The organism is Variovorax sp. 54 (assembly GCF_002754375.1).
Taxonomy (GTDB): Bacteria; Pseudomonadota; Gammaproteobacteria; order Burkholderiales; family Burkholderiaceae_C; genus Variovorax.
On the sequence record NZ_PEFF01000001.1, the window covers coordinates 5,307,873 to 5,365,543 of the forward strand.

Below are 57,671 nucleotides of genomic sequence, written 5' to 3' on the forward strand. Positions count from 1 at the left end.
GCTGCGCTGCAGCTGCTCCGGCGGCAGCTGGCGCAGCAGCGCCGCCAGTTCGCGACGCTCGCCGCGCACGATGAGCGACTGCGCGCACTGGTCGACCAGCGCCGCGGCCTGCGCCGGGTCGCCCGACTGCACGGCATGGCGCACCGCGTCCTGCAGCAGGCCGCGGTCGCGAAACCACGTGAAGGCGCGCGCCTGCACGGCCTGCCGTGCAGGCTCGGCGAGGGCAGCGAAGCGGGTCAGCAGCGCGTCGCGCAGCAGCGGGTGCAGGCGGAACCAGGTCTCGCCCGGCGGGTGCTCGACGCGGTCGACAAAGTGGTCTTCGCTTTCCAGCCGCAGGAGCAGCGTGGCCACGTCGGCGAGCGTGTCCGGCGCGTCGGCGAGCGCGGCGCACAGCGGTGCACAGAGGCGCAGGCAGGGCGCCGCGCGCACGAGCAGGTCGAGTTCGCCGGGCGACAGGTGCGCGCACACCTCGTGCTCGAAGTAGTGGGCCAGGGCGGTCGCATCGCGTGCAGGCAGGCCGGCGAAGGGCTGGCCCGTGGCGGTGAGCGCGGAGAGTTCCCGTCGCTTCTTCTTCCAGTCGAGCGCAAAGAGGCGCAGGCCGGTCACCCAGCCTTCGCTGAGTTCGTGCAGGCTGCGCACGGTGCGGGCATCGATCTCTCCAAGTTGCGACTTGAGGAACTGGACACTCTCCGCCGCCGTGAAGCGCAGGTCGTGCCGGTCGAGCTCCAGGGTCTGGGCCTGGCTGCGCAGCCGCTCGAGCGACAGCCGCAGACGGCCGCGCGAGACCAGCACCAGGTGCAGGTTGGGTGGGGCGTAGTCCAGCAGCCATTGCAGCGCATCGAGGATCGCGGGGTGGCGCAGCCGGTGCAGGTCGTCGAGCACCAGCGCCACATCGCGCGCATGTGCCGCGATGCCGCGCACCAGCGTGATGACCTGCCGCTCGATGGCATCGGGGTCGGTGCCGATGCCTGCGGTGGTCTCGTGCGCCAGCGCTGCATCGACCTGCGCCAGGCTGGCAAGCAGGCCGTCGAAGAAGCGTGCGGGGTTGTCGTCGTCCGCACCCGGCGTGAACCAGGCAACCTCGAAACCCATCGGCACCAGGGCCCGTCGCCAGGCCGCGATGAGCGCGGACTTGCCGGCGCCCGCCGGCCCGGTGACGGCGATGCAACGCAGGTGCCGGGCTTCGGTCAGGCGCGCCAGCAGGCGCTCGCGTCCGACCGTGCCGACAACCGGGCGCCGCGCCGCCTCGGGCTTGGCCGTTGGCGAGGCAGAAGGGGTAGGGGCCGGCATCGCGGTCGATTGTGCAGCAGCCCTGTGGGGCGACACCACCCGCTGCGGGTAGGGGCAGGCGCTGTGCGCGAGAATCCACGCCGATGCCGACCCTGCCTGCCGAGCGCACGAAACCCAACGATGCGCAGCCTGTGTCCGGATCGCTTCCGCGGTCCGCCGGGCTTCTGTTGTCGCGCGAGACCTTGCTCGCGCGTTTGTCCTTGTCCACCTCGGCGCCGCACCGGCTCGTCGTCGTTCAGGCGCCCGCGGGTTGCGGCAAGACCTCGCTGCTCCAGCTGTGGCGACGCGAGCTGGTGTCGGTCGGTTCGGAGGTCGCCTGGGTCGCGCTGGGCAGCGACGACAACGACATCCTGCGGCTCGTCGACGACCTGTTCGCGGCCTTGGAGCCCATCGACGCGGCAATCACCCGCGAGGCCCGCCTGCTGGCCGGGCGCGGCAGCGACCCAGAGGCGGTCGAGCGCATGGTCATCGGCCTGGTGCAGGGCATCGCGGCGAGCGGGCGCGAGATCGTGCTGGTGCTCGACGATGCGCACCATCTGCACAGTGCCGGGGCGGTGCATGCGATTCAATTGCTGATCGAGTACGCGCCCGTCAACCTTCGCTGCGCGCTGGCCACGCGCACCGCGTTGCCGCTTTTCCTCGCACGCGCACGCGCCGCGGACCAGATGTTGCAGCTTGGCCCCGACGACCTGCGTTTTTCGCGCGACGAGTCGGCCGAGTTCCTGCGCGAGCGCCTGTCGGGCGCCGACGACCGCATCGCCGATCGCCTGCATGCGCTGACCGACGGCTGGCCGGCCGGCCTGCAGCTGCTGAGCGTGGCCTTGCGCCGCCGGCCGGGTGCGCTGCCGGAGCAGGTCGAGCGCGTCTGCGATCCCAAGACCTTCTCTGCCTACCTCGAGCAGGAGGTGCTGCTGCGCCTGGCACCGGACGAGTTGCGCCTGATGGTGTGCTGTGCGGTGCCGTCGCGCTTCAACGCGCCGCTGGGCGCCGCGCTGCTCGGCGAGCCACAGGGTGCCGCGCGCTGCGCCGCACTGCTGGGCCGGCTCGCGGGCGAAGGGCTGTTCATGACCCGCACCGCGGGCGCGGACGATCCGGCCGCGTGGTGGCGCATCCATCCACTGCTGCGCGACGTGCTGCGCGCCCGCTTCGAAACCTGGCCGGCACCCGAGCGCCGCCGAGTCCACGTCGCGGCATGGCACTGGTTCGCGGCCGAGGCCCTGCATCACGATGCCGTGCGCCACGCGATGCAGGCTGGCGAGGCCGACGCCGCCGTCGAACTGGTCGAGGGCTGCGCGAGCGACTTGTTCGTGCGCGGCGAGCTGCGCCAGCTGGTGAGCCTGATGCGGCTGCTGCCGCCCGCGCTGCTGAGCGCGCGCGCGGGCCTGCGCCTGTGGATGGCCTGGGTCGAGGTGTACGAGCGCCGGCTGGCCGAGTGCGCGCGCACCGTCGCTCAGTTGCGCATCGACCTGGCCGACGCGCCGCCCGCCATGCGCTACCGGCTCACGCTGTTGCGCGGCCTGCTGGCGGTGCAGAGCGACGACACGCTCGGCGCGATGGCGATCCTGCCGGAGCTGCAGCACGCGCCCGACGGGGCGGATGGCATCGCCCGGGCCGGGCGGCGCAACATCCTGAGCTGGCTCTATGTCTACCGCGGCGAGTACGAGCGCGCGCGCCGCATCCAGCTCGACGAGGAGCCGCCGCTGGTCGAAGGGCAGGTGCTGCACGGCACGCCCTTCGGCGCGCTGGTCGGCCGTTGCCTGGTCGGGTTGGCGCATGCGGTCGAAGGCCAGATGATCCAGGCCGAGCGCATCTACCGCGACGTGCTGTTCGAGGCCGACCAGCGCGGCAGCAGCTGCGTCGATGCCGCCTGCATGGCGGCCGGCCTGCTGGCCGAGGTGCTGTACGAACTGAACGACCCGGCCGCCGCGGCGCGCCTGGTCGAAGAGCGGCTCGACGTGCTGGAGCGCGTGTCGATTCCCGACACGGTGGTGCGCGTGATGCTGGTGCTGACGCGCGCCCGCCGCATGGCCGGCCGCCCGCTCGATGCCCTGGCCCACCTGGAACAGGTCGAAGACTACGCGCAGCGGCTCGGCCTGGACCGCGTGATGGCCTACTGCCTGCTGGAGCAGTTCAAGCTGCACGCGGAGCGCGGCGAATCCGAGGCGGTGCGCCACTGCATGGCGCAGCTCGACGCGCTCGATGCGCGCCACGCGGGTGTCGAATCCGAAACCCTCAGCGAGATCATGGTGGTCGCGGAGCGCGCGCGCATTCGCCTCGCGATCTGGGACGGTGACCTGCAGGGCGCGTTGCGGCGCATCGACGCGCTGTGGGTCCTGTGCGAGCGGCGCGGGCGCATCCGCCGCCTGGCCTACCTGCACCTGCAGGCGGCCGTGCTCGAGCGCCGGCTGGGGCGGGACGATGTGGCGCGCGAGCGCACGCGCGAAGCCCTGCGCATCGGCCACCGGCTCGGCCTGGTGCGCTCGCTGCTCGATGCCGACCCCGACGCGCTGGCCCTGATCGAGGCCGTGGGCAACGAGCCCGGCATGGACCCGTTGCTGGCCTTCTACGCCCAGCGCATCCAGGCCTCGGCCCGCCAGTCGCATGCGAACGCAGGGGGCGGGCAGGGCGCAGGCGGCGACACGGCCCGCACCGCCTCGTTCGAACTGCTGAGCCCGCGCGAGACCGAGATCGTGCAGTTGCTCCAGCAGTCGATGCCGAACAAGAAGATCGCGCGCGCCCTCGGGGTGTCGCTCGACACCGTGAAGTGGCACCTGAAGAACGTCTACGGAAAGCTCGGCGCGACCGGGCGCGACGACGTGGTGCAGCGCTTGCGCGCCGCCGGGACGAAGTAACCCACCCCCACCGGGTTTTCCCGAGCCGCCCCAGAGGGGTGGGGTGTTCGCCGCACCGAACCGGATGATGACCTCCAGCGCGTCGCGTCGTTCCTGACCGCGACTGCGACTTCCAGGAGACGCATCCATGTCCGTTCGATTTTTTCCCTTTGCCGGTGCGGTCCGCGCGCTGCTTGTCGGCGCCGTGTTCGCGGTGTCCGCGCAGGCGCAGGCCGCCGGGTACCCCGAGCGCCCCGTGCGCATCCTCGTCGGCGTGCAGGCCGGCGCCAGCACCGACACGCTCGCGCGGCTGGTCGCGCAGAAGCTCGGCGACCGGCTGGGCCAGCCTTTCATCGTTGAGAACCGGACCGGTGCGGCCACCCGCATCGGCATGGAGACCATGGCGCGCGCGCCGGCGGACGGCTACACGCTGGGGCTCGCGAACGCGGTCTCGACCAGCTTTCCGCTGATGTTCGACAACTTCCCCTTCGTGCCCGGCAAGGACTTCGTGCCGGTCTCGATGGTCGGCCGTGCGCCGTCGTTCCTGGCGGTGCGCAGCACGCTGCCCGTGCGCAACGTCGCCGAGTTCATCGCCTATGCGAAGGCCAACAGCGGCAAGCTGAGCTTCGGCTACGGCGGCGCGGGCAGCAACCCGCACGTGGCCGCGCTCACGCTGGTGCGCTCGCTCGGTGTGAAGGCCATCGGCGCGCCCTACAAGGGCAATGCGCCCACGGCCCTGGCCGTGGCGGCGGGCGAGGTCGACTTCGCGATGCTCGAGTACGCCGCGGTGCGCCCGATGGTGGAGCGCGGCAACATCCGCCTGCTGGCGGTGACCGAGCCCAAACGCTTCGCGCTCACGCCCGACGTGCCGACCGGCGCCGAGCAGGGCCTCACGCGCGAGATCGAGGGCATGACGCCCTGGTTCATGTGGCTGGCGCCGGCGGGCACGCCCAAGCCGGTGGTCGAGCTGCTCAACCGCCACGTCAACGAAATCCTCAAGCTCCCCGAGGTGCAGCAACCGCTGCGCGCCGCCGGCATCGAGCCCGAAGGCAGCACGGCCGCTGCCGCCACCGAGTACTTCCTGGGCGAGCGCGCACGCATCACGCGGCTGTCGCACGAGCTCGGCGTGTCCTTCAAGGAATGAAACGAAAGAACCCCATGGCATCCGACACCGAAACCATTGCCTTGCGCGAATCGCAGCTCGTCATCGACGGCCCCGTCGCCGAGTTTTCCCACCAGCGGCCCGCGTCGCGCAACGCGCTGTCGATGGAGCTGCGCGCCGACTACGCCGAGATGCTGGCCCGCGTGCGCGAGAACCGCGCACTGCGCGTGCTCGTGCTCACCGGCTCGGGCGGAAGCTTCTGTGCGGGCGGCGACGTCAAGGGCATGAACGAGCGGCTGCAAGACCCCGACCCCGAGCGCAACTCGCCCGACGCCACGCGCCGCCGCCTCATGGACTCGCAGCTGTGGCTGACCCAGTTGCGCGAGCTCGACCTGCCGGTGATCGCCGCGGTAGATGGCGCGGCCTACGGCGCCGGCTTCGGCCTGGCGCTGCAGGCCGACTTCATCCTGGCGTCGACGCGCGCGGCCTTCTGCATGTCGTTCGCGCGCATGGGCGCAGTGCCCGACTACGGCGCGCTGTACACGCTGCCGCGCATCGTGGGGCTGGCGCGCGCCAAGGAAGTGATGCTCACCGCGCGCCGCATCGGCGCGCAGGAAGCGATGGCGATGGGCTTCGTCCATGCGGTGCATGACCCTGCTGAACTGCCGCAGGCCGCGCGCGCCTTCGCGCACCGGTTGTCGGCCGGCCCGCGCGAGGCGGCCGCCATGACGCGCAGCCTGCTCAACAAGAGCTTCGAAACCGACTACGCCACCCTGGCCACGCTGGAGGCCTGCGCACAGGCCGTGGCCATGGCCTCGGCCTACCACGCCGAAGCGGCGGCGCGCTTCACGCGGGGCGAACCGGGCCTGTTCGACTGGGACCGTGACAGCGCGGCCCCGCAGCAGAAATAGAACGACAAAGAGCATCTCACCATGTCCCCTCACGCATCCACCCCCGACCTCGAGGCCTTCCGCGCCGAGGTCCGCCATTTCCTCGAGGAGGCCATTCCCGCCGACATCCGCGCCTCGGTGCGCGCGCATTGCCTGGTCACGCGCGAGCAGGCCAGCCGCTGGCAGCGCATCCTGCATGCGCGTGGCTGGGGCGCACCCGGATGGCCGCGCGAACACGGCGGCCCCGGCTGGTCGCTGGTGCAGCAGGCCGTGTTCCGCGAAGAGCTCGCCGCCAGCGACGCGCCGCGCTACGAGAACCTCGGTATCGACACCATCGGCCCCACGCTGATGCGCCACGGCACGCCCGCGCAGCAGGCCCGCTTTCTGCCGCGCATGCTGTCCTTCGACGACTACTGGGCGCAGGGCTACTCCGAGCCCGACGCGGGCTCCGACCTGGCCTCGCTGCGCACCACCGCGCGGCGCGAAGGCGACCACTACGTCGTCAGCGGAACCAAGATCTGGCAGAGCTACGGCCACTGGGCCAACTGGGCGCTGGTGCTCGTGCGCAGCGACAGCAGCGCGGCGCGCAAGCAGGACGGCATCTCGGTGCTGCTGATCGACCTCGAATCGCCCGGCGTCACGGTGCGCCCGATCCGCTTCATGAACGGCGCGCAGTTCCACGTGCAGCTGTTCTTCGACGAAGTGCGCGTGCCGGTCGAGAACCTCGTCGGCGTCGAGCATGCCGGATGGAGCGTGGCCAAGGGGCTGCTCGTGATCGAGCGCCTGTTCGTTGCGCGTGTGGCCGAATGCAAGGCCGACGTGCTGGAAACCGCACGCATGGCGGAAGGGCGCGGGCCCGGCGGTGGCTCGCTGCTTGCGCAAGACGTGTACGCGCGCCGCTTTGCCGAACTCGACGTGCGCGCCCGCGCGCTCGATGCCGCCTGGTGGCCCGCCGTGCGCACGGTGGAGGCGGGCGGCGATGCCGGTCTCGACGCTTCGCTGCTCAAGCTGCAGGGCAATGCGCTGCTGCAAGACCTGCAACAGCTGCAGCTCGAATTCGCGGGCCTCGAGGCCTTGCCCTGCGATGCCGGCGCGATCGACGGCGTGCCCAACCCCGAGCCGCTGTCGCCCACCTATGCGGAGAACCTGGCGCTGCATGTCTGGCGCTACCGCGGCATCACGCTGGGCGGCGGCACGTCCGAAGTGCAGCGTGGCATCGTCGCCAAGGCCATCTTCGGCGGACAGAGCGCGCTCGACGGCGATGCCGGCGAGTCGCTGAACGACGAGCAGGCGATGCTCGACACGGCGCTGCGCCGCCTGCTGGCAGATCGCTACGCCTTCGAGCACCGGCAGCGCGTGCTCTCGGACCACGGCGGCTTCGATGCGTCGTTCTGGCAGTCGCTGCACGAACTCGGCATCGGCAGCCTGTGCGTGCCCGAGCGCGACGGCGGCTTCGGCGGCGGCGTGGTCGAACTCAGTGCCGTGATGGAAGCAACCGGCGAGGCGCTGCTGCTCGAACCTTTGCTCTGGAGCACGGTGCTCGGCGTGCAGCTGGTGAGCGACACGCCGCCTTCGGAGGTGCGCAGCCGGCTGCTCGACGGTCTGGCGGACGGCTTGCTGCGCGTGGCATTCGCGCACGGCGAAGGCAATGGCGTGGCCGATGTCGCGCGCATCGACACCCTCGCGCGGCGCGAGCGCAACGGCTGGCGCCTGAGCGGACGCAAGCGCTTCGTGCTCGGCGGCGACGGCGCGCAGACACTGCTCGTGAGCGCGCGGCTCGAAGACGGCGGCCTGGGCCTGTTCACCTGCGATGCGGCGGCAGCGGGCGTCGCGCGACGCAGCTACCGCTTGCACGACGGACGCGGCGCCTGCGATGCCGTCTTCGACGACGTGGCACTGCCGATCGATGCGCTCATCGCCGGGCCCGAGCGCGCCAGCGAGATCATCGAGGAGGCTGTGGCCTTCGCCACCATCGCGCTGGCCGCCGAGAGCGTCGGCGCGATGCGTCGCGCGCTCGCGCTCACGGTCGACTACATGCGCACGCGCAAGCAGTTCGGCCGCGCGCTGTCCGACTACCAGGCGCTGCAGCACCGCGTGGTCGAGCACTACCGGCTGTGGGGGCAGGCGCGCACGCTGGTGCGTGAGGCCGCGCAAGGCTGGCTTTCCGTCTCGCCGCAGGAGCGTGTGCGACGCGTGAGCGCGGCCAAGTGCGCCGCGGGCCTCGCAGGTCGCGCCATCGCGCTCGACAGCTTGCAACTGCATGGCGCCATCGGCCTGCAGGACGAAACCGCCATCAGCCACTACGCCAAGCGCCTCACGGCCAACGACGTGCTGCTCGGCGATGCCACCTTCCATCTCGGCCGCTTTGCCAGCGCAGGAGCCGCGACGCCATGACCACCAAGGAAAACGCCTTCAAAGGCCGGGGCCCGCTGGCCGGCCTGCGCGTGCTCGACATCGCCACCGTGGTGGCCGCACCCTCGGCCGCCGCGCTGCTGGCCGACTACGGCGCCGAGGTGCTCAAGATCGAGCTGCCCGGCGTGGGCGACGGCTGCCGCGCCTTCCCGCCCTTCAAGGACGGCAAGGCGCTGTGGTGGAAGGTGACCAACCGCAACAAGAAGCTGATCTCGCTCGACCTGCGCAAGCCGCGCGGCCTGGCGCTGTTCAAGCGCCTGCTGCCGCGCTTCGACGTGCTGATCGAGAACTTCCGCCCCGGCACGCTCGACCGCTGGGGCCTGGACCGCGACACGCTCTGGGCGCTGAAGCCGGGCCTCGTCATCCTGCGCGCCACAGCCTTCGGCCAGACCGGCCCGTACCGCGACCGGCCGGGCTTCGCGCGCATCTTCGAGGCCATGGGCGGCCTGACCTACATCTCGGGCGAGGCCGACGGCCAGCCCATGCATGCGGGCTACCCCATCGGCGATTCGATCGGCGGACTGTTCGGCGCGCTCGGCGTGATGACCGCGCTGTGGAAGCGCGCGGCCCACCCCGATGCACCGGGTGAGGAGATCGACCTGTCGCTCACCGAGGCCATGCTCAAGCTGATCGAGTTCCTGCCGATCAAGTACGACCTGCTCGGCGAAAGCCACGAGCGCTCGGGCAACACCAGCCAGTACGCGGCGCCGACCGGCGTGTACCGCACACGCGACGGGCAGTGGGTGTCGCTGTCGGGCAGCACCAACGCGCTGTTCGCGGCCAACTGCCGCGCCATCGGGCGCGAAGACCTGCCGAGCGATCCGCGCTTTGGCGGCAACCCCGCGCGCTGCGCGCACACAGCCGAGCTCAACGCGCTGTTCGCCAACTGGTTCCTGGCGCACGACCTGGCCGACGTGCTCGACTCCTTCGAGCGCCACAAGGGCACGCTGGCGCCGATCTACTCGGCACGCCAGATCGTCGAAGACCCCCAGGTGAAGGCGCGCGAGTTCCTGTGCACCGTGCCCGACCGCGACTTCGGCGAGGTGCGCATCCAGGGTGTGGTGCCGCGCTTCCTGCGCGACCCCGGTGCCATTCACACGCCCGGCGGCGCCATCGGCGAGGACAACGACGAGGTCTTCGGTGACTGGCTCGCGCTCGATGCCGACGAGCAGGCCCGGTTGCGCGAGGAGGGCGTGATCTGAGGGACCGCGGCGCGGCGGCTCGCGGGCCTCAGACGGCCGCGAAGCCGAGCCGCGCAGCGATCGCGGCGGTGCCTTCGGCCTCGCCGATGCTGCCCACGCCTTGCCCGGCCGACCAGATGTCGCGCCACACCTTGGCCTTGGCCATGCTTTCCGAGCCGAAGTCTTCTTCCACCGCGCCGCGTGCCGGCAGGTCGTCCGGGTCGTAGCCCGCCGTCGCCACGCTGCTGCGCAGGTAGTTGGCATGCACGCCGGAGAACAGGTCGGTGTAGACGATGCCTTCGGCGGGCGCATCGAGCACGGCCTGCCGGTAGGCCGGCGCGATGTTCGCCTCTGTGGCCGCGAGAAAGCGCGTGCCCATGTATGCAAGGTCGGCGCCCATCGCCTGCGCGGCCAGGATGTCGTCGCCCCGTGTGATCGCGCCGCCGAGCAGCACGAGCCCGCTGAACCATTGCTTCACTTCGCCCACCAGCGCGATGGGCGACAGGCGCCCCGCATGTCCGCCTGCCCCCGCGCACACGAGGATCAGCCCGTCCACGCCGGCCTGCGCCGCCTTGCGTGCCTGCCGCTGGTTGACGACGTCGTGGAACACCAGCCCGCCGTACCCATGCACGGCCTCGACCACGGCTGCCGGGTTGCCCTCCGAGGTGATGACGATCGGCACGCGGCGGCGCACGCAGGTCGCCAGGTCGGCGGCGAGGCGGTCGTTGGTCTTGTGCAGGCTCAGGTTCACCGCGTAGGGCGCGGCGGGCGCGTGCGGGTGCGCGTCGTCGTGCGCCGCAAGCTGCTGCTCGATGGCGTCGATCCACGCATCGAGCGCGGCGGCGGGGCGCGCGTTCAGCGCGGGAAACGAACCGACGATGCCGGCCTTGCACTGCGCGACAACAAGCTCGACGCCGCTGGCGATGAACATGGGGGAGGCGACGGCCGGCAGGCGCAGCCGCTGGAGCAGAGGGTGGGGTGTGGTCATGGCGCCAGTAGATGCCGGCGCGGGCGCGAAGGCCCACTCTTCAGGAGTGGGGGCGCAGGGTGCGGTGGCGTGGATCATCGAGCGCAGGTCCCGACACCGACGGACCTTGTGCAACAGCGAACGCGCAAGACCGCAAGGCGCGTGAGAAAGGCAACTTCAGATGAACGAACAGTCTCCCGCCGCCACGGCGCTTCAGACGCCTCTGAACGGCGTGCGCGTCGTCGAGTTCGAAGGCATCGGCCCCGGCCCGGTGGCCGGGCGCATCCTGGCTGCGCTGGGCGCCGAAGTCACCGTGATCGCACGCCCGCAGGCCGGGGCGGTGCAGCGCCTGGGCAGCACCACCGACAACCCGCTGCGCGCGCGCAAGCAGGTCGTCACGCTCGACCTGAAGACGCCCCAGGGCGTGGCGCAGGCGCTGGACCTCGTGGCCACGGCCGATGCGCTCATCGAAGGCAATCGCCCGGGCGTCATGGAGCGCCTCGGGCTCGGCCCGTCGGTGTGCGCGGCGCGCAACCCGCGCCTGGTCTACGGCCGAATGACGGGCTGGGGCCAGGACGGCCCGCTGGCGCAGGCGGCCGGCCACGACCTCAACTACGTGGCGCTGACCGGCCTGCTGTCGCTGTCGGCGCAACCCGGCGCGACCCCGATGGTGCCGCCGACCATGGGCGACGCCAGCGGCGCGCTCGGCCTGGCCTTCGGCATGGTCTGCGCGCTGCTGGGTGCGCGCAGCACCGGGCAGGGTCGCGTGGTCGACGCGGCGATCCTCGACGTGGTCGCCATGCTGGGCACGCTGGTGCACTGGCTGCATGCCAACAACAGCATCGGCGGCACGCAGCCCAGCGTGTTCCACGACTCGCCGTTCTACGACGTGTATGCCTGCAAGGACGGTGGCTTCGTCTCCGTCGGCGCCATCGAGCCGCAGTTCTACGCCTTGCTGCTGGAGAAGATCGGCATGACCGACGTGGACCCGCGCGAGCAGATGCAGCGCGAGCAATGGCCGGCGCTGAAGCAGCGCTTTGCTGAGTGCTTTCGCGGCAAGACGCGCGACGAGTGGTGCGCATTGCTCGAGGGCACCGACGTGTGCTTTGCGCCAGTGCTGACGATTTCGGAGGCGGCGGCGCATCCGCACAATGTGGCGCGGAACCTGTTTCCGCAGACGCCTTCGGGGGCGATCGATACGCAGGTCGTGCCGCGCTTCGGAATGCTGTGACCCTGCCGCCTTCGCCGCTCAAGGGTTGGGCGAGAAAGACCGGGGAACAGATCGGAGAACAAATGGATCGTTGAAGAAAGGAAACCCAGCAAACATGAGGGGTGTAGGCAATCATTCAGTAGGCCCCAGCATGCGACAGGTTCCGACAGGAAACTTGAGAGGGAAGTGAAGGATGAAACTGTCAAGAACGGTCTCATCCTCTCATCCAAATCGCACCGCAATCGCACGAGAAAACGCGATTCACACGACAAGCCGAAGGTTCGCCTTCGGCTGTTCTGTTTGCGGCTTCTGGCAGTCCTTTGGGACGAATTTTCCGTACACCCGAAGACCATTTCGACGTTGGCATGACCGAGCTCCTCGGCCAAGTACCAGGGGTTGCAGCCGCCGGTGGTCAGTGTGGAACTTGCAAAACTGTGCCGGGTTTGATGTGGGGTTCTGGGTTGAATTCCGCTGATCTCTGATCCTGGTTTCCATCGAATACTGATCCAGCGAGCCCGCCGAACGTGATCGCCTGAGCCTTCAGTGCGGACGCCGAAAACTTCGGTATTGCGAGCAGGCCGCGCCTCCAGAAAAGACAACGCCGCGCGAAAGCATCTGCATCCGCGCGGCGTTGTCTTGTGGGCGCCGTTCAGGCGCCGCGCATCATCATCAGAACGAGAAGGTGCCCGTCAGCGAAGCCGAGCGGCCCGCGCCCACCGTCGCGTAGTGCGAGGCATAGGCCTTGTCGAAGTAGTACTTGTTGGTCAGGTTCTGGACGTTCAGCTGCAGGCTGAAGTTCTTGTTGACCGTGTAGCTCACCATGGCGTCGTACTTCACGTACGACGGAATCCACTTGGTGTTGTTGACATTGCCGTACTGCTTGCCCACGTAGGTCGCGCCGCCGCCGATGGTGAGGCCGGGCATGACGGTGTAGGTGGTCCACAGCGTCGCGCTGTTGCGCGGCGTGTTGGGGAACGCATTGCCGTTGAAAGGCGAGGGCGAGTACACGCCGTTCGTCAGTGCAAAACCGTTGTCGGTGAGCTTGGCGTCCAGGTAGGTGTAGCCGCCGAACACCTGCCAGTCGCGGGTGATGCTGCCGGCCGCGCCGAACTCGACACCTTGCACGCGCTTCTTGCCCACGTTCTGCGTGGTGCCGTCGGCCGCGGTGGTGCGGGCGTTCTTCATGTCGGTGCGGAAGATCGCCGAGGTCAGGACCAGGCGGCGGTCGAGCACTTCCCACTTGGTGCCGAGTTCGAAGCTGCGGCTTTCCTGCGGCTTCAGGTTGCGGATGGCGGCCGAGATGCCGTCGGCGCCGTCGCCACCGTCGGTGCCCGGAGGCGTCGACGAGGTGCCGTACGACACGTAGATGCTGCCGTTGGGCGCGGGCTTGTAGACGAGGCCGGCCTGGTAGTTCAGGAACGAGGCCTTGTTCTCCAGCTCGATGCCGGGCACCACGCCGCCCGGACGCACTGCGAGGCTGGTCGAGCCGCTGGCTGCGGCGCTCGGCACTGCCGCCGTGACGGCGATGGGCGTGGCGTAGGCCGGCGTGACGGCCTTCGTCTTGTAGTCGTCCCAGCGCAGGCCGAGGTTCAGCGACCACTGCGGGTTGAACTCGATCGTGTCGAAGGCGTACAGCGAGGTCGTGCGGGTCTTGACTTCGGTAACAGCCGGCGAGGGCGTGATCGCGCCGGTCCACGGGTCGTACGGGTTCGGGTTCAGCATCGTCGTGCAGTTGAAGGCACTGCGCACGCCGGAGCCCACGGCGCAGTTCGTGCCCGTGATGGCGCTGCGGGGGTAGGTCTCGAAGCCGGTCTTCACGTCCTGCAGGAACAGGTAGTTGCCCTTGGTCGTGGCCTCCTTGCCCAGTTCGAGGCCGGCCACGTAGGTGTGCTTGATGCCGGCGGTTTCGAACTTGCCCGACAGGCTGGTCTGGTTGACCAGCGAATCGGAGTCGGACACGCGGTTGTTCGGCCGGCGCCAGATGCCGCCGTTCACCAGGAAGTTGCCGCGGCTGTCGTCGGGCTGCGTCCAGATGTAGTCGTTGCTCGACTGGCTGGAGCGCGTGACGTTGCGCAGCACCATGCCGCCGCCGAAGTCATGCTTGACGTCGATCGTGCTGGCATCGACCTTGGTGCGCTGGTAGTCGCGACCGACGACGCCGTAGTAGGTGCCGCGCGGCACCGAGATGGGCTGGCCGTTGCCGTTGAGCGCCATGTTGGCACCCGAGCTGAAGGGGTTGTTGTACGGAATGCCCGAGTCGGGCAGGTCGTTCGTCTCGTAGTGGTAGTAGCTCAGCGTGACCTGCGTCGGCGAGTTCATGCCGAAGGTCACGCTGGGTGCGATGCCCCAGCGCTTGGCGTTGACCGGGCCGCGGCCGGCGACGTCCGACTTGAAGTTCATCGCGTTCAGGCGGGCGGCCACGCTGTCGGAGAGCTTGCGGTTGATGTCGAGCGTTTCGCGCTGGTACGAGTCGGTGCCCAGGCCGATCGAGCCGCTGAAAAAGTTCTCGGCCTGTGGGGCCTTGCTGACGATGTTGACCGAGCCGCCGGCCGAACCGCGGCCGCCGAACACAGAGCTCGGGCCCTTGACGACCTCGACCGACTCCACATTGAAGATTTCGCGTGTCTGCGCGGCGCCGTCGCGCACGCCGTCGACGTAGGTGTCGCTTTGCGAGTCGAAACCGCGGATGAACGGACGGTCGCCGACCGGGTTGCCGCCTTCGCCGGCACCGAAGGTGATGCCGGGGGAGGTGCGCAGCGCGTCGACCAGCGTGGTCGCGCCAGTCTGGCGGATGACTTCCTGGGGGATCACCGTGATCGACTTGGGCGTGTCCAGCAGCGGCGCGGTGAACTTGGGCGAGGCCGACTTCTCGGTCTTGAAGTCGGTCGAGGCTTCGACGCGGACTTCGTTCAGCGTGGTCTGCGCGTGGCCCGACACGGAGGCGCCGAGTGCGACGAGGGTGGCGGTGGCCGCACGGCCGGAGAGGTAGCGCGCAGGCGAGTGCTTGCGGCTTTTGATGTGAGTCATTGTGATTCTTGGAGTTTGAATGGCGGGCGGTGCTTGCCTCTGCCGGTCCCGCAAGACAGTGGGAGAACTGCTGCAAAGGCGCGTAAGCAAGAACTCAAATGATAATGACTCGCAATCAGGTCTTTGCGCAGCTTTACCTTTCGTTTGCAAAAGCAGAGGAACTTTTGTCGCGGGATTGCGACACTTTCGTGTCGGCCGGCGGGGTGGGACTCAAAACCATCGGCTTACAATGAGAACGATTCGCAATCAGAATGCCTGCGCCTGCCGCACGCTCTCATGCCGCCCTCCGACGCTTCCATTCACCTCGTGCGCACGCTGTACAGCGACCATCAGCCGTGGTTGCTGGACATGCTGCGCCGCAAGCTCGGCAACGTGGAGAACGCGGCCGACCTGGCGCAGGACACCTTCGCGCGCATCCTGTCGTCGAACGAAGCAGGGCCGCTGCGCGAACCGCGCGCCTACCTGACGACGGTGGCGAGCCGGATCGCCGCCCAGTATTTCCGTCGCCTCGCGCTGGAGCGCACGTATCTCGACGCGATCACGCACCTGCCCGAGGCGACCAGCCCGTCGCCGGAAACACGCATGCTGGTGCTGGAAGCGCTCACCGCGGTGAGCCGCGTGCTCGACGGCCTCAAGCCGCATGTGCGCGAGATTTTCCTCATGGCGCAGCTCGACGGCCTGACCTATCCGCAGATCGCCGCGCAGCTCGGGTTGTCGCTCAACGTCGTGCAGAAGGCGATGGGCAAGGCCTACCTGCATTGCTACCACGCCGTCTATGGCGAGTGAGCCCGGCCGTTGGGGCGAGCGCCTGGTGTTCAAGCCGGCCGCCGACTCCGCGCGATCCATCGACCCGGCCATCGTCGAGCAGGCGGTGGCGTGGCTGGTGAAGATCCAGTCCGGCAGCGCCTCGGTCCGCGAGGCCGAGGCCTGCGACCTCTGGCGCCGCGCGCATCCTGACCACGAACGCGCCTGGCTGCGCCTGAGCGGGCTGGGTCGCGACCTGCGCGAAGGCACGGGCGCCGTGCCTGCGCAGATCGTCCGCTCGACCCTGCGCGGCGCGGACCACCAGCAGCGCCGATGCGCGCTCAAGGCGGTGGCGGGCCTGGGCGTCGGCGCCGTGACGGCCTGGACGCTGCGGCACGACATCGCCGCGCTGAGCGCCGACCACCGCACCGTCGCCGGCGAGCGCCGGCAGGTGGTGCTGGCCGACGGCACCCTGGTCTTTCTCAATACGCGCACCGCGATCGACGTGCGCATCGACGCCACCAGCCGCACGCTGCGCCTGCAGGGCGGCGAGATCATGGTGACCACCGCCAGGGACGCCGCCGGCCGTCCGTTCGTGGTGCTGGGCCGCGACGGCCGCCTCGTGCCCGTCGGCACGCGCTTCGTGGTGCGCGCGTTCGACGATGCCGACGGCTCGCGCAGCGAGCTGACGGTGCTCGAAGGCGCCGTCGATCTCCAGGCCGGAGCAGGCGAGGGCGCCCAGGTGGTGCGCGTGCCGGCCGGCTGCCGTGTCGGCTACGGCGCGAGCGGCGTCGGCGCGTTGACCTCGCCCGGGGAAGGCGCCGCGGCCTGGACCGACGGCAGCCTGGTGGTCGAGCGCATGCGGCTGGCCGAGTTCCTCGCCGAGCTGGGCCGCTACCGCCCCGGCGTGCTGCGCTGCGACCGCGCGGTGTCGGAGGTGCTCGTGAGTGGCGCCTTCCCGCTCGCCGACACCGACGCCGTGCTGCGCATGCTGGAAGAAACGCTGCCCGTGCGGGTGCGCTCGCTGAGCCGCTACTGGGTCACCGTCGCGTCCCGCTGAACCCAGCTTGAAAAAAATCGGCCGGAAAGTGGCAGGTTTCGACATCTCGTGCATCAAGGGAAATAGGAGCTGCGAAATGTGTGGCGCAACCACACAGGCAAGCGGCTCGGGCTTCTTCCATTCCTTCGATCACAGAGAGCGCTTCACATGGCATTCATCGCACGGCCCGGTCTTCGTTTCCGGCCTTCTCCGTTGGCAGCGGTTGCCCGCGCCGCCTGCCTGGCCGCCGCACTGGGCGTGACCGCCACCGGCGGCTCGACGGCCTGGGCGCAGACCGCGCAAGCCGCCAGCCCGAGCCGGCCTTACGCCATCGCCCCCGGCTCGCTGGACAGCGTGCTCGGGCGCTTCGGCCGCGAAGCCAACGTGATGATCGCGATCGACCCCACGCTGACGCGAGGCCTGGAGAGCGCCGGCCTGCAAGGCACCTACAGCGTGCCGGAAGGCCTGGGCCATCTGCTGTCGGGCAGCGGCCTGGAAGCGGTGCCCGGTGCCGGCGGCGGCTGGCGCCTGCGCAAGACAGTGGGCGCTGCGGCCGCACCGAATGCGGCAGCCGCGCCCGCCGAGGGTGCCACGCTGGCCCCGGTCATCGTCAGCGCCCAGCGCGAGCGGCTGTACGACGTGCAGGACGTCAACGCCGGCGCGCTCGGCATCCGTTCGCTGCAGGACCTGCCGTTCGCCGTGGGCTCCTACAGCGTCGACACCATCGAGGCGCAGCGCGCCCGCACCGCGCTCGACGTGTTGCGCAACGATCCGTCCGTCACGCCGACCTCGGGCTTCTCGTCGTTCGACGGCGTGGCCGTGCGCGGCTTCTCGGCCAACACCTTCAACAACGTGCGCCGCGACGGCCTGCTGGCCAACGTCTACAGCGACGTGCCGCTGGAGAACAAGGAGCGCGTCGACGTGCTCAAGGGCCTGTCGGGCTTCCTGTATGGCGTGGGCGAGCCCAGCGGCATCGTCAACTACGTGGTGAAGCGCCCGACGCGCGAGCGCTTTGCCAGCGTGACGGCGGAAGTGCGCACGCAAGGCGGGCGCTACGCAGCCATCGACGCGGGCGGTCCGCTCGACGCCAACGGCACCGTGGGCTACCGCTTCAATGCCGCGACCGAGAAGGTCGGCGACTTCACGCATTTCGGCGACCTGAAGCGCGACTTCCTGAGCGGCGCGGTGGACATCAAGATCAACCGCGACGCGCTGCTGCAGCTGGACTTCGACTGGCAGAAGAAATCGCTCGCGGCCAGCGGCATGATCGGCCCGCTCAGCAACGGCACCGTGCTGGCGGCGTCGCGCTTCGACCCGCGCACGCTGGTCGGCCAGCCCTGGGGCCAGTACAAGACTGACGCGTGGAACATCGGCGCGCGCCTGGACTACGCGCTCAACAGCAACTGGGACCTGACCGCGCAACTGGGCTTCAGCCGCAGCAAGCGCAACGCGATCTTCTTCAACGCGTCGCAGATCGCGCCGAACGGCGACGTGCTCAGGGGCAACACGCGCTACGAGGCCGAGCCGTACCCGACCGCGGCAGGACAGGTGTTCGCCACCGGCCGCTTCAAGACCGGCAGCATCGGGCACGAGACGGTCGTCGGCTATTCATATTCCAGCCTGCAATCGCCCGACGGCGACTACCAGCGCTTCCCGCAGATGATCGGCAACGTCTTCCGGCCGCTGCCCTACCAGCAGCCTTACCTGACGGACGACACGCACCTGCCCGCAAGCACCGCGCGCCAGAGCAGCGTGTTCGTGAGCGACACCATCAGCTTCACGCCGCAGTGGCAGCTGCTGCTGGGCGCGCGCCACATCAGCTACAGCAGCGACATCGGCAGCAAGTACGACGGCACGCCCAAGTACACGACGCGCGTCACCGTGCCCACGCTGAGCGTCATGTACAAGCCGGCCGAGCACACGACCGTCTACGCCACCTACGGCGAAGGCTTCGAGCAGGGCGCCTACGCACCGAGCTATGCCGAGAACGCGCTGCAGAAGCTGGGCCCCATCAAGAGCCGACAGTACGAGATCGGCGTGAAGAGCCGCGTGCGCGACGGCCTGATGCTCACGGCCGCGATCTTCGACATGGACAAGCCGCTGCAGGCCGTCACGCCCTCCGACAACATCTTTCGCCAGAAGGGCAACCAGCGCCACCGCGGCGTGGAGTTCACCGCCAACGGCGAGATCACGCCGCAGCTGAGCGGCATTGCTGGCGTGTCCTGGCTCGACGCCGAGCAACGCGACACCGGCGACGCCGCACTCGAAGGCCGCCGGCCCAGCAACGTCGCGCGCTTCCAGGCCAGCGTGTTCCTCGACTACCGCCTGAGCGCGGTGCCGGGCCTCTCGTTCAACACCGGCGTCTACCACGTGGGCAACCGGCCGCTGGACCGCGCCAACACCATGATCGTTCCGAGCTTCACGCGCTGGGACCTGGGCGCCGCCTACGTCACGAAGCTGATGGGCAAGGCCTCGGTGATTCGCCTGTCGATCGAGAACGTCACGAACAAGCGCTACTGGAGCTCCGTCAACTACGGCGGCGTGACCCAGGGCAACCCGCGCACCATCCGTCTGGCGACGACGGTGAACTTCTGAACGGGGCCGTCATGCTGAACAAGAAGATCCTTGCACTCGCCGCATGCGGCTTGTCGATGCTGCTGGGAAACGGTGTCGCCTCGGCACACGGCGTGTGGGTGGCACAGCGTGCGGGTGAACTGGCCCTGGTGCTCGGCGAAGGCGCGCTCGACGAGGCCTACGACGCGAAACAGGTGCGAGCAGTGAAGGCCTTCACCGCGAGCGGCGAAGCGTCGACTGTCAAGTTGCAGCCGCGCGAGCGCAACGTCGTCGTCGAGCCCGCGGCCGATGCGGCCGTGCTCTCGGTGGCGGTGGAAGACGGCTTCTGGTCGCAAGGCGCTGACGGCAAGTGGGTCAGCGGCTCGCGCCTCAAGGTGCCCGAGGCGCGCCGCGCGGGCTACTACATGAAGTACGGCACCACGCTGCTCAAGCCGGTGCGGATGCCTTTGCAGCCGCTGGGCATGGACCTCGAGATCGTGCCGCTGGTCGATCCGTCGACCTTGCGCCGGGGGCAGTCGCTGCCGCTGCGTGTGCTCTCCAAGGGGCAGCCGGTGGCGGGCGTGGCGGTCATCGCCGACTTCATCGGCAACACCGCGGGCCCGCGCGTGAAGACCGACAAGGCCGGGCGCGCCACGGTCGTGGTGGGCAGCAGCGGCCTCAACGTGGTGGCGGTGTCGCTCAGCCGGCCGCGCAGCGACCGGCGCGAAGCCGACGAAGACGGCCTCGAAGCCACGCTGGCGTTCACCCTGCCGCGCGCGGGCGACTGAGCGCGCGCCGCCACAGCCGCGCGATGCCGCGACAGCTTCTGCTGCGCCTGCACCGTTGGGCAGGCCTTGCCACCGGGCTCTTCCTGGTGCTGGCGGGGCTGACCGGCAGCCTGCTGGCGTTCGAGGATGGGCTTGAGGCCTGGCTCAACCCGGCGCTCTTCGTGACGGCGTCGCCACCGTCAAGAGGGATTCGGCCGCTCGATCCTTTCGCGTTGCGCGAGATGGCGCAGCGCGCCGCGCCACCGCAGGCGCATGTCGACACGGTGCTGCTGGACCGCCAGGCCGACCGGTCGTTGCGCTACATCCTGTCGGCACGAACCGATCCCGCGACCGGCCTGCCGATGCCGCTCGATGTGGACGAGCTGTTCCTGAACCCCTACGACGGCAGGGTGCAGGGCACACGCCTGTGGGGCGCGTCGCTGTTCCAGCGCGAGACGGCGGTGAGCTTTCTCTACCGCTTGCACTACGCGCTCGCGCTGCCAGCGCCATGGAGCGCGCGCATCCTCGGCACGGTCGGCGTGCTCTGGACCTTCAACTGCCTCATCGGCCTGTGGCTGACGCTGCCTCGCCGCAGCGCCCAGCCGTCGGCGCGGGGAAGGTGGCAGCGCTGGCGCGCGGCATGGCGCTTCGGCCCGAGGGGCAATGCAATGCGGACGACGCTCGACCTGCATCGCGTCGCCGGCCTCTGGCTGTGGCTGGCGATGCTGGTCTTCGCCTGGTCGAGCGTGATGTTCAACCTGCGCGAGAGCGTCTACCGGCCGCTCATGTCGGTCGTCGCCGTGACGCCTGATCTCTGGGCCGGTGTGCCAATGCCGCGCACGCCGATGCAGGTGCCCGCCATCGACTGGAAGCCGGCGCATGCCGCCGCCCGCGAGGCGATGGCCGTGCTCGCTGCGCAAAAGCACTTCACGGTGAGCACGGAGCGCGACCTGCGGCTGGACCGCGCCCATGGCGTCTATGCGTACCGCGTGCACTCCGGCCTCGACGTGCCCGGAACGCCGGGCACGACCACCGTGCTCATCGACGCCACGAACGGCGCGGTGCGCGGCTTTGCGGGCGATGCCCGGGGCCACAGGCTCGAAGAGTGGCTGGGCGCGCTGCACATGGCGCGGGCGTTCGGCACGCCCTACAAGGTGCTGGTGTCGTGCTTCGGCGCGGGTGTCGCGTTGCTGTCGCTGGCCGGTTTGCTGCTCTGGTACCGACGGGCGAAGCTCCGGTCCGCACGCTGAGCATGTCGCCGGTGCAGTCCGCGTCACCATCTTGAACTTCTCGGGCTTGAGCGCCGAAAGGGGCGCGAGAGGGAAGGGGGTGTCGCACGGCGAGAAGAAAGGCCGGCCATGCGATACTTTGGCAAATGCGAATCATTGTCATCATCGCCGATACCGCCGGGCGGCCAAGCACCCATGTTTGATGCTTTCGTCCCGCTGCTGCACAGGGTGCGTGGCCGGTCGGCCGGGGCCCGGCACGTAGGCTGAGCACGCGCGAGAGATGCCTTCGTCCATGCGTGCCGGCGAGCCGCCTTTCCAGCGCGAAATTCACCACCTCTACAGCGACCACCACGGCTGGCTGTCGGGCTGGCTGCGCAAGAAGCTCGGCAACAGCTTCGACGCGGCGGACATCGCGCACGACACCTTCCTGCGCCTGCTGACCAGCCGCAGCAGCAGTGGCTTCGGCAGCGAACCGCGCGCGCTGCTCGCGCACATTGCGAAGGGGCTGCTGATCGACCACTGGCGGCACCAGGAAGTGGAGCGCGCCTACCTCGACGCGATTGCGCACCTGCCCGAGCAGCACGTGCCTTCACCCGAGACGCGCCTGCTTGTGCTCGAGGCGCTGCAGCGGATCGACGCCATGCTGCATGCCCTGCCTTCGAAAACGCGCGAAATCTTCCTGCTGGCCCAGTTCGACGGGTTGGGCTATGGCGAGATCGCGCAGCGGCTGGACACCTCGCTCATCACCGTGAAGCGCCACATGCGCAAGGCCTTCATCGCCTGCATGGCGGCGGCCTGAACGAGCAGACGGCCATGCGCATGCACAACGCCGTGCCCGGCGAGGCGCTCCTGGGCGAAGCTGCCGACTGGCTCATGCGATTTCAGTCGGGCGACCGCTCGGACACCGCGCACCGCGCCTTCGAACAGTGGCGTGCGCAAAGCCCCGCACACGCGGCGGCCTGGCAACGGGCCGAGTCGGTGCTCGCCACCTTCGGCCAGGTGCCGGGCGAGATCGGACATCGCACGCTGCAAGGCCTGGGCAAGCCGCGCCGGCGCCAGATGCTGCAGGCCTTCGGCATGCTGGCGATTGCCGCGCCGACGGCCTGGCTGGCGTGGCGCGAACTGCCGTGGTCGAACTGGAGCGCCGACCTGCGCACGGCCATCGGCGAACAGAAGAGCCTGCGCCTGGCCGACGGCACGCAGCTGGTGCTCAACACCGCGAGTGCGGTCAACGTCGTCTTCACGGGCACCGAACGCCGGCTCTGGCTGGAGTCTGGCGAGATCCTCATCACCACCGCGCCCGACCCGGCGCCCGTGCACCGGCCGTTCATCGTGCAGACGCCGCAGGGCGCGGCGCGCGCGCTCGGCACCCGGTTCTCGGTGCGTCGGGACGGCGAGCACACGCGTGTCGCGGTGTTCGAAGGCGCGGTCGACATCCAGTCCGTCAATGCATCGCGCAACGCGGTCGTGCAGGCGGGAAGCCAGGCGTCTTTCAGCATCGACGGCGTCCAGCCGGTCGAGCCTGCGGAGATCTCGTCGATGCTGTGGGAGCGCGGCATGTTCATCGCGCGCGACATGCGCCTGGCCGACCTGATCGCCGAGCTTGGCCGCTACCGCACGGGCGTGTTGCGCTGCCACGCCGACGTGGCCGGCATGCGCGTGTCGGGCGCGTTCCCGCTCAAGGACACGGACGAGAGCCTGAAGCTGCTCGAGAAGACGCTGCCGCTGCGCATCCGCAGCGCCACGCGCTACTGGGTCAGTGTCGAGGCGCGTTGAGCGTCATGTCGCATCGAATTTTTTCCCCCTGAGCTGATACCTTTTTTCGTTTCGCACGGTGTACGTGAGGAAGGCGCTGCCCGCAGCGCCGTTGCCTTGGTCCTCACCCCTTCACACCTTCGAAAGGAAAGCCGCATGTTCCCCCGGCTTCTGCGCCCGTTCCGTCCTCGCTTTCCGCACCACGCCCCCCTGCCGCGCCATGCACGGCCGCGGGCGCTGGTGGCGGCTGTTCACGGCGCATTGGCGTCCCTGGTGGTCGCCATGGCGTTGCCGCCCACGCTGGTCCATGCCGGGGAGCCGCTGGTGGGCGCGGCGCCGCAGCACTACGCCATTCCCGCCGGGCCGCTGGGTCATGTGCTGGCACAGTTCGCGGCCACGGCCGGCGTGCCGCTGTCTTTCGACCCGACACCGCTCGGGGCCGTGCAAAGCGCCGGCCTGCAGGGGCGCTTCACCGTGCGGGACGGCTTCGCGCGGCTGCTCGACGGGACCGACTACGAGCTCGTGGACAAGGGTGACGGCGCCTATTCGCTGCGCAAGCGCGCTGCAGCTGCATTGCCGGCCGCAGGTTCGACGGCACTGCCCACGGTCACGGTCAACGCGAGCGCTGAGCGCCTGCCGGGCGAGTTGCCCGCCGCCTATGCGGGCGGCCAGGTGGCGCGCGGTGGCCGCGTCGGCCTGCTCGGCAACGCGGACGTCATGGACACGCCGTTCAGCACCATCAGCTACACCTCCGATCTGATGAACGATCAGCAGTCCGTGACGCTGGCGGACGTGCTCAACAAGGATTCGTCGGTGCGCTTCACCGGGCAGATCGGCGGCGTGACCGACTCCTTCTACATTCGCGGGTTCCCGATCGGCGAGGGCAACCTCAGCGAAGTGGCGTTCGACGGGGTCTACGGCATCGCGCCCAACTACCACGTGTTCACCGAGTACGCCGAGCGCGTGGAGGTGGTGAAGGGGCCGGCCGCGCTGCTGTACGGCATGTCGCCGAACGGCGGGCTCGGCGGCGTGATCAACATCGTGCCCAAGCGGGCCTTGCCGCAGGACCTGACGCGCTTCACCATCGACCACGCAGGCAGCTCGCAGGTCGGCGAGCACATCGATTTCAGCCGGCGCTTCGGCAAGGGGCGCGAGTGGGGCATCCGCTTCAACGGGCTGCACCGCGAAGGCAAGACGCCGCTGGACAACCAGTCGTCGCGCACCGACATCGGCTTCCTGGCCATCGACTACCAGGGCGAGCGCTTTCGCGCCTCGCTCGACCTGCTGTCGCAGGACGAGAAGGTCGATGCGCCCACGCGCCCGTACCTGCTGGCCAGCGGCCTGCAGACGCTGCCGGCACCCGACGGCCGCCGCAACATCTCGCAGGGCTGGGGCTGGTGGAAGTCGCAGGGCGAGTCGGCGCTGTTGCATGCCGAGTACGACCTGAACGACAAGGTCACCTTCTTCGCCGACGCGGGCGGCTCGGCCGTGCGCGTGGGACGCCTGTCCGACCAGACGCCCACCGTGCTGAATGCGAACGGCCTGACGAGTTCGACGCCGGGGCACTACAAGTTCAAGGTGGACCGCTCGACCTACGACGTCGGCATGCGCGCGCGCCTGCAGACCGGCCCGCTCAAGCACGCACTGGCCGTGCAGATCAGCAACTACGAAGACGAGGTGGGGCAAGCCAACAACCCGGGCAAGGCCATGCTCACGAACCTGCATTCGCCGGTGGCCTATCCGATGCAGCACATCGCGCCGCCGCTGCGGGTGCCCAAGCTGTCGGCCTCGCGTCTCTCGGGCATGGCGGTGGCCGACACGATGAGCGCGTTCGACGATCGCCTGCAGTTCACCTTCGGCCTGCGGCACCAGAAGATCGTGTCGGACAACTTCAACGCCACCACCGGCGCCGTGACCACGGCCTACGACAAGAGCGCCGTGACGCCGCTGGCCGGCCTGGTGGTCAAGCCGTGGCAGCACGTGTCGATCTACGCGAACTACATCGAAGGCCTGAGCAAGGGCGACGTGGCACCGGTCACCGCGTCCAACGCGGGCGAGATCTTCTCGCCCTACAAGTCCAAGCAGTACGAGGTCGGCGTCAAGTTCGACTTCGAGCGCGTGATGGCGACGGTGGCCGCCTTCCAGATCACCAAGCCCAGCGGCCAGATCAGCAGCGGCAACCTCTACGCCTCGGACGGCGAGCAGCGCAACCGCGGCCTCGAGATGAACATCTCGGGCGAGGCCGCGAAAGGCGTGCGGCTGCTGGGCGGGCTGACCTTGCTCGACTCCAAGCTCACGCGCACCAACAACCGGGCCACGGTCGGCAACCGGCCGGTCGGCGTGCCCAACGTCATGGCGAACCTCGGCGCGGAATGGGACCTGCCGTGGGTGCCGGGCCTCACGCTCAACGGCAGCATGATCTACACCGGCAAGGAGTACGTGAACCAGGCCAACACGCAGTCGGTGCCGTCGTGGACGACCGTGGACCTGGGCGCGCGCTACACGACCAAGGTGTACGGGCGCAGCACCACCTTCCGCGGCACGCTGGTGAATGCCTTCAACCGCAAGTACTGGTCGGGCGTGGCCTCGTACGGAACGATTTCGCAGGGCATTCCGCGCACGCTCATGCTGTCGGCGTCGGTCGACTTCTAGCCGCCACAAGGGGGCTTCGGCAGACTCGCGGATAATCGCCGCCGCGAGTTTCCCAATCGTCCCCGGCCAGCCACGCCCCGTCGAAGCCAGCCCGTCCCATTCCGGGACTTCGACCTTTTTCATCCGGCTGTGGTGGCCCCTGTGTTCGAGCACTATTACCGCGAGCTTCTGAGCTTCCTGTCCCGCAAGGTATCGGACCGCGCCACCGCGGCCGACCTGGCGCAGGAGAGCTACGCGCGCGTGTATGCGGCGCAGCAGGCCGGCGAGGCGATCCGGGAGCCGCGTGCGCTGCTGTACCGCACGGCGCGCAACCTCGTCATCGACCAGGGCCGGCGCGGCGACATCCGCGCCCGCCATGCCGAGGTGCCGGACGACGTGGCCTCCGACGACGCGGACGACACGCTCGGGCCCGCAGCCTTCGAACCCGACACGGCCCTGCAGTCGCAGCAGATGGTGAACGCCATGCTGGCCACCATCGACCGGTTGCCGCTGCGCTGCCGCGAGGCGTTCATCCTGCACAAGTTCGACGGGCTCACGCATGCCGAGGTGGCGCAGCGCATGGGCGTCAGCATCAAGATGGTCGAGCAGCATGTGAAGAATGCGCTCGATGCCTGCAGGCGCTGCCGCCAGGAAACGGACGCCGGCGGTGGTGCGGTTCCCCCGCCGGCATCGCCGCGCAGAAGAAGACAACGCGACCACGAATGAACAAGAAAAACGACAACCCACGGCAAACGGACGCCATGGACATGGGGTTGGACGCCGCTCGTGCGTCTACCCGGATGCAAGAGCCATGAGCACGTCGCCACGCGTCCCTTCGGAACCGCACGGCATCGACAGCGATGCCATGGACTGGCTCGTCCGCCGCCATGGGGGCGGCTTCGACGCGCGCGATGAAGCCGCGCTCCAGGCCTGGTTGGCCGCCGACGCGGAACACCCGCGTGCCTACGCCCGGCAGCAAGCTGAATGGACGGCGCTCGAGCGTCTTCCCGCCGACGGGATTGCGCTGCTGCGCGCCAACCTGCGCAGCGATCTCGCGGCCGAAGCCAAGGCCGCCTCGCGGTCACGCGCCGCCCGCCCCGAACAACCCGCGCGCCGCCGCTTCTGGGTGCCCGCGTTTTCTGCAGCGGCCGTCGCCGTGGTGGCCGGCGCGGGCGGGCTCATGGCCTGGCAGCAGTGGCAGGCGCAACCGGTGTTCGCGCAGAGCTTCGGCACGCCGCGCGGGCAGCAACTCGACGTGCGCTTGCCCGACGACAGCCAGATGCGCCTGGACACGGCGACGCGCGTGGCGGTCACCTACTACCGCCAGCGCCGTGAAGTGAGGCTGTCCGAAGGACAGGTGGTTTTCCATGTGCACGGCGATTCGGCACGGCCGTTCGATGTGCTGGCCGGGCCGCTGCGCATCACGGTCGTGGGCACCCGGTTCTCGGTGCGCCACACGCCCGGACTGCCCGGCGACGAAGGCGTGCGCGTGGCGATGGAAGAAGGGCGCGTGCGCGTGCAGCGCGTCGATGCGGCCACGCCGGACGGAGGGGCGTTCTACCTGGGCGCGGGGCAGCAGTCGGGCAGCGACGCCGCGGGCGTGCCGGTGCCCGTTGCACCGGTGTCCACGGCCGGCATTGCACCGTGGCGCGACAACCGCGTGAGCTTCGACAACACGCGGCTCGACCAGGTGCTGGCCGAGCTGGCGCGCTATGGCGACACCGGCCTCGTGGTGCGCGACCCCGCCGTGGCCGCCCTGCGCGTGACCGGCACCTTCAATCCGATCCGTCCCGACAGCTTTGCCACGGTGTTGCCGCAAGCCGCGCCGGTGCGGCTGCGCGCCATCGGCGGGGGGCGGGAAATCGTGCCGGCCAAGTGATCCGATGCGGGGCTTCCGGGGCAGGGCGAGCCGCGCGGATGCAAATAATTTTCATTTGGCATAGGGTTCGGGCGTTCCTGCGCGTCTACCCGGGTGAAAGAAACAACTCACCCGCAGGAGAACGTACGCAATGAACAGTCCCGTGTTTCGGTTGGCACCCCTGGCCCTGGCCGTCGCCCTGGCCCTCGGCCACTCGCTCGCCCAGGCGCAAGGCGCCGGCGCGCTGCTGAATGCGCCGGTGCAACTCCACATCGCCGCGCAGCCGCTCGGGCAGGCGCTCAACGACTGGGCGCGCCAGACGCGCATCGAGCTGATCGTGCCGCCCGCTCTGGTGGCAGGTCGCACCGCGTCGGCCGTGACCGGCCACCTCACGCCCCGGCAGGCGCTCGACCGGCTGCTGGCCGGCAGCGGGCTCATCGCCACGTCGGACGGCCCGGCGGTGGTGGTGCGTGCGGCACCGGCCGTGTCCGGTGCCACGCTGCCGGCCGTGCTCGTCGAGGCCGACGCGCAGCGCGAGACGGCCGCCGGTCCCGTGCAGGGCTACGTCGCCAAGCGCAGCGCGACCGCCACCAAGACCGACACGCCGATCCTCGAGACGCCGCAGTCGCTCACGGTGATCACGGCCGACCGCATGGCGGCGATGGGCGCGACCACGCTCAAGGACGCGCTGAGCTACACGCCCGGCGTGGCCATCACCACCTTCGGCGCCGATTCGCGCTACGACTGGCTCACGCTGCGCGGCTTCGACGCCTACGCACCGGGCTTCTACCTGGACGGCCTGCCGCTGCGCAACAACGGCAACTGGGGCGTGTGGCGCACCGAGAACTACGGCGCCGAGCGCATCGAGCTGCTGCGCGGCCCGGCCTCCGTGCTGTACGGGCAGGCCAGCCCGGGCGGCGTGGTCAACGTGGTGAGCAAGCGCCCCACGGCAGAACCGCAGCGCGAGCTGCAGATGCAACTGGGCGACCACAACCGCAAGCAGATTGCGGGCGATTTCTCGGGGCCGCTGGACGCAGAGGGCAAGGTGCTCTACCGCGTGGTCGGCCTGGTGCGCGACGCCGAGCTGCCGGCCGAGAAGATGCCCGACCGGCGCCTGTACCTGGCGCCTTCGCTGACCTGGCGCATCTCGGGCGACACCAGGCTGACGCTGCTGGCGCAGGTCGATCGCACGCGCGCCGGCGTCTACAACCGCATCCGGCCCCAGGTCGGCTCGGTGTTTCCGACCGCGATCGGCACGCGCATTCCCGCGTCGCTGCTGGCCGGTGATCCGAGCTACGACCGCTTCCACAACGACCAGTGGATGGTCGGCTACGAGTTCGAGCATCGCCTGAACGACACCGTGCTGCTGCGCCAGAACGCGCGCTACGGCGAGCTCAAGGTCGACTACGCCGGCATCTGGCCCAACCGCCGCCTGACCACGGTGGACGCGGCCAACCCGCTGAACCCGGCCAACTTCATGCTGCTGGGCCGCTACCCGACCGGCAGCCGCGAGAAGGTGTCGGCCTTCAGCATCGACAACCAGATGCAGCTGGACCTGCGCGCGGGGGACTGGCAGCACAAGTTGCTGATCGGGCTGGACTACCAGCGCAACCGCATCGACCAGTACAGCTTCTCGACCGGCTCGGCGCCGACGATCAACGTGTACGCCCCGGTGTACGGCGGGCCCATCGTGGAGGGCGCGCCGTGGATGAACGCCGACATGCGGCTCGCGCAGACCGGGCTCTATGTGCAGGACCAGATCAAGTGGGGCGACCGCTGGTCACTGACGCTGGGCGGTCGCTACGACAGCGCCAGCAACGACACCTTCGACCGGTTGGAGGGCAAGAGCACGCGCATCTCGCAGCACAAGTTCACCGGCCGCGCCGGGCTGGTCTACGTGATGCCCAGCGGATGGGCGCCGTACCTGAGCTACTCGGAGTCGTTCGCACCCACCGGGCTGGTCGATCCGGTGACGCGCGATCCGTTCAAGCCCGAGACAGGGCGCCAGTACGAGGCCGGCATCCGCTACCAGCCGCCGGAGGGCAAGCAGAGCTACAGCGCGGCGATCTTCGATCTGCGGCGACAGAACTACATCTCGTACGGCACGGGCGCGGCGCCCAAGCAGACGGGCGAAATCTCGGTGCGCGGGCTGGAGCTTGAGGCCACGGCCGAACTCATGCCGCGGCTGAACGTCACGGCCTCGTACGACTACACGCCGCGCGCCATCGTCACGGCCAGTGCCAACCCGGCCGAGATCGGCAAGCAGGCCAACGCCGTGCCGCGCCACCGGATGTCGGTCTGGGCGAACTACCGTTTCGTCAACGGCGTGAAGGTCGGCCTGGGTGCGCGCTACAACGGCACGAGCCATGGCGACGGCGAAAAGATCGCGCCGGGCAAGGTGCCTGCCGCCACCGTGTTCGACGCCATGCTCGGCTATGACCTCGACCGCTGGAGCCTGGCACTCAACGTGCGCAACATCGCCAACAAGGACTTCATCGCCAACTGCGACCAGTACGGCAAGTGCTACTACGGCGCGCCGCGCTCCGTGGTGGCAACGGCCACGTACCGCTGGTAGGAGAGCGAGCGGCCGCGGCCATCGGCTTCCTGTTTGTTGAGAAGTATTCGCATTTATAATGAATGCGAAAGTTTCTCAACTGAAAAGAGGCATCGATGGTTGTCGGCGAGTCGACCCCGCAGCAGCAGGCGCACGCCCTCTACCGCGAGCACCACGGCTGGCTTTTCAGCTGGCTGCGCGGCAGGGTGGGCAACAGCTTCGACGCGGCGGACATCGCGCACGACACCTTCCTGCGCATCTGGTCGGGCCTGCGCGCCGGCGCGATCCCGACACTGCACGAGCCGCGCGCCTACCTGACCACGGTGGCCAAGCGCCTTGTGATCAACCACCACGAACGCCAGTCGCTGGAGCGCACCTACCAGGCGTCGCTCGCGCTGCTGCCTGACGCCTTGGTGCCCTCGGTCGAAGAGCGCGCCATCCTGCTCGAGACGCTGCACGAACTCGATGCGCTGCTCGACGAACTGCCCGCCAAGGCGCGCACCGCGTTCCTGCTGTCGCAGCTCGAAGGCCTCGGCTACGACGACATCGCCGCGCAGCTCGGCGTCAGCGTGCGCACCGTGACGCGCTACATGGCGCAAGGGTTCGCGCAGTGCCTGCGGCTCATGCTGGCGACTCCGCTGTGAGCGCGGCCGTCGATCCCCGTCTGGTGGACGAGGCCGCCCAGTGGCTCGCGCGCATGCACGCGGGCCGCCTGTCCGAGGCCGATGCCCAGCGCTGGACGCAGTGGCGCGACCAGAGCCCCGAGCATCAGCGCGTGTGGCACAGCGCCGAGCAACTGAGCCGCAAGTTCGGCGCAGTGCCGCCGGGCGTGGGCATGCCGGTGCTCGACCGGCGCCGCGGGCTGACGAACCGGCGCGCGCTGCTGCGCACCGTGGCCGTGCTGCTGGCTGCGCCGTCCGCCGCCTGGGTCGGCTACCGCGCCGTCCCCTGGCCGTCGCTCGGGGCCGAGTACCGCACGGCGACGGGCGAGCGGCGCACCATCGAGCTGGCCGACCGCAGCCGCACCACGCTGAACACGGCGACGGCCATCGACGTGATGTTCGACGCCACGCAGCGGCTGGTGCGACAGCGCAGCGGCGAAATCCTTGTCGAAACGGCTCCCGACACGAACCCCGGAATTCCTCGACCGTTCCTGGTCGAGACACCGCAAGGCCGGCTGCGTGCATTGGGCACGCGCTTCATCGTGCGCATCGACGAAGGAGGGCACAACCGCCTCACGGTGCTGGCTGGTGCGGTGGAAGTAAGCCCTGTGCGCGCGACCGGCTCGCCGGTGGTCGTGCCCGCCGGACGACAGATGCGCTTCACCGCCGAAGCAACGGGCCCTGTCACATCGGCTGCGAGCGGCGCCGAAGCCTGGACGCAGGGCGTGCTCTACGCCGAAGAGATGCGCCTGGCCGACGTGCTCTCCGAAATCGGCCGCTACCGCAGCGGCGTGCTGCGCTGCGACCCCGCGGTGGCCGACCTGCGCGTGTCGGGCGCGTTCCAGCTCGAAGACACCGACCGCGTGCTCGCAGTCCTCGCGCAGACCTTGCCCGTGCGCCTCGATGCACGCACGCGCTACTGGGTGACGGTGACGGTCCGGTGATTCCCGGCTGCCTCGCGCAGCGCCCTGAAAAATTTCTTGCCCATGCGTGTCCGGTTTTCGCGTCTCGCCTGTCATGTCGGTTGAAAGCACACCTGCCATCCACATCCCGACACGCGACAAGGACACCCTTCATGACCGACCGGCCTTCCGTTCTCCCCACCTCCCGCGACGCCGCGCATCGCCCGCGCCTCGCCGTGCGCGCCGTGCAACGTGCGCTGTGCGCCCTGGGCCTGGCCACCGTCGGGCTGGCCGCGTTGCCGGCCCATGCGGCCGATGCCGTGGCGGCTCCGGCGCGCAAGGCCTACCGCGTGCCGGCCGGTCCGCTCGGGCCGGCGCTGCTGAGCTTCGCGGGGCAGGGCGGTTTCAATCTCAGCTTCGGCCTGGCCCGCACGCGCGGGCTGAGCACGCCGGGCCTGACCGGCGAGTTCTCCGCCGAAGAAGGGCTCGGCCGGCTGCTGGAAGGCAGCGGCTTGCGCGCACGGCGGCTGACCAGCGGCGACTTCACGCTGGATGCGACGCCGGTCCCCGTCGCCGCCACGTCGGCCGTTGAATCCGCACCGGCTGCCGACGCGCTGCCTGCCGTCACCGTGACCGCGCGCACGCAGAGCAACCTCATGGCGCCGACGCGGCAGGTCACGGTGCTCGAGCGCGAAGAGCTCGACAGCTTGCGGCAAGGCTCCGACAGCGTCGCCACGCTGCTGAGCAAGGTCGTGCCCGGCATGGCCGATTCGAGCCACACCATCACCGACTTCGGCCAGACCCTGCGCGGACGCAACATGCTCGTGCTGGTCGACGGCATTCCGCTCAACACCAACCGCGATTCGTCGCGCAACCTGGCCAACATCAACCCCGCCGACGTCGAGCAGATCGAAGTGCTGCGCGGCAGCAGCGCCATCTACGGCAGCGGCGCGGCCGGCGGCATCGTGTCGATCCGCACGCGCCAGCCCAGCGGCGAGGCGCGCGCAGAGACCACCGTCACCGGCGTGCTGCCGCTGTCGCGACCGGGCGGGGCGGGGCTCGGCGCCGAGGTGCAGCACTACCTCTCGGGCGGCGGCGAGGTCTTCGACTATGCGGTGAGCCTGGGCGCGCGGCGCGTGGGCGGCTCGTACGACGCACGCGGCGACCGCATTGCGCCCGAGCCCAGCCAGGGCGACCTGTTCGACTCGAACATCTACAACGCCTCGGCGAAGATCGGCTACCGCATCGACGCCGACCAGCGGCTGCAGCTGTCGGCGAGCCACTACGATGCCAAGCAGGACACCGACTACGCCTCCGACCCGTCGGTGGCCAAGCTGCCCGCGAGCAGCGTCGCGGCGCGCCCGCTCAAGGGCCTGCAGCTCGACAAGCAGAACCGCGTGACCAACAGCCTGCTCGGCCTGGACTACACGAACCGCGACATCGCCGGCAGCACGCTGGCCGCGCAGCTGTACTACCGCGACTTCTTCACCCGCTTCGCGCCCTTCGATGCGCGCGGTGTCGTGGCCCGCGGCTCGAGCGTCGACCAGGTGATGCAGAACTCGCGCGTGTACGGCGGCCGGCTGACGGTCAAGACGCCCTTCGGTGCCGACAAGAAAACGCAGCTCACCTGGGGCGCCGACTTCAACCAGGAGCGCACCGACATGCCGCTGGACGTGTTCGACCCGAAGCTCTACGACGCCAGCCGCGGCCTGAGCTTCCAGCGCACCGGCACGCTGATCTTCATGCCGCCGATCACCACGCGCAGCCTGGGCGCCTTCGGCCAGCTGCAGCACCGCTTCAACGACCAGTGGTCGGTCGAGGGCGGGGCACGTTACGACAAGGCCAGCGCGCGTTTCGACAGCTTCACGCCGCTGTCGCAGCTGCGCGCGCGCAATCCCGCGCAGGTGACGGGCGGCACGGTGGACTACGGTGCCTGGACCTACAACGCCGGCGTGGTGTTCAACCCCAGCAAGCAGCACGACATCTACGCCTCGTACAGCCAGGGCTTCGAGCTGCCCGACATCGGCCTGCAGGTGCGCAACGCGACCCCGAGCTTCAACATCCGCAGCTCCGACCTGCAGCCGGTGAAGACCGACACGCTGGAGCTGGGCTGGCGCGGCCGCTTCGACAACGCGGTGGCCAACCTCAGCGTGTTCCAGTCGCAATCGGCGCTGGGCGCGGTGCAGAGCTCGTTCAACGGCCTGGTCATGACGCGCACCAAGGAGCGCATTCACGGCATCGAAGGCGCCTTCGACTACGCCGGCAGCGGCGATCGCTGGGGCGCGGGCGGCTCCTTCACCTGGATGAAGGGCCGCGAGCTGCCGCAGGGCGGCACGCGCTACCAGGACATGTGGGGCTACCGCATCCCGCCGCTCAAGCTGACCGCGTATGTGGAGTACAAGCCCAGCGCGCGCTGGAGCCACCGGCTGCAGGCTGTGTCGTACGGCTCGAAGGACTACCGGCTCGACGGCGTGAACAGCTTCGGGCGCCGCGAGGTCAGCGGCTACACCACGGTCGACCTCATCAGCCGCTTCAAGATCGACGAGAAGAACAACGTCGTCATCGGCGTGGAGAACCTGTTCAACCGCCGCTACTTCCCGCTGTACAGCCAGCTGCTGCGCAACAGCAACAACACGAGCCGGCTGCCGGCCGCGGGCGCGGTGCTCAAGGTGAGCTACTCGCATCGTTGGTAGATCGCGAGGGTCTGCCGCTACGGCGTGACGAGTTGATGCTTGGCAGTGGTGCCGATGCATGAGTTCTGCCGCATCCTGTGCGGTTTTCCCATGAGCTCGATGGCCAACCTTTGGGGGGGCCTCTAGGGGAAGGTCTGATCAAGAGCACGTTTCTTGCATGAAGGACTGACCCTTGCAAAGGAGCACGAGCGATGAGTCCGATCGGTTTTGCGGATGAGGAGCATGCGGGAAAGAGGAAGAAGACTCGTCAGGAAGTCTTCCTTGCGGAGGTGGAACTGGTGATGCCGTGGAAGACGCTGCCTAAAGTCATCGAGCCCCACTATCCAGTGGCAGGCCGAGGCCGTCGCCCCTACCTGCTGCAAGCGCATGCCGCGCGTGCACCCGATGCAGAACTGGTTCGCCCTGAGCGGCCCGGCGATGGAATAAGCGCTGTAGCGATTTGCTCGTTGGATTCCACCGATTTTCGACCTGGATTTCCATTGACTACGGTGGCCCTCTCGCACCCACATGAAAAGACTCGAAGTCGTCGCGGAACCTTCGAGTGACGTGGGCCTCCTATCGGGCTTCTCCGCCTCTTCTGTCCCCCATCCCTTTTCCTAGATGAATGAAATCCGCAATGCCGCCGCCGAGCTCGCTCTTTTTCGCCGCCGTGTGGTGGTGGTCGGCTGCGCGGTCCTGTTCGGATTCGGACTGATCGGCGCGCGGCTGGTCTTCCTGCAGGTGGTGCGCCACGACGAGCTGTCGGTGCGGGCCGAGAGCAACCGCACGGCGATCGTTCCGGTGGTGCCCAACCGCGGGCAGATCCTGGACCGCAACGGCGTGGTGCTGGCGTCCAACTACGCCGCCTATACGCTGGAGATCACGCCGTCGAAGGTGGGCGACCTCGATGCCGTCATCGACGAACTGGGCGGGCTGGTCGACGTGACGCCCAGGGACCGTCGTCGCTTCCAGCGCCTGCGCGAAGATTCGCGCAGCTTCGACTCCGTTCCCATCCGCAGCCGCCTGAGCGATGAAGAGGTGGCCCGCTTTGCGGCGCAGCGCTACCGCTTCCCCGGTGTGGAAATCAAGGCGCGGCTGTTTCGCACCTATCCGCATGGCGAGGTGGGCGCGCACGTGATCGGCTACATCGGCCGCATCAACCAGCGCGAGAAAACCGCGATGGACGATTGGGAAGAAGACGAGCGCGCCAACTACCGGGGCACCGACTACATCGGCAAGGTCGGCATCGAGCAGCGCTACGAAGCGGCGCTGCATGGCCAGACCGGCGTGGAGCAGATGGAAACCTCGGCAGGCGGGCACGCGGTCCGCCGCCTGGCCCGTCATCCGGCCACGCCCGGCCAGACGGTGGTGCTGTCGATCGACATCAAGCTGCAGAAGCTGGTGGAAGACATGTTCGGCGAGCGCCGGGGCGCGCTGGTCGCCATCGACCCGAAGACCGGCGAGGTGCTGGCCTTCGTGAGCAAGCCCACCTTCGACCCCAACCTGTTCGTCGAGGGCATCGACACCGAAAGCTGGAAGGCGTTGACCGAGTCGCCCGACAACCCGCTGCTGAACCGCGCGCTGCGCGGCACCTATCCGCCCGGCTCCATCTACAAGCCCTTCATGGCGATGGCGGCGTTGCAGACCGGAAAGCGCACGGCCGACAAGGTGGAGAACGATCCGGGTTTCTACAACTTCGGCGGGCGCATGTTCCGCAGCCATCGGGGCGGACTGGGCGGCGTCGACATGCACCGCGCCATCCAGCTGTCGAGCAACACGTATTTCTATTCGCTGGCCAACGAGATGGGCGTCGACCTGATCCACGACTTCATGGCACCCCTGGGCTTCGGACAGCTCACCGGCATCGACCTGCAGGGCGAGTCGCGCGGCGTGCTGCCGAGCAAGGCCTGGAAGCGCGCGGCCTACCGGCGCGCCGACATGAAGACCTGGCACCCGGGCGAGACGATTTCACTGGGCATCGGGCAGGGCTACAACAACTTCACGATGCTGCAGATGGCCTCGGCCAATGCCACGTTGGCGAACGGTGGCGTGCGCTACCAGCCGCACCTGGTGCGAGAGATCCGCGACACGGTGACCGGAAAAGTGGTGCGGCAGGTTCAACCCCCGGCCCAGGACCTGGGCTATGCGCGCAAGCACGTCGACGTGGTGCGCGACGCGATGGTGGCCGTAACGAAGGGCGGCACCGGCACGCGCGTGTTTGCCGGCGCCGCCTACACCTCGGGCGGCAAGACGGGCACCGCACAGGCGGTGAGCCTGGGGCCGAAGGCGCGTGCGAGCGGCAAGGCACTGGATGCGCGCCAGCGCGATCACGCGCTGTACATGGCATTTGCCCCGGCCAAAGACCCGAGCATCTCGGTGGCGGCGATCGTCGAGAACGCGGGCTTCGGCGCGGCGCATGCGGCGCCGATCGTGCGGCGGGTGTTCGACTACTGGATTGCGGACCAGTACCCGAACGATGCGGACATGGCCGCGGTCCAGGTGGGGAAGGCCGGGGCGCCCATCGGCAAGCCGTTGGTGGCGAGTGAGGTGTTGATGCTGGAGGAGGATGCGGCGGCTGGTGAAGCTTCGGTGCTTTGAGAGGTCGTGGCGCCTCAGGGCTTCAGGGCTTCGCTCGCCGCAGCGCGAATCCGGTCCGCCGATTGCCGCGCGCGCCGCATGATGCCGCGCGTATCGTAGGCCAGCAGCCGCCCGTTGCGCTTCACGATCCGCCCGTCGACCATCACGGTGTCGACGTTGGCGGCGCTGCCGCTTTGCACGATGGCGGTCTCGGGGTCTCCGACCGGGCCCATGTTCAGGTCCTGCGTGCGCACCAGGATGAGGTCGGCGCGCTTGCCTTCGGTGATCGAGCCGGTGACGTCGCCCAGCCCCATGGCGATGGCGCCGTTGAGGGTCGCCATCTCGATCGCCTCGGGCACGCCGATCGCCTTCGACTGCGCGCTGGGCGTGCCGGCCCACGGCACGCCCAGGTTCCAGGTGAAGCGCATGGCCTCGAACATGTCCGGCGGTGCGATGGAGGTCGCATCGCTCGACAACGAAATGGTCAAGCCCGCGCTGCGCATCGCGAAGAGCGCGGCGCGCGCATCGCCGGTGCTGCTGAGCCGAAGTTCGGAGTGCGTGGCAAAGGACAGTGGCGTTTTCGTGCGTGCCATGGCCGCCAGGTCGGCCGTGCTGGCGGGCACGTAGTGCGCGAGCATGAAATCCGGGCCCAGGTAGCCGCGTCGTTCGTAGTCGACGGCATCGACGTTGTTCGGGGCTTCCTGCGGCGCGTGGATCGCAACGGGCAATCCGCTGGCCTTGGCGGCCTTCATCTCTTCGTGGAACACGGCGTCGGTGCTCTGCTGCGGGCCGCGCAGGTTCAGCCCCAGGTGCACCAGCCCGTCGAACGGCGAACGCTCGCCGAACCACTCGCGCCGCACGCGGGCCAGGTCGTCGTAGCGGTTGAGTTCGTCGGCGGGCATCTTGTCGACGTGGCCGTAGGCGTAGCGGGCGCGCAGCAGCGCGTGTTGGTGTGCGCGCAGCTCGGCATCGGCATGCGCCGGCGAGCGGGTGTTGTGCGACCAGTTGTGCACGGTGGTGGTGCCGCCGTTCGCCAGCTCGGCGCAGCCCAGCATCACGCTGTTGTAGAAGTCGTCGGGCGTGTACAGGGTCGAGGTCGCGTTCTTGGCGGGGTAGTACGAGAAGCCGCCGTCGCGCGCGGTGAAGCTGCGGCCGATGGCGCTCCACATGTGATAGTGCGAATTGACGAAGCCCGGCATGACGATCATGTCGGTCGCATCGATGATCTCCGTGCCAGCCGGTGCGCTCAGGCCGCGTCCGATCTTCTCGATCACGCCGTTGCGGACCCACACGTCGGCGCGCGGCAGCACGCCCTTGCTGCGGTCGACCGTGATGACCGCGCCATTGCGGATCAGGTAGCTGCCGCGGCGGATGCCTGTTGATGCCGGCGCGCGCGCAGTGCGGGCCGACACCGACGCCGAGCCGACGAGCGCTGGCGCACCGGTGGCGGCGACCATCAGCGCCCCTACAAAACGGGTGAAGTCTCTTTTGGTTGTGTGCATGCCCAGACCCAGTAGTTGCCAGTGATTGAAGTGATGGAAAGAAGAGGAAGCGAAAGCCCGCTCAGTACGCCTTGAGAAGAAACGCCGCGGTCATCGCCAACCCCGTCAACACGACGAAGCCGCGCACCACCTCGGGCTTCAGTCGCCGTGCGAGCATGCCGCCGGCATAGCCACCCACCGTGGCGCCCAGGGCCATCCACAGCGCGTAGGTCCAGACGATCGCACCACTGGCCGCGTAGATCGCCACGGCGATCAGCGTCAGGATCGCGGAGACGAAGTTCTTGATGCCGTTCATGCGCCCCATGTCCGTGTGCCCCAGCGCGCCAAGCACGGCGAGCAGAAGGATGCCGAGGCCGCCGTTGAAGTAGCCGCCATAGACAGCGACCGCGACGATGCCCAGGTCGGCGAGCCACCGGCCTCGCGGCTTGTGGCTGTCGGCGGTGGCGAGCCTACGGCGCACCAGGCCGGGTCCGATCGCGAAGAGCAGCGTCGCGGCCAGCAGAAGCCACGGCACGATGCGGGCAAAGGCATGGTTCGAGGTCGACAGCAGCAGCGCCGCACCAGCTGCGCCGCCGAGCACCGAGAGCACACCCAACCGCAGGAGCGAAGGCGACATCGGGCCCGACAGTTCCTTGCGCAATGCCCAGGCACCGGCCAGGTAGCCCGGCAGCAGCGCGGCGGTCCCGGTGGCGTTGGCCGACACCAGCGGCACGCCGACCATCGCGAGCGCCGGCAGCGTGAGAAAACTGCCGCCGCCCGCCACGGCATTGAGCGCACCGGCCAGGGCCGCGGCGCCGCCGAGCAGCGCCCCGTCGAGCAGCATCACGGCTTGCGCGCCGGCAGCGACATGCGGTCGGTGTGCAGCAGCAGCGTGAGCCCTACCCCGACCGCCGCCAGCAGCGTGATCTGCACCAGCCCGGCCGTGCTCCAGCCGAAGCGCGAGGCGATGCCGCCGATGACGAAGCCCGCGACCGCACCCGCGCCGTACAGCGTGGTGACGAACACGCCCGTGGCGCGGCTCGTGAGCGACGCATGCACCGCCTTGATGTGATAGCCCGCCAGGTTCACGTACAGCACACCGCTCACCACGAAGCCCCACGCGAAGGACAGCGCCGACTGCACCACCATGTCGGTCGGGCCCGAGAACATCAGGAAGCCCAGCAGGCCGGTGCCCACGAAGCTGGCCGAGAGCACGAGCTTGGGATGGAAGCGGTCGCCCAGCCAGCCGCCGAAGATCGACGCGAACACGCCGAAACCGAAGGTGCTCATCACCCGACCGGTGTCCGACGGCGTGTAGTGCAGGTGCTCGCGCAGGAAGGTCGGGTACATGCCGAGGTAGCCGTAGATGCAGAGCCCGCCGATGACGCTCATGCCGGTCAGCAGGGCCGTGTTGCGGTTCCACAGGGTCGTGGCGCCGCGCTGGTCGGTGCGCCCGCCGGTGGCCGCCACGTTCTCGGTCATTCGCTTGCTCACGGTGAGCGCGATGATCGCCATGGCCGCGAAGCCCGCCACGCCGAACACGATGAGCGGCAGGCGCCAGTCGCGCTCGACGCCGATCAGCTGGCCGCCGAGCAGCGGCCCCAGGATCGCGCCGATGCCGAAAGAGAAGTTGATGGCGCCCACGGCGGTGGCGCGGTAGCGCGCGAAGTAGCTCGCGGCAATCGCGATCACCACCGTCAGTTGCATCGCTTCGCCGATGCCGGTCACGGCCCGGTAGACGATCATGTCGGCGAAGCCGTGCGAGTAGGCCGCCAGCAGCGTGCCCAGCGAGAAGATCGCAATGCCGATCTGCAGCACCGTCTTGCGCGACAGCCGTGCCAGCAGGTAGCCCGTCGGGACGCCGGCCACGGCCATGCCCAGCGTGAAGATGGTCGACAGCAGGCCGGTGTCGGCCAGGCTGAAGCCGAACTCCTTGCGCACGTCCGCAGCGATGAGCGGAAAGATCTGCCGGTCCATCGCGTTGAGCGCGTACGAGGCGAGCAGCACCAGGAACATGCCGATCTCCAGCGCGGTGATGGGCGCCTCGCGGCGCGCGCCACCGGCGACCGGGGAAATGACCGAGGTTGAGGAATGCACGTGTCGTCTCCTTCTCGTCGAGCGAGAAATCTGTTTGTTGTTCGTTCGTTGCACGGGGCCGCCGGCGCAGTGCCGGCGAAGGGTCACGCCGCGGTGCCTGCGGTGCTGGCGGCGCCGTACCAGTCGAGGATCTGCTCGCCGGTCATGAAGGCGACGTCGTCGTGTTGCTGGATGTGCGCCAGCGCCTCGCGGAAGTAGCGCAGGCGGTGCGGCGCGCCCATGATGTACGGGTGCACCACCAGCGCCATGACGCGGGCCGAATCTTTCGCGTCTGCGTAGAGCTGTTCGAACTGGTCGATGGCGCGGTCGCGGTACTCGCTGGCCTTGTGGTGCTGGATCAGCATCATCGCCACGTCGTTGCATTCCTGCGTGTAGGGCACGTTCACGATGGCGCCGCCGTCGCGCGTCTTCAGCCGCACGGGTTGGTCGTCGAGCACCCAGTCGCACACGTACTCGTAGCCCTGCTCGGCCAGGATGTCGGGCGTGTGCCACGTTTCGGTGAGCCCCGGGCCGAGCCAGCCGCGCGGGCGCTTGCCGGTGTAGGCGCGAATGGCCTCGGTGGTCTTGGCGATGTCTTCGACCTCGTCGGGCACCTTCTGCATGTTGCGCTGCCCGAAGCCGTGGCCGATGAATTCCCACTGGCGCTCCTTCGCGGCCTTGGCGATGGGCTCGTAGGCGCCGATGGCCGACCCGTTGATGGCGAGCGTGGCGTTGATGCCGAGCGCGTCGATCACTTCCAGCATGCGCCAGAAGCCGACGCGGTTGCCGTATTCGTGCCAGGCCCAGTTCGGAATGTCGGGCATCGGCGAGCCGCCGGCCGGTGGCGTCAGCACGGTGCGGGGCATGGTCTCGTCGATGTTCCATTCCTCGACGTTGACGATGACCCAGACGGCCAGCCGCTTGCCGCCGGGCAGCTTCAGTGCGGGGCGGTCCGCGATGGACGAGTACGAGATGCGTTCGAGTGGTTTCATGGGGTCTCCGTGTGCTGCGGTTGCGGGCTCAGACGATCTCGACCTGCAGGGGGGCGAGCCCGTCGATGCGGCCGGTGAGCTTGTCGCCGCGTTGCACCGGGCCGACCCCTTCGGGCGTGCCGGTGAAGATCAGGTCGCCGGGCAACAGGCGGTATTGCTTCGAGAGCTCGCTGACGATTTCATGGACGTTCCAGATCATCTTCTCGAGCACCGAGTCTTGCCGCACCGCGCCGTTCACCGAGAGGTTCAGCGTTCCCGAACGGATGTGCCCGACCTTCGCCACCGGATGGATCGGACCGCAGGGCGCCGAGTGGTCGAACGACTTGCCCTGTTCCCACGGCAGGCCGCGCTTGTTGCATTCGCGCTGGCGGTCACGCCGGGTCATGTCCAGGCCTGCGGCGTAGCCAAAGACGTGGCCCAGCGCTGTGTCGGGCGACACGTTCGATGCATCGCTGCCGATGGCCACGACGAGTTCGAACTCGAACTGGAAGTCGTCCGTCAGCGTGGGGTAGGGCACGCGCCCGTCGGTCACCACGGAGTCGGACGGCTTCTGGAAGAAGAACGGCGGATCGCGCTCGTCGCCTTCCTTCATCTCCCGGATGTGGGCCAGGTAGTTGCGGCCCACGCAGTAGACGCGGCGCACCGGAAAGCGCTGGTCGCTGCCCACGATGTCGATGGAGATGGGCTGGACTTGAAGGGCGTCGCTACGGGTATCGGTCGCGCGCTCGGCCGTCGGTTGGGGGGACATGGGTTTGTCTCTCTGGATGGTTTGGAAAGGAGTGGCTAGAGTCTAGGAACGAGGCCTTCTCACCTCAACGCGCAGGCTTGCGCAAAGATATGCAATCCTTGCGATCTTGAGATCGACTCTTCATGCCACCCACGCCTTCCCCCGACGAATTCGTGCCGCCGCCCCGCGCCGGTGCCGCGCGTGCCGCCATCAGCAACTACACGATGGCGGCGCGGGCACAGCGCGCCTATTTCGGCATTCACGACCAGAGCAACTGCCTGCCGAATCCGGTGCCGCACCGGCACGAGTACTTCCAGATCTACGTCAACACGCGGGGCGAGACCACGCACTACATCGGCGGCAACCAGCGCGCCATCGGCGCCGGCACGGTGAGCTTCGTGCTGCCCTTCCTGGTTCACTACATCCCGAACGCAGCCGACGGCGTGTTCCATGTGATCAACATCAGCAAGGACTACCTGCTGCCGTCGCTGGATCTCGACGTGTTCGAGCTGTCGGAGGTGCCGCTTTCACGCGCGCCCGAGCTCGCGCCTTTCCGCTTCCAGCATTGCCTGGATTTCCGCTTCGACGAAACCGAGACCCGGCAGCTCCAGGAACTGTGCGAGCGCATGGCGCAGGAAGCGCAGCGGCCGCCCGGCGAAGACACCGCCAGCCACCTGCTGATTCGCAGCCATCTGCTCCACCTGATCGGCATGGTGTGGCGGCGCTATGGCGAGGAGTTTCGCAACTGCGAGGCGCAGGGGCTGGCCCTGCAGTCGTACCGGCCGGCGGTGCTGCGCTGCATCCGCCACATCAGCCGCAACCTCGCGCAAGAGTTGAACCTGGCGGACGCGGCGCATGCGAGCCATGTGTCGCCCACGCACCTGGCTCACCTGCTGAAGAGCGAAACGGGCAAGACCTTCCTCGAGTTGGTGACCGAACGCCGGATCGAGCGCGCCAAGACGCTGCTGGTCTTCACCGGCGCCTCTGCGGCGGAGATCGGTGAAAGCACCGGCTTCGGAGAGCCGACGCAATTCGCACGCCGTTTCGGACAGATCGTGGGGGCGACGCCTTCTGCGTACCGGCGGCAATTTCAGCGAGGAGGGAATCGGACGTGGGACTGACGCAGGCGGTGGTCTGCGTCAAACGACGGGGACCGCCGATCCGTCCGTGGGCACGTGGGCGCATCGATCATCCGGCGGCGCAGTCACGATCGAATCGAGTGCGGGTTCGGCCGTGCGAAGACGCGCGAGATCGGGGCGCGGCCGACGCAGTCGCGGGTCGGTTGCGAAGGCCTGCTCCATCGCCTGCGCGGCGGACAGCAGCGCGAGGTCGCCGCGGAAGCGCCCCACGACCTGCAAGCCGAATGGCATGCCGGCCTCGTCGGTCCCGCAAGGCAGGCTGATCGCAGGGTGGGTCGTCAGCGTCACCACATAGGTCAGTGCGAGCCAGCGGTAGTAGTTCTCCTGTGGTCGGCCGTCGATCTGCGCCGCGTGCGGCTGCGTCCAGGGAAAGGGCGATACCGGCGTCGTGGGCGACAGCACCAGGTCGTAGTTCTCGAACACGTTCTGAAAGCGCTGCAGGATGCGCGTCTGCTCCGCCTGTGCCCAGGCCACGTCCTGCAGGCTCATGCGCGCGCCCATCTCATAGTTGCTGCGCGGGTTCGGCCCCAGGCTTTCGGGGGCGCGTTCGTAGGTATCGCGCATGCCGGCGACGAAGGCCTCTGCGCGCAGCACATCGAAGCAGCGGTGCACATCTCCCAGGTCGAAGTGCACCTCGTCGCAGGCCGCAAAGAGCCCGCGCACGGCGGCCACGCGATCACGCATCGTCCGGCGGATCGCCGGGTCGACGTCGCACTGCCCGAAGTCCGTGGTCCAGGCCACGCGAAGGCGCGACAGGTCCAGCGGCGCGGGCCGCAGAAAGGCCGCCGCATCCAGCGGATAGCTCAAGGGGTCGCCCGGATGCGGGCCCGCCGTGGCCGCGAGTTGGAGGCAGGCGTCGGCCACATCCCGTCCCATGGGGCCGACCACCGAGATCGGCGACCAGCCCAGGGTCTTGCGCACGCTGGGCACGATGCCCGGCGAAGGCCGCAGGCCCACCACGCCGCACTTGGCCGCCGGGATGCGCAACGACCCGCCGGTGTCGGAGCCTGTGCACAGCGGCAGCATGTCCAGCGCCAGTGCCGCGGCCGAGCCGCCCGAGGAGCCGCCGGCGTTGAGGTTGGGATCGAAGGGGTTGCCCGTGGCGCCCCAGACCGGATTGCGGCTGTTGGCACCGGCGCCCATCTCGGGCACGTTGGTCTTGCCCACCACGATCGCGCCGGCTGCGCGCAGGCGGCGCACCAGTTCGATGTCCTTTGAAGGCACATGGTTGCGCAGTGTCGGGGAGCCCATGGTGGACAGCAGCCCGGCCGTCGGCTCGAGGTCCTTCACGCCCAGCGGCAGACCGTGCAGCAGGCCCAGCGGCTCGCCGCGCATCACGGCCTGCTCGGCGGCGCGGGCCTCGCTGCGGGCACGCTCGTAGCAGGTGGCGGTCACGGCGTTGACGAAGGGGTTGAGTTGCTCGATGCGCGCGATGCAGGCGTCGAGCAGTTCGACCGGCGAGAGGGCGCGCGTGCCGATCAGCCGCCGCAGTTCGACGGCGGAGAGTTCGACGAGCGCGGAGGAGGAGGGGGAAGAAGAGAAAGGGGTCATGGGTTGCGTGAGGTGTCGCGCTCAGTCGGCCTGGATGTTGGCGCGCCGGGCGACGGCACGCATGAGCGGCAGTTCGTTTTCGATCTGCGCGCGCGAGGCGGCCGCCCCGGCGAAGGCCGGCTCCGCGCCCTGGAGCTGCAGTGCGGCCTTGGTTTCGGGCATGGCGATGACCTTGGCGAGCGCCTTCTCCAGCCGCTCGCGCACCGGCGCAGGCGTGCCCTTCGGCGCCACGAGCATGATCCAGGTGTCGGCATCGACCTCGGGGTAGCCCGCTTCGGCGAAGGTCGGGACCTGCGGCAACTGGGAGGAGCGCTGTCGGGTGGTCACGGCGATTGCCTTGACCTTGCCACCCTTGAGTTGCGGAATGGCGGCAGTGACCGTGTCCACCGAGAACGGCACCTGTCCGCCGATCAGGTCCGTCATGGCCGGTGCGCTGCCCCGGTAGGGCACGTGCATGATCTTCGCGCCCACGGCCTGCAGGATGATTTCGCCGGTGAAGTGCGAGGAGGTGCCCGCGCCGAAGGAGGCGTACGAGTACTTGTCCGGCGTTGCGCGCACCGCCGCGGCGAACTCCTTGACGTTGCCGATGGGCACGTCCTTGTTGACCAGCAGGATCAGCGGGATGCGCCCGACGATCGCGATCGGCTCGAAGCTCCCGAGGGCGTCGTACGACAGGTTCTGGCGGATGGCCGGGTTCATGGTGAAGGTCGAGCCCGAGCCGAGCAGCAGGGTGTAGCCGTCGGGCGATGCCTTGGCCACGAAAGCGGCCCCGACGGCCGTCCCTGCACCGGGGCGGTTGTCGATGAGCACCGGCTGCCCCAGTTCCGTCGACAGGCGCTGGCCGACCAGACGTCCCACCGTGTCCGCGCTGCCGCCGGGCGGGTACGGCACCACCAGCGTGACCGGGCGCACCGGGTAGGCCGACTGCGCCAGAGCGGGCGCGGCCGTGCCGAGACATGCGGCCAGGCCTGCCAAGCCCGCCAGACCTGCCAAGACGGCGCAGCACGATCGCCGGTTCAACGCGTGAGGACGGGGAGTGTTCATCGACAGATCCTGCGGTAGAGGGAAGAGGGCAAATGCTGGCGGACGTCCTGGCTTGTAGCAAGCACAATGATCGGAAGGTTGCGTTGCTCCAGACGCAACGCAGAGAGCGCCGATGAAACCCTCCACCGTCAAGCTGTCAGCCGCCAAAAAAGCCGGCGCACGCGCGAGCCGTCCGATCAACCAGCGCGTGCTCCAGGAGGAGTCGATGCGCTACTTCCTGGAGGTGGCGCGCGTCGGCTCGGTCACCGAAGCGGCTGCACGGTTGAACGTGGCGCCTTCGGCCGTGAGCCGCCAGATCGGTCGGCTGGAGCGCGAGCTCGACACCCTCCTGTTTGAACGACGCGCCCGCGGCATGGCGCTCAATTCAGCCGGCGAGCTGCTGGCGGATCACGCGCGTCGGGCCTGGTTCGACATCGAGCGCGTGACCGACGACATCCTCGCGCTGCGTGGGCTGCGCAAGGGCGAGGTGCGCCTGGCCGCGACGGAGGGCTTCGCCTACGAGTTCCTGCCGGCCCTGGTGGCTGCGTTCCAGGCGCGCTGTCCCGGCATCCGCTTCTCGCTCGACATGTGCGTGCAGCGCGAAGTGGCGCGCCGCGTGCGCGAAGGCCTGGTCGACCTCGGCGTGACGGTGAGCCTGGGCTCGGAGCACGGCCTGGACGTCGAGATCCGATACCCCTCGCCCGTGCGCGCGATCATGTCGCCGTCCCATCCCCTGGCCACGCGGCGGCAGGTGTCGCTCGCGCAGGTGGTGAACTACCCGCTCGCGTTGCCGGCCGGCACGTCGACGCTGCGTCAACTGCTCAACATCAGCTGCGCCCGCCAGCGCCTGCCGCTCGAGGCGGCCTTGACCAGCGACCACCTCTACCCGCTGGTGCACTATGCAGCCCACGGCCAGGCGGTGACTTTCTGCGGCGAGCTCGCACTGCGCCAGCAACTGGAGAACCACACGATCGTTGCACTCCCCTTGCGCGACCGCGAGATGAACGAGCGGCATTTCGAGGTGCAGAGCATGGCCGGTCGGCGCCTTCCCGATGCGGCGCGCGCTTTCGTCGAACACCTGCGCGAAGTGCTTTGCGCTTGAGGCCAGGCACGGGCGCATCCAATGCATCAGGGCCGACAGGACTTTCCCCGAGGCATCTCGTCATGAAGGCCGGGCATACTCGCGCGCCCCTCAAATTTCCATAACAACAACGCCAAGAAAAGAACGACATGTCAGGACACGGCTTTCATGTGCACGGCCCGCACGATCACGAACTCGAACATGCCGCTTCCAGCGGCCATGGCCACGGGCATGAGGGCGCGGCTTCTCCCGCAGAGGGCATGAGCACGACGGGCAGGATCGCGGTGATCACAGCGGCCATCGCGACCGCGGGTGCGATCTTTTCGTACATGGGCGGGGCCACGCAGGCCAACGCCGGTCTCTACAAGAACAACGCGGCCATCAAGAAGACCGAGGCCTCGAACCAGTGGAATTACTTCCAGTCGAAAAGCACCAAGCAGGCGCTGGCCGAGTTCGCACGCGACACCGCCACCGACGACGGCCGCCGCCAGGGATGGGAGAAGAAGGTCACGCGTTACGAGCAGGAGAAGACGGACATCCAGGCCGCTGCCAAGAAGCTGGAGGACGAAGCCGGCCGCTGGGACGCGCAATCCGAGGAGCAGATGCACCAGCACCACCGCTGGGCGCAGGCCACCACGGTGTTGCAGGTTTCGATCGCGCTGGCGGCCATTGCGCTGCTCACCCGGAAGAAGTGGGTGGAACGCGCCATGTACGGTGTTGCCACTGCAGGCGTGGTGATCGGCGCACTGGCCGCGCTGCACATCTAGGGGCAGCCTGGCGGGCGCCCGGACGATGCCGGCCTTGGCGAAGCCTGGCGTTCACGGGGGCGCTGCCGCTCAGATCAAGCCTGTGTGAACCGCGAAGTTCACCGCCTGCGCGCGCGAATGCACGTGCAGCTTCTTGTAGATGCTCTTGATGTGCACATTGACCGTCTGGCCGGTGATGCCGAGCCTGGCACCGATTTCCGCCGAGGCGTAGCCCGACGCCACGCAGCGCAGGACCTCGCTTTCGCGCGGCGTCAGCGTCATGTCGCGCGGCGGCGGTCTCGGCGGCGGGGAGGCGTATTCGGCGAACGGTTCGCCGGGGTGGTAGTCCAGGCGGTGCAGCAGCCGCCGCGTGAGCCGTGGCGTGATGGCGGCGCCGCCGTTCACCACGTGCAGCACCGCATCGGCGAAGCTTTGCAGCCAGGCGTTCTTCAGCAGGTACCCCATGGCACCCAGTTCGAAAGCGCGCAGCACGTGGGCATCGTCCTCGAGCGAGGAGATCACGATGACCTCGCTGTTGCGGTGCAGGCGGCGTGCCTCGGCGATCAACTCGAAGCCCATGTCGTCGCCGAGCTGGAGTTCGAGCATCAGCACGTCGAAGGTGTGCGTGGCCAGCAGCCTGCGCCCCTCGCGAACGCTGTCGGCCTGGCCTTCGAGCTGGATGCGCAGGTCCGACAGTAGCTCCTGGGCGATCACCCGGCGCATGTACTCGTCGTCGTCGACGAGCAGCACGCGCACAGGCGAGTGCTCCTGGCCCACCAGGAAGTCCGGCCACAGCCTCGCGGCCGGCGCGCAGACACCGGCGGAGGCTTTGTCGCCAGAACTGATGAGCCTGTGATCCACCATGTGCTTGCCCCGGTTGGCGTGAGCGACGGATGCCGGTCGCATCGAGCGCGGGCTGGAAGACGAAAAAAAAAGGTCGGGCGCGTGTCAGTGCGCCATGGCGTCGAGCTGATGCTTGACGGCGTAGATGTACAGCTCAAGCCGGTTCCCTACGCCGAGCTTCTGGTAGATCGACGTGAGATGGTTGCGCAGCGTGTGTTCGGTGACGAAGGTCTGCTCGGCCAGGGTCTTGTTGGAGGCGCCGCTGCCGCGCACCACGGTGCGGACGATGTCGCGCTCCTTCAGGGTCAGGCTGGCCTGCTTGGCGGACTCGGGGTCGACCTTCGGCGGTTTCTTCACCGAGGTGAGCTCGCAGAGCACGCGGCCCATGGTCGGGGCGTCGACGCAGAGTTCGCCGTGGTGCACGCGTTCGATCGCCTCGAGCACCTGCTCGGCCGAGGCGTCCTTGCGCAACACGCCGCGCGCGCCGCGCAGCACCGCGAGGTCCAGGGTGCGCTGATCGCGTTCGCCCGTCAGCACGACGACGCGCGACACCTCGTTCGACAGCAGCTGCGGCAGGATGTCGAGGGCGCAATGGCCGTCCAGGTCGAGGTCTAGCACGATGACGTCGGGGGCCAGGCGCTGCGTGTGCGCCACGGCTTCGTCGCAGCAACCGGCGGTGGCGACGACCTTCATGCGCGGCTGTTCGCCGTCGATCAGCCGGGACAGCCCCCACAGCATGGTCTGGTGATCGTCCACCAGCAGGACGCCGATGGGACGGGCTTCTTCGGTTTGCATGAGGCGCTCCTCGGGGTGTCGTCGTGCGTTGTTGCTCAGATGGGGATGTCGATCAGCACCGCGGTGCCGCCGCCGGTGCATGGGTGGACCTGTGCGCGGCCGCCGAGTGCCGCTGCGCGCTCGCTGAGCGAGCGTGGCCGGAATTGCGTGAAGTTCTCTTCGCCGCCTTCGTTCTCGATGCGCAGGTGCAAGCGGCCGTCGCGGCAGTCGATGCGCACGCTGCCGTGCCGCGCCTGCGTGTGCTTGCAGATGTTGTTCAGGCCTTCGCCCACCATCTGCAGGACCTCCGCGGTCATCCGGTCGTCAAGGCGCACCTGGCCTTCGACGCTCACCGAAATCTCGATGCCGTAAAGCCCCTGGACACGCGCGGCCTGGTGGTACAGCTGGGGCAGCACGAGCCCGCACGAGCTTTCCGGGCCGTCCTTGACCGCACCGGCAAAGCGCCGCAGGTCGGCGATCACGCCGTTCGCCACCTCGGCGAGCTTGTCGAGGTCCTCGAGCAGCGGGTTGTCGGCGGCGGCTTTCTTGCGCAGGGCGCACAGGCCCATGCGCAGCCCGATGTAGGGCTGCACGGCCGTGTCGTGCAGGTCCAGCGAGATCTTCAGGCGCTCGGTCGCGGCCGCTTCCGAGGCCATGCGGTCGAGCACCTCGATGGTCTCGATGACCGGGAAGATCTGCTCCATGAGGTGCGCGAGAAACAGCGCATCGGACTTGCTGAAGTGGCCGTTGCGCGACGAGATGAACACGCGCCCCTCGCCCAGGCGCAGCGGCAGCGCGGCGCTGATGAACGCGCGGGCCTCGAGCATGGCGGCCACGGCGGCACTGCGCCGGGCGCTGTCGCAGTCTTCGGGGCGCCAGCCGATCGTGCCGGGTCCGTGCATGTGGCTGCGCGCAAGAAACAGGTTCAGGGGCCAGGGCAGGCGGTTGCTCAGCACGGTGTGCGGATGTTCGAGCGCCATCAGCGGCGACTCGGCGATGCCCCCGAGCGTCTCGACACCGACGTGCTCGCAGGTGTCGTCCTTGCGCAGCGTGCGCAGGGTCCAGTTGCCGGTGGCGGTGTCGCGCATCATGAGGATGCAATGGCTGGCCTTGAAGAAGGCCAGCGTCTTTTCCATCGTGCGGGCGATGGTGCGGCCCGCGCCGAAGCGTGGGTTCGACAGCTGGCTGATGTCGCCCAGCAGGGCCAGGCGCCGCTGCAGGACGAGCTTGGAGCCGCCCCAGTGCACGATCATGTGGCCCAGTGCCAGCAGGAAGGTCGTGCGCATCAGCAATTGCGGCGCATCGTCGCCGGTGCTCGTGCCGAGCCCGCAGGCGGCGAACGACGCGACCGAGACGATCGTCACGCGGGCACCTTCCTCGAAGCCCCAGCGGAACGACGAGGTCAGGATGGCGAAGAAATAGAACAGGAAGAACAGGCTCTGCACGCCGCCCGTCACGAAGACGATCAGCGTGAACCACAGCACGTCGGACCAGTGAACGGCCTTGCCCTGCAGATGGCGCCAGCCCCTCTGCGTGCAGGCGTGCACCAGCACGCTATGCAGGAGGTACCCGCACAAGGCCAGCCAGACCGCGCTGGCCACCGGTTGCCGGGTCGGCCCCGCATCGACCGCCATCGCCAGCACCGCCGAAATCGACAGCACGAGCCGCATGCGGGCGGCCATGAGGGCATCCGTCGACAGGCTGCTGTCGAGGCTCGGGGCGGAGACGGGGGCGCGCATGACAAGGCATCCTTTGCATGAACGGTGTCATGCGCCGCAGGCGTCGGAACTCGGCTGTAACAGCTTGGCGTTCATTTTTTGCTTGCCGGCGACTTGGTGTATGTGAAGGTTTCACATTACTGCTTTGGTATTCGAAAGCAATGAGCGATGCACCCTGCGCATGATCTGTGACGTCTGTTGCGTTTGGTGACAGTTGTGTTGTCGACGGGCTTTTCCATTGCCGCACGAGGAGGCTTCGCCTCGGCCGGGGGCCGCTGCACGGCAGACGGGTACCCGTTTCATGGAGGTGTGCAGAGGCGGAGCGCGGGGGCGGCGGCGTTCGGGCGCGGCGGACGCGCCTCTCCATCCACGCGCCAGAACTGGCGCCGCGTGACCCGGACTTTGGCGGCTCAGTGCCGCCGCGGCACCAGCGCTGTCCGTCCCAGGGGCGTGACCCGCAGGACGGTCGCCTGCCGCAGCTTCTGCCGTGCGCGGCAGATCGGCGGCAGGGTGGCCTCCACCATGCCGGCCGCTTCCAGGACCGCCACGGAGTTGATCTCCGACGGGTCTTCGGTATGGAGGGGAAAGGCCGAGTTGCCGATCCTGCGCAGGTAATCGAGCGGCATGACGGCCCATTGGAGGCGTTCTTCATGAACGCAGGCCCCGCCGCTGCCGAGCATGGCGATCTCCGCATGCCCTTCGTCCGTGATGGCGAAGACCTGGGCGCTTTCGTACCGCTGATAGCCGAGGTTGTCGACGTGGAACTCGGCTTCGATGAGGCCGGTCGCCACCAGCACCGAGGCATGCCGGATGTCTGCTTCCGCAGTGAGCGTGACCGGAAAGTGCTTGTTCAGAAGCTGAAGAAGGAGAGTGAGCGGCATGCGATGCTCCTTGCGATGTCAGCGGCGCCGGCTGGCCACGGAAGCCACCATTGTTGTGAATGTGATTTTTTCACTTTAGTCCCTTTTTCGTACAAATGCTACAAATCTTGAGACAAGAGGGGAAAGGTGTTACCGAACCCGCGTGCGCGCAGGCCCGCCGCGGTGCAGCGGTCTTGAACGGAATGTGAAAGTCCCCGGCGTCGCCGGCCGCCCGGAGGGGCAGGCGATGCGACCGGACGGCGGGGAGCCCCGCCGGCGACTCAGGTCAAGGGGTGAATGTCACCCGCTGGGCGATCAGGACGCCGTCGACCACCCGGTCTCCCACGATGGTCACGCGCTGGCCGTTGGCCAGGTTCGCGGCGGTGCCGTTCTCGAACACGGTACCCGGCCCGCTGGCGTCCACAGGCTGACCCTGGACCCGGAAATGGGCGGCTGACTGATAGCCGCCGATGGCGCCGATGAGCGTGAACGAGGCCGGCCCGCCCGTGCCCGGCACGTTGCGGATGCGCAGCTTCTTGGCGACCAGCACCCCGCCGGACATGAAGCCGTCGACCTCGACTTTCACGCCGTTGCCGAGCGACTTGGCCGGGCCGCCCGTGATCTGCGCATCGGTGGCGTCCACCGGCGTGCCCAGCACCTTGAAAGTGCCGCCCGAGGCGAAATCGGTGATGACCCCCGCGAGCTGCACGGCGATGCCGTTGCTCACCGGTATCGCATACCACCCTTCCACCCCGGTCGCAGTGAACGCGCTGCCGGCCGGCGCGGTGGTGCCACGGGCGCGCACGATGACGCCGTTGGCCAGCGACGAGGCGTTGATGCCCGCGAAGCTGGCGCCGCCATAGCTGACCGTGAGTTGGCCGAGCGTGAAGGTCTGGTTCGTCGCATCGAGGTTCTGGATGGCGCCCGTGACCAGTGGGGCGATCAGCGTGGGAGTGATCTGCACGCGGGTGGCACGCAGCGTGCCCGGCGCACCCGGCAGGCCCCACACCTGGATGAGGCGGCCGTCGGCCACGCTGGCAAGCCCGCTCGCATCGGCCCAGACCGTGGCCGAATCGATGGTCACGCTGATGCCCATCACGACGAAGCTGCCGGCGCCCACATCGATGCGCGAAACGGCGCCGCGCAGTTCGGCCCCCGACACGACCTGGGTCGCGACGCCGCGGGTGAAGTCGGGGTCGACCTTGCCGGCGACCCGTGCGCTCATGCCGATCTGGAGTTCGGTGGCGTCCTCGACCGTGATGGCGGCCGTGTCCGTGTTGTAGCGCAGGCCGTTCAGGATGATGCTGCCCAGGCCGTCCGCCGCGCCGATGCCGGCGGCATCCGCCGTCACGCCGGTGCCGCCCGAACCGACGCCAGAGCCGTCGGGGTTGCTGCTGGCGGTGTCGCCAGTGCCAGTGCCAGTGCCAGTGCCAGTGCCAGTGCCGGTCGCATCCCCGCCGGAGCCCGTGCCCGTACCGCTCGGGCTGTCACCGCCGATCGCGGTGCCCGCTCCCAGGCCCAGGTTCGCCGCCGGGCCACTGCCGCCACCACCGCCTCCGCAGGACATCAGCAGGGCCACGAGGCCGACGCAGAACAAGCCGAGCATGAGCCGGCGGGGTGTCTTTGTCGTGCTCATGATGTGCGCTCGCTTTCAGAGGAGGACGTGGGCGGGGGCGGGGGCCGCGCACCCTCGTCTTCGTAGTACGTGTAGATGCCGACCCGGATTCGCCCGTTGGCGCGATCCGGCGCGCGTTCGACCGCCTGCGCCATTTCCTGTGCAAGCTCGTGGTGCAGTTCGGACCAACGTTCGCGCACCAGGCGGTGGATCTGTTCGCAATCGTTCAGCGAGAGCCCGCGCGCGTACACCGCGCGCTCGAGCATGCGGGGCTGCTCGCCCAGCGTGTTGGCGACGGCCGCCAGCAGGTGGTCGCGGCCGTTGTCGCCCAGGAACGCCAGCATGGACTGCAGGTCCTGCACGGGCACGAAACCGTCGGCGGTGAGTTCGGCCATGCCTTCGTTCTCGGTCACCATGTTCAACCGGATCAGCTCATCGAGGATGGTGCGGTGGTGAACGTTGCCACGGCTGCTCAGGCGCGCGACCGCCTCGAAGGAGGGCGCCGTGTGGCCCGCCGTGACGGGCAGGCGCCGGAACGAAGCGTCTTCGGTCAGCATCTGCAGCCACAGCGTGAACGTCTTGGCAGCGGCCGACAGTTCGGTGTGGGGCAGGGGGTCGACGGTGGCGCGGACCTTGGCGGTCACGGCCTTGCGGTTCAGGCCGGTGGTGACGGACAGCTGGCTCAGGTTGGGCCTGGGAACGCCCTGGCTGCGCCAGGAGTGCTGCGCCTCCTCGATCAGCAGGTCGCGCAGCAACTCCTCCAGGTGGGGGTGCTTGACCCCCATCGCGAGGGCGAGCTTCACCACGGGGCGAAGGATGCGCGAGCAGGCCGCCAGGGCCCATTCCAGCCGTTGTTCCATGCCGCTGTGTGTTGTCCTGAAAGTGCAATGCCAACAGGATCGGAGGCGGCGCCTCCGACCACCATCAAGGCCGCATTGTCCTGCGCACTGCGCTGGAGTGAAAGCTTTGGACTACGGTTTGACGGCCAGTGAGCCAAAGTTTCATGCGTCAGGCACCGGGCGGCCGTCCGGCCGGTGGTGCAAAGGCCGATCGGCCGACGGGCCGGTCAGGTTGTCCATGTCTATGTCTATGTCTATGTCGGTGCCGGCAGCGAGCGGTTCGAGGTGCTGCGCATCGCCTTCGACACGCGGGGCTGAAGCGTCAGGCCGCTGCCGAAGCCGCCTCGAGCCCCGTCGGAAAGTGCACCCCCGCGCGCTGCGCGGCCTGCACGATGTGCTGCGTCATCGCCTGTTGCGCCAGCGCCGGGTTGCCTTGCGCCAAGGCTTCGATGATCGCCATGTGCTCGTCGTAGGTGGCATGGCGCGCGCCGCGTTTGTAGAAGGGCAGGCGCTGGCTCTCCTGCATCACTTCGGCGCTGTTGTGCAGGATCTCGGCGATGGCCTGGTTGCCCGCGATGCCGATGATCTGCATGTGGAAGTCGAAGTCGAGCTGCGTGGCCTGCGTGAAATCGCCGGCGTCGATGCAGGCGCGCATGGCCTGTGCGTTGGCGCGCAGCGCGGCCAGGTCGTCCGCCTCGATGACCAGGCAGGCCAGCCGCGCGGTGAAGTTCTCGACCGCGAAGCGCAGCTGGTACACGTCCTGCAGCGAATGCGAGGTCGCGAACTTCCAGGCCGGGGAGGCCGCCGGCGCCTGTTGTCCGCCGTCTTCGGCCACGTACATGCCCTTGCCGGGGCGTGGAATGACGAGGCCCGTGCCCTGCAGCGTCGACAGCGCCTCGCGCAGCGAGGTGCGGCTGATGCCGAGCTGTTCGGCCAGGTCGCGCTGCGAAGGCAGCAGCCCGCCGGCCGCGTAGGTGCCGTCCGCAATCCGCTGCTGGATGAGGCGGGCGGCGGTGGCGGCAACGGCGGGGGAGGCGAGCATGGGCGGTTTTCGGTTCGAAGTACGGCAGTGGCGGGAGCTGGAAATCTTACTGTGGCCGCACCCCGGGCCTTCCCTACTTGTTGACCAGCTTCGCCGGCACCGTGTAGGTGAGGAAAGCGCCGAACAGCAGCACGCCGGCCAGCACGAACAACGCGATGTCGGTGCTCTTCGTGGCGTCCTTGATCAGGCCGATCATGTAGGGGCTCACGAAGCCGGCCAGGTTGGCGAAGGAGTTGATGAGCGCAATGCCGGCTGCTGCGCCCGCGCTCGACAGGATGGCCGTCGGCAGGCTCCAGAACAGCGGCGACGTCGCCAGGCTGCCGCCCGCGGCCAGGGCCAGTGCGGCCAGCGAGAGGTACACGTTGTGGCTGAAGATCGCGCTCAGCGTGAGGCCCAGCGCGCCGCAGCAGAAGGGCACGATCAGGTGCCAGCGGCGTTCGCGCATGCGGTCGGAGCTGCGGCTCACCAGCAGCATCGAGACGATGGCCACGGCAAAGGGAATGGCCGTGAGCAGCCCGATGTTGAACGCGCCCGACACGCCCGACTGCCGCACCAGCGTGGGCAGCCAGAAGGTCAGGCCGTACTGGCCCATCACCGTGCAAAAGCAGATCAGCGCCATCTTCACGATGCGGCGGTCGGCGAACAGCGCGCGCAGCGTCATGTGGCTGGTGCCGCCCTTGGTGGCGTTCTCGGCGGCGATGTTGCGCGCGAGCACGGCCTTTTCTTCGGCCGTGAGCCAGCGTGCGCCCTGGATGCTGTTGTCGAGGTACACGATGACCAGCAGGCCGATCACCAGCGACGGCAGCGCCTCGATGAGGAACAGCCACTGCCAGCCGCGCAGCCCGCCCATGCCGTGCATGGCTTCCATGATCAGGCCCGACAGCGGCCCGCCCAGCACGCCCGACACCGGAATGGCGCACATGAACACCGCCACCATCTTGGCGCGGCGGTGCGAGGGAAACCAGTAGGTGAGGTACAGGATCATCCCCGGGTAGAAGCCGGCCTCGGCGGCCCCGAGCAGGAAGCGCAGCACGTAGAACTGCGTGGGCGTGGTCACGAACATCATCGCGGCCGAGATCAGGCTCCACGTGATCATGATGCGCGAGATGGTGGCCTTGGCGCCGATGCGGTGCATCAGCAGGTTGCTCGGCACCTCGAAGAAGAAGTAGCCGATGAAGAACAGGCCTGCGCCTAGCCCGTACATCGTTTCGCTGAACTGCAGGTCGCTGAGCATGTTCAGCTTGGCGAAGCCGACGTTCACGCGGTCCAGGTAGGCGGCCACGTAGCAAAGCATCAGGAACGGCATGAGCCGCCATGCCACTTTCTTGTAGAGCGCGTTCTCCGCTGCAGCAGAGGTGGTGGCCGGCTGCAGCGGCGCATGAAGGGTGGTGGTTGACATGGGCGGTCCTCGAAGGCGTCGATGGGGTGGATTAACTGGTATTACCGGTATGATTTAACGCGACCGAGACCTTAAGGCCTCACGCGCCATTGGACACTAGCGATTTCCCTGACGCCAGGCGATTGACTGTTCGGATGCATCGCAAGGATACTGGTAGTACCAGTTGGACCAAATGCCGAGGAGTTTCCGTTGACGATTGCCAGCCCCACTTTCCTGCCCCCGGCGCCGGGCACGCCCGCGTCGCTCGCGCTCGTTGCGCAGCCGCTGACGCGCGAGGCCTTCGCCGCGTTCGGCGACGTGATCGAGAGCGCGCACAGCCGCTCGATGTCGATCAACGCGGGCATGACCACGCGCTTCCATGACCTGGCGCGCGTGGACCCGGGCCCCGGCGACAGCCGCGTGCTGGTGAACATCTTCGAGACCCAGCCCTACGCGATGCCGCTGCAGGTCGGCATGCTGGAGCGCCATCCGCTGGGCAGCCAGGCCTTCGTGCCGATGGACGGCAGCCGCTTTCTCGTGGTGGTGGCGCCGGCGGGCGACACGGTGCGCGTGGAAGACATCCGCGCCTTCGTCACCGACGGGCGGCAGGGCGTGAACTACGCGCGCGGCGTCTGGCACCACCCGCTGGTGGTCACGCAGCAGCCGGCCAGCTTCGTGGTGATCGACCGCGGCGGGGTGGGGCCGAATTGCGATGAGATCTTGGTGCCGCCGGGGTGTGAGGTGCGCGTCAGTCTTGCGGACTGAGCGCGCTCGATAGCGCTCAATACTGCAGCTTGGGGTACCAGTCGGTGCCGCGTCCGTCCGGCGTCAGGTCGAGCACGGACCACAGCGAGGCAATGTCGGGCGCATCGCGCGGGTCCTGGCCCGGGTCGGCCATCTCGCGCGACATCTCGCTGGCCCAGAACAGCCGCA

44 protein-coding genes and 1 pseudogene (2 of these 45 cut by a window edge) are annotated in these 57,671 nt (G+C 68.7%); 26 read left to right on the forward strand and 19 right to left on the reverse strand.

The window, feature by feature from the left end; genetic code table 11:
- On the reverse strand, window positions 1-1,290 hold the beginning of the coding sequence (locus CLU95_RS24305; protein WP_099795961.1) for a LuxR C-terminal-related transcriptional regulator. 1,512 nt of this gene lie to the left of the window's left edge; only the first 1,290 of its 2,802 coding nucleotides appear in the window; its start codon is at window positions 1,288-1,290; its stop codon lies off the left edge, out of view.
- Between the two features lie 194 nt (window positions 1,291-1,484).
- Here CLU95_RS24305 and CLU95_RS24310 point away from each other — a divergent pair, with 194 nt between their 5' ends.
- From CLU95_RS24310 to CLU95_RS24330, 5 genes are all read left to right on the forward strand, one after another.
- Window positions 1,485-4,142, forward strand: a complete 2,658-nt coding sequence (locus CLU95_RS24310; protein WP_180288669.1) for a LuxR C-terminal-related transcriptional regulator — start codon at window positions 1,485-1,487, stop codon at window positions 4,140-4,142.
- A 127-nt stretch (window positions 4,143-4,269) separates the two neighbouring features.
- On the forward strand, window positions 4,270-5,265 hold the full coding sequence (locus CLU95_RS24315; RefSeq protein ID WP_099795963.1) for a Bug family tripartite tricarboxylate transporter substrate binding protein: 996 nt from the start codon (window positions 4,270-4,272) through the stop codon (window positions 5,263-5,265).
- Between the two features lie 14 nt (window positions 5,266-5,279).
- Window positions 5,280-6,134: an enoyl-CoA hydratase/isomerase family protein gene (locus tag CLU95_RS24320; RefSeq protein ID WP_099795964.1), complete on the forward strand. Its 855-nt coding sequence runs from the start codon at window positions 5,280-5,282 to the stop codon at window positions 6,132-6,134.
- A gap of 21 nt (window positions 6,135-6,155) precedes the next feature.
- On the forward strand, window positions 6,156-8,507 hold the full coding sequence (locus CLU95_RS24325) for an acyl-CoA dehydrogenase family protein (protein WP_099795965.1): 2,352 nt from the start codon (window positions 6,156-6,158) through the stop codon (window positions 8,505-8,507).
- Window positions 8,504-9,727: a CaiB/BaiF CoA transferase family protein gene (locus tag CLU95_RS24330; RefSeq protein ID WP_099795966.1), complete on the forward strand. Its 1,224-nt coding sequence runs from the start codon at window positions 8,504-8,506 to the stop codon at window positions 9,725-9,727. The genes CLU95_RS24325 and CLU95_RS24330 overlap by 4 nt, the downstream gene beginning before the upstream one ends.
- A gap of 28 nt (window positions 9,728-9,755) precedes the next feature.
- Here CLU95_RS24330 and CLU95_RS24335 read toward each other — a convergent pair whose 3' ends face one another.
- Window positions 9,756-10,694 carry an NAD(P)H-dependent flavin oxidoreductase gene (locus tag CLU95_RS24335; RefSeq protein WP_099795967.1) on the reverse strand — a complete coding sequence of 313 codons (939 nt, stop codon included), beginning with the start codon at window positions 10,692-10,694 and terminating at the stop codon, window positions 9,756-9,758.
- A 160-nt stretch (window positions 10,695-10,854) separates the two neighbouring features.
- On the opposite strand from CLU95_RS24335, the gene CLU95_RS24340 reads away from it, so the two are divergent.
- Window positions 10,855-11,904 (forward strand): CaiB/BaiF CoA transferase family protein, encoded by a 1,050-nt coding sequence (locus tag CLU95_RS24340; RefSeq protein ID WP_099795968.1) that lies wholly within the window; start codon window positions 10,855-10,857, stop codon window positions 11,902-11,904.
- Window positions 11,905-12,552: 648 nt separating this feature from the next.
- Here the strand turns inward: CLU95_RS24340 and CLU95_RS24345 are convergent.
- Window positions 12,553-14,910, reverse strand: coding sequence for a TonB-dependent receptor (locus tag CLU95_RS24345; protein ID WP_099795969.1), 2,358 nt, complete (start codon window positions 14,908-14,910; stop codon window positions 12,553-12,555).
- Between the two features lie 276 nt (window positions 14,911-15,186).
- On the opposite strand from CLU95_RS24345, the gene CLU95_RS24350 reads away from it, so the two are divergent.
- From CLU95_RS24350 to mrdA, 16 genes and pseudogenes are all read left to right on the forward strand, one after another.
- On the forward strand, window positions 15,187-15,696 hold the full coding sequence (locus CLU95_RS24350) for a sigma-70 family RNA polymerase sigma factor (RefSeq protein WP_099795970.1): 510 nt from the start codon (window positions 15,187-15,189) through the stop codon (window positions 15,694-15,696).
- Window positions 15,686-16,714, forward strand: a complete 1,029-nt coding sequence (locus CLU95_RS24355; protein WP_099795971.1) for a FecR domain-containing protein — start codon at window positions 15,686-15,688, stop codon at window positions 16,712-16,714. The genes CLU95_RS24350 and CLU95_RS24355 overlap by 11 nt, the downstream gene beginning before the upstream one ends.
- A 192-nt stretch (window positions 16,715-16,906) precedes the next feature.
- Complete coding sequence (locus tag CLU95_RS24360; protein WP_180288670.1) at window positions 16,907-19,288, forward strand: TonB-dependent siderophore receptor; 2,382 nt, start codon at window positions 16,907-16,909, stop codon at window positions 19,286-19,288.
- Window positions 19,289-19,299: 11 nt separating this feature from the next.
- Complete coding sequence (locus CLU95_RS24365; RefSeq protein ID WP_099795973.1) at window positions 19,300-20,034, forward strand: DUF4198 domain-containing protein; 735 nt, start codon at window positions 19,300-19,302, stop codon at window positions 20,032-20,034.
- 23 nt (window positions 20,035-20,057) lie between these two features.
- Window positions 20,058-21,263 carry a PepSY-associated TM helix domain-containing protein gene (locus CLU95_RS24370; RefSeq protein WP_099795974.1) on the forward strand — a complete coding sequence of 402 codons (1,206 nt, stop codon included), beginning with the start codon at window positions 20,058-20,060 and terminating at the stop codon, window positions 21,261-21,263.
- 259 nt (window positions 21,264-21,522) lie between these two features.
- A complete protein-coding gene (locus CLU95_RS24375; protein WP_257214715.1) occupies window positions 21,523-22,041 on the forward strand; it encodes a sigma-70 family RNA polymerase sigma factor in 519 nt (172 codons plus the stop codon).
- A 14-nt stretch (window positions 22,042-22,055) separates the two neighbouring features.
- Window positions 22,056-23,018 (forward strand): FecR domain-containing protein, encoded by a 963-nt coding sequence (locus CLU95_RS24380; protein WP_306513057.1) that lies wholly within the window; start codon window positions 22,056-22,058, stop codon window positions 23,016-23,018.
- Between the two features lie 135 nt (window positions 23,019-23,153).
- On the forward strand, window positions 23,154-25,649 hold the full coding sequence (locus CLU95_RS24385) for a TonB-dependent receptor (RefSeq protein WP_257214716.1): 2,496 nt from the start codon (window positions 23,154-23,156) through the stop codon (window positions 25,647-25,649).
- Between the two features lie 141 nt (window positions 25,650-25,790).
- A complete protein-coding gene (locus CLU95_RS24390) occupies window positions 25,791-26,354 on the forward strand; it encodes a sigma-70 family RNA polymerase sigma factor (RefSeq protein ID WP_099795975.1) in 564 nt (187 codons plus the stop codon).
- 85 nt (window positions 26,355-26,439) lie between these two features.
- Window positions 26,440-27,507, forward strand: a complete 1,068-nt coding sequence (locus CLU95_RS24395) for a FecR family protein (protein WP_099795976.1) — start codon at window positions 26,440-26,442, stop codon at window positions 27,505-27,507.
- Between the two features lie 130 nt (window positions 27,508-27,637).
- Window positions 27,638-30,061 carry a TonB-dependent siderophore receptor gene (locus CLU95_RS24400; protein WP_099795977.1) on the forward strand — a complete coding sequence of 808 codons (2,424 nt, stop codon included), beginning with the start codon at window positions 27,638-27,640 and terminating at the stop codon, window positions 30,059-30,061.
- 95 nt (window positions 30,062-30,156) lie between these two features.
- On the forward strand, window positions 30,157-30,684 hold the full coding sequence (locus CLU95_RS24405) for a sigma-70 family RNA polymerase sigma factor (protein WP_099795978.1): 528 nt from the start codon (window positions 30,157-30,159) through the stop codon (window positions 30,682-30,684).
- Window positions 30,681-31,646: a FecR domain-containing protein gene (locus tag CLU95_RS24410; RefSeq protein ID WP_257214717.1), complete on the forward strand. Its 966-nt coding sequence runs from the start codon at window positions 30,681-30,683 to the stop codon at window positions 31,644-31,646. The genes CLU95_RS24405 and CLU95_RS24410 overlap by 4 nt, the downstream gene beginning before the upstream one ends.
- A gap of 131 nt (window positions 31,647-31,777) precedes the next feature.
- The gene (locus CLU95_RS24415) at window positions 31,778-34,297 is read left to right on the forward strand and encodes a TonB-dependent siderophore receptor (RefSeq protein ID WP_099795980.1); all 2,520 of its coding nucleotides are present in this window, start codon (window positions 31,778-31,780) and stop codon (window positions 34,295-34,297) included.
- A 191-nt stretch (window positions 34,298-34,488) separates the two neighbouring features.
- A pseudogene (locus CLU95_RS24420) lies at window positions 34,489-34,720 on the forward strand (IS5/IS1182 family transposase); the annotation flags it as partial.
- 177 nt (window positions 34,721-34,897) lie between these two features.
- Window positions 34,898-36,874, forward strand: coding sequence for a penicillin-binding protein 2 (gene mrdA / locus CLU95_RS24425; RefSeq protein ID WP_099795981.1), 1,977 nt, complete (start codon window positions 34,898-34,900; stop codon window positions 36,872-36,874).
- 14 nt (window positions 36,875-36,888) lie between these two features.
- On the opposite strand, the gene CLU95_RS24430 is transcribed toward mrdA, so the two are convergent.
- The 5 genes from CLU95_RS24430 to CLU95_RS24450 form a co-directional block, all read right to left on the reverse strand.
- On the reverse strand, window positions 36,889-38,355 hold the full coding sequence (locus CLU95_RS24430) for an amidohydrolase family protein (protein ID WP_099795982.1): 1,467 nt from the start codon (window positions 38,353-38,355) through the stop codon (window positions 36,889-36,891).
- A 61-nt stretch (window positions 38,356-38,416) separates the two neighbouring features.
- Entirely contained in the window at window positions 38,417-39,175 is a 759-nt protein-coding gene (locus tag CLU95_RS24435) for a sulfite exporter TauE/SafE family protein (protein WP_180288753.1), read from the reverse strand.
- Between the two features lie 2 nt (window positions 39,176-39,177).
- Entirely contained in the window at window positions 39,178-40,431 is a 1,254-nt protein-coding gene (locus tag CLU95_RS24440) for an MFS transporter (RefSeq protein WP_099795984.1), read from the reverse strand.
- Between the two features lie 83 nt (window positions 40,432-40,514).
- The gene (locus CLU95_RS24445; RefSeq protein WP_099795985.1) at window positions 40,515-41,402 is read right to left on the reverse strand and encodes a polysaccharide deacetylase family protein; all 888 of its coding nucleotides are present in this window, start codon (window positions 41,400-41,402) and stop codon (window positions 40,515-40,517) included.
- A gap of 28 nt (window positions 41,403-41,430) precedes the next feature.
- Window positions 41,431-42,150, reverse strand: a complete 720-nt coding sequence (locus tag CLU95_RS24450; RefSeq protein ID WP_099795986.1) for a fumarylacetoacetate hydrolase family protein — start codon at window positions 42,148-42,150, stop codon at window positions 41,431-41,433.
- 122 nt (window positions 42,151-42,272) lie between these two features.
- Between CLU95_RS24450 and CLU95_RS24455 the strand changes: the two genes are divergently transcribed.
- Entirely contained in the window at window positions 42,273-43,250 is a 978-nt protein-coding gene (locus tag CLU95_RS24455) for an AraC family transcriptional regulator (protein WP_257214718.1), read from the forward strand.
- A gap of 18 nt (window positions 43,251-43,268) precedes the next feature.
- Here CLU95_RS24455 and CLU95_RS24460 read toward each other — a convergent pair whose 3' ends face one another.
- Both CLU95_RS24460 and CLU95_RS24465 read right to left on the reverse strand, forming a co-directional pair.
- Entirely contained in the window at window positions 43,269-44,819 is a 1,551-nt protein-coding gene (locus CLU95_RS24460; protein WP_099795987.1) for an amidase, read from the reverse strand.
- A gap of 21 nt (window positions 44,820-44,840) precedes the next feature.
- On the reverse strand, window positions 44,841-45,863 hold the full coding sequence (locus CLU95_RS24465; RefSeq protein WP_099795988.1) for a Bug family tripartite tricarboxylate transporter substrate binding protein: 1,023 nt from the start codon (window positions 45,861-45,863) through the stop codon (window positions 44,841-44,843).
- A gap of 112 nt (window positions 45,864-45,975) precedes the next feature.
- Here CLU95_RS24465 and CLU95_RS24470 point away from each other — a divergent pair, with 112 nt between their 5' ends.
- A complete protein-coding gene (locus tag CLU95_RS24470; protein ID WP_099795989.1) occupies window positions 45,976-46,944 on the forward strand; it encodes a LysR family transcriptional regulator in 969 nt (322 codons plus the stop codon).
- Window positions 46,945-47,072: 128 nt separating this feature from the next.
- Window positions 47,073-47,690: a DUF4337 domain-containing protein gene (locus CLU95_RS24475; RefSeq protein WP_099795990.1), complete on the forward strand. Its 618-nt coding sequence runs from the start codon at window positions 47,073-47,075 to the stop codon at window positions 47,688-47,690.
- 69 nt (window positions 47,691-47,759) lie between these two features.
- Here CLU95_RS24475 and CLU95_RS24480 read toward each other — a convergent pair whose 3' ends face one another.
- The 8 genes from CLU95_RS24480 to CLU95_RS24515 form a co-directional block, all read right to left on the reverse strand.
- Complete coding sequence (locus CLU95_RS24480; RefSeq protein WP_099795991.1) at window positions 47,760-48,533, reverse strand: response regulator transcription factor; 774 nt, start codon at window positions 48,531-48,533, stop codon at window positions 47,760-47,762.
- Window positions 48,534-48,617: 84 nt separating this feature from the next.
- A complete protein-coding gene (locus CLU95_RS24485) occupies window positions 48,618-49,307 on the reverse strand; it encodes a response regulator (protein ID WP_099795992.1) in 690 nt (229 codons plus the stop codon).
- 35 nt (window positions 49,308-49,342) lie between these two features.
- Window positions 49,343-51,025: a sensor histidine kinase gene (locus CLU95_RS24490; RefSeq protein WP_099795993.1), complete on the reverse strand. Its 1,683-nt coding sequence runs from the start codon at window positions 51,023-51,025 to the stop codon at window positions 49,343-49,345.
- A 389-nt stretch (window positions 51,026-51,414) separates the two neighbouring features.
- On the reverse strand, window positions 51,415-51,885 hold the full coding sequence (locus CLU95_RS24495; RefSeq protein WP_099795994.1) for a hypothetical protein: 471 nt from the start codon (window positions 51,883-51,885) through the stop codon (window positions 51,415-51,417).
- A gap of 265 nt (window positions 51,886-52,150) precedes the next feature.
- The gene (locus CLU95_RS24500; RefSeq protein WP_099795995.1) at window positions 52,151-53,500 is read right to left on the reverse strand and encodes a DUF5666 domain-containing protein; all 1,350 of its coding nucleotides are present in this window, start codon (window positions 53,498-53,500) and stop codon (window positions 52,151-52,153) included.
- The gene (locus tag CLU95_RS24505; protein WP_099795996.1) at window positions 53,497-54,339 is read right to left on the reverse strand and encodes a DUF6502 family protein; all 843 of its coding nucleotides are present in this window, start codon (window positions 54,337-54,339) and stop codon (window positions 53,497-53,499) included. Before CLU95_RS24505 ends, CLU95_RS24500 begins: the two co-directional genes overlap by 4 nt.
- 301 nt (window positions 54,340-54,640) lie before the next feature.
- Window positions 54,641-55,360 (reverse strand): FadR/GntR family transcriptional regulator, encoded by a 720-nt coding sequence (locus CLU95_RS24510; protein WP_099795997.1) that lies wholly within the window; start codon window positions 55,358-55,360, stop codon window positions 54,641-54,643.
- A 73-nt stretch (window positions 55,361-55,433) separates the two neighbouring features.
- The gene (locus CLU95_RS24515; RefSeq protein ID WP_099795998.1) at window positions 55,434-56,759 is read right to left on the reverse strand and encodes an MFS transporter; all 1,326 of its coding nucleotides are present in this window, start codon (window positions 56,757-56,759) and stop codon (window positions 55,434-55,436) included.
- Between the two features lie 189 nt (window positions 56,760-56,948).
- On the opposite strand from CLU95_RS24515, the gene CLU95_RS24520 reads away from it, so the two are divergent.
- Window positions 56,949-57,503 carry an ureidoglycolate lyase gene (locus CLU95_RS24520; RefSeq protein WP_257214719.1) on the forward strand — a complete coding sequence of 185 codons (555 nt, stop codon included), beginning with the start codon at window positions 56,949-56,951 and terminating at the stop codon, window positions 57,501-57,503.
- Between the two features lie 16 nt (window positions 57,504-57,519).
- Here the strand turns inward: CLU95_RS24520 and CLU95_RS24525 are convergent, their stop codons facing one another.
- Window positions 57,520-57,671, reverse strand: the final stretch of a protein-coding gene (locus CLU95_RS24525; RefSeq protein WP_099795999.1) for a DUF899 family protein. Its footprint extends 550 nt past the window's final position; only the last 152 of its 702 coding nucleotides appear in the window; the start codon falls outside the window, past its right edge — the gene reads right to left on this strand; it ends in the stop codon at window positions 57,520-57,522.

Bases quoted from the DNA above. Each gene is read 5' to 3' on its own strand.
- CLU95_RS24315 (WP_099795963.1), top strand. From the start codon at position 4,270: ATGTCCGTTCGATTTTTTCCCTTTGCCGGTGCGGTCCGCGCGCTGCTT.
- CLU95_RS24320 (WP_099795964.1), top strand. From the start codon at position 5,280: ATGGCATCCGACACCGAAACCATTGCCTTGCGCGAATCGCAGCTCGTC.
- CLU95_RS24325 (WP_099795965.1), top strand. From the start codon at position 6,156: ATGTCCCCTCACGCATCCACCCCCGACCTCGAGGCCTTCCGCGCCGAG.
- CLU95_RS24330 (WP_099795966.1), top strand. From the start codon at position 8,504: ATGACCACCAAGGAAAACGCCTTCAAAGGCCGGGGCCCGCTGGCCGGC.
- CLU95_RS24335 (WP_099795967.1), bottom strand. From the start codon at position 10,694: ATGACCACACCCCACCCTCTGCTCCAGCGGCTGCGCCTGCCGGCCGTC.
- CLU95_RS24340 (WP_099795968.1), top strand. From the start codon at position 10,855: ATGAACGAACAGTCTCCCGCCGCCACGGCGCTTCAGACGCCTCTGAAC.
- CLU95_RS24345 (WP_099795969.1), bottom strand. From the start codon at position 14,910: ATGACTCACATCAAAAGCCGCAAGCACTCGCCTGCGCGCTACCTCTCC.
- CLU95_RS24350 (WP_099795970.1), top strand. From the start codon at position 15,187: ATGCCGCCCTCCGACGCTTCCATTCACCTCGTGCGCACGCTGTACAGC.
- CLU95_RS24355 (WP_099795971.1), top strand. From the start codon at position 15,686: ATGGCGAGTGAGCCCGGCCGTTGGGGCGAGCGCCTGGTGTTCAAGCCG.
- CLU95_RS24365 (WP_099795973.1), top strand. From the start codon at position 19,300: ATGCTGAACAAGAAGATCCTTGCACTCGCCGCATGCGGCTTGTCGATG.
- CLU95_RS24370 (WP_099795974.1), top strand. From the start codon at position 20,058: ATGCCGCGACAGCTTCTGCTGCGCCTGCACCGTTGGGCAGGCCTTGCC.
- CLU95_RS24375 (WP_257214715.1), top strand. From the start codon at position 21,523: ATGCCTTCGTCCATGCGTGCCGGCGAGCCGCCTTTCCAGCGCGAAATT.
- CLU95_RS24380 (WP_306513057.1), top strand. From the start codon at position 22,056: ATGCGCATGCACAACGCCGTGCCCGGCGAGGCGCTCCTGGGCGAAGCT.
- CLU95_RS24385 (WP_257214716.1), top strand. From the start codon at position 23,154: ATGTTCCCCCGGCTTCTGCGCCCGTTCCGTCCTCGCTTTCCGCACCAC.
- CLU95_RS24395 (WP_099795976.1), top strand. From the start codon at position 26,440: ATGAGCACGTCGCCACGCGTCCCTTCGGAACCGCACGGCATCGACAGC.
- CLU95_RS24400 (WP_099795977.1), top strand. From the start codon at position 27,638: ATGAACAGTCCCGTGTTTCGGTTGGCACCCCTGGCCCTGGCCGTCGCC.
- CLU95_RS24405 (WP_099795978.1), top strand. From the start codon at position 30,157: ATGGTTGTCGGCGAGTCGACCCCGCAGCAGCAGGCGCACGCCCTCTAC.
- CLU95_RS24415 (WP_099795980.1), top strand. From the start codon at position 31,778: ATGACCGACCGGCCTTCCGTTCTCCCCACCTCCCGCGACGCCGCGCAT.
- mrdA (WP_099795981.1), top strand. From the start codon at position 34,898: ATGAATGAAATCCGCAATGCCGCCGCCGAGCTCGCTCTTTTTCGCCGC.
- CLU95_RS24430 (WP_099795982.1), bottom strand. From the start codon at position 38,355: ATGCACACAACCAAAAGAGACTTCACCCGTTTTGTAGGGGCGCTGATG.
- CLU95_RS24445 (WP_099795985.1), bottom strand. From the start codon at position 41,402: ATGAAACCACTCGAACGCATCTCGTACTCGTCCATCGCGGACCGCCCC.
- CLU95_RS24450 (WP_099795986.1), bottom strand. From the start codon at position 42,150: ATGTCCCCCCAACCGACGGCCGAGCGCGCGACCGATACCCGTAGCGAC.
- CLU95_RS24455 (WP_257214718.1), top strand. From the start codon at position 42,273: ATGCCACCCACGCCTTCCCCCGACGAATTCGTGCCGCCGCCCCGCGCC.
- CLU95_RS24460 (WP_099795987.1), bottom strand. From the start codon at position 44,819: ATGACCCCTTTCTCTTCTTCCCCCTCCTCCTCCGCGCTCGTCGAACTC.
- CLU95_RS24465 (WP_099795988.1), bottom strand. From the start codon at position 45,863: ATGAACACTCCCCGTCCTCACGCGTTGAACCGGCGATCGTGCTGCGCC.
- CLU95_RS24470 (WP_099795989.1), top strand. From the start codon at position 45,976: ATGAAACCCTCCACCGTCAAGCTGTCAGCCGCCAAAAAAGCCGGCGCA.
- CLU95_RS24475 (WP_099795990.1), top strand. From the start codon at position 47,073: ATGTCAGGACACGGCTTTCATGTGCACGGCCCGCACGATCACGAACTC.
- CLU95_RS24480 (WP_099795991.1), bottom strand. From the start codon at position 48,533: ATGGTGGATCACAGGCTCATCAGTTCTGGCGACAAAGCCTCCGCCGGT.
- CLU95_RS24485 (WP_099795992.1), bottom strand. From the start codon at position 49,307: ATGCAAACCGAAGAAGCCCGTCCCATCGGCGTCCTGCTGGTGGACGAT.
- CLU95_RS24490 (WP_099795993.1), bottom strand. From the start codon at position 51,025: ATGCGCGCCCCCGTCTCCGCCCCGAGCCTCGACAGCAGCCTGTCGACG.
- CLU95_RS24495 (WP_099795994.1), bottom strand. From the start codon at position 51,885: ATGCCGCTCACTCTCCTTCTTCAGCTTCTGAACAAGCACTTTCCGGTC.
- CLU95_RS24500 (WP_099795995.1), bottom strand. From the start codon at position 53,500: ATGAGCACGACAAAGACACCCCGCCGGCTCATGCTCGGCTTGTTCTGC.
- CLU95_RS24505 (WP_099795996.1), bottom strand. From the start codon at position 54,339: ATGGAACAACGGCTGGAATGGGCCCTGGCGGCCTGCTCGCGCATCCTT.
- CLU95_RS24510 (WP_099795997.1), bottom strand. From the start codon at position 55,360: ATGCTCGCCTCCCCCGCCGTTGCCGCCACCGCCGCCCGCCTCATCCAG.
- CLU95_RS24515 (WP_099795998.1), bottom strand. From the start codon at position 56,759: ATGTCAACCACCACCCTTCATGCGCCGCTGCAGCCGGCCACCACCTCT.